Here is a 57,671-nt window from a genome sequence, read left to right as displayed (position 1 = left end):
GGCAACGCTGATTTACGGCTTGCCGTATGGCATTACCGCTTACGGCGGTGTGCAGGGCGCGTCAATGTACCATGCCGGGCTGGTCGGTATCGGGGCGGATTTACATCATTTGGGCTCGCTGTCGATGGATTTAACCATGGCCAAAACGGCTTTTGACGACAGTCGCTCTGATACCAGCGGCCAGTCGTGGCGCGTGCAGTACGCCAAAGATTTTCCGCTGACCGATACCACGGTCACGTTAGCCAGCTATCGTTACTCCACGTCCGGGTTTTATACCTTTCAGGAGGCACTCGACCAGCGAAATAGTCGCTATGACGACGACAGCATCTACAGCTACCGCGACAGCTACAACCGTCGCAGCCGCCTGCAACTGAACGTGTCGCAGTCGTTACAGAGCTGGGGATCGGTGTATGCCAACGCTTATCAGCAGGACTACTGGGGAATGCAAGGCCATGAGCGCAGCGTCAGCATGGGCTACAGCAGCAGCTGGCAGGGCGTGAACTGGTCGCTGAATTACAGCCTCACCAAAACGCCGTCGACGGATAACGACCAGCAGTTTTCAGTATCGATTAACGTCCCGCTTTCGCGTTGGCTGCCGAATGCCTGGGGCACGTATAACCTGACGAGTTCGAAAACAGGCAACACGTCACATCAGGTTGGCGTTAACGGTACATTGCTGGAAAACAACAATTTAAATTACAACCTCCAGCAAACCTACACGGATAACAACGTGGGCTATGGGGCGTATCTCTCGTCACGCTATCGGGCTTCGGCGGGTGAATTCAGCGCCAATTACAGCTACCAGAAAAATAGCAAGCAGTGGGGCTATAGCGCGCAAGGATCTGTGGTGGCGCATTCGCAGGGGATTACGCTCGGGCAGTCAATTCAGGATGCCTTCGCCCTGGTGCATATCGCCGATGGTGACCACGTTAAAATACAGAATGCGCAGGGGATATACACCGATCGCTGGGGTAATGCGATCGTACCGAATTTAACTAACTATCGGCGTAATACTGTCACTGTGAATACCGTGGGGCGTGACGATCTGGATATTCAGGATGCTTCTGTGGATGTGGTTCCCACGAAAGGCGCGGTGGTGGCGGCTCACTTTAGTGCCCGTTCGGGGAAACGGGCCTTGCTGACGCTGCGGCATGGCCAGGGCGTGGTGCCGTTTGGCGCAGTGGTGAGTATGGACGGGACGACATCAATCGTCGGCGATGATGGTGAAGCGTATGTCACAGGGCTCAAAGGAACGCAACGTTTTGAGGCGCAATGGGGAAATACCGCACAGACCAAATGTTCGGGACGCGTGAGCGTGCCGGAGAACGTAGGCGCAGGAATTCTTACGGCTACAGTGAATTGCCAATAACGGAAGGCTAGCGAATGAACTCACAAAAAATAAGATGCAGTATACTAATTTTAATAGCATTTTTATCCTTTTGGTTGTCACCGGCAGTATTGGCCTCGTGTTATTTTTCTGGTGGTGGAGGAAATCCAGCGGAGGTGAATTTTACCATTCCTCAATTGATTGTGAATAGTGATGCACCGCCAGGAACTATTATTTACACGGCAGAAGCCACAAGCGCTTCGATTGCGGTGACATGTGATGCCGACGGCGATATTTATCAAGGATACAATAATGGTTTAATGCCAGAAAATGCCAGACCAGATAATCCACTCCAGGGGGTTTATGAAACGAATGTTCCGGGGATTGGTTTTCGCGCTGCCTGGGCGAATAATACCAGCGCAACATTAAATGAGGGGGCATTAATTAGCCTCTGGCATATGGGCAGTTCCAAAGTACGTAAATCAGATGGTTACTATCCCATAAAGCTTCATGCCATTATTCAGTTTGTGGTAACCGGTGCCGTTTATTCTGGCGGTGGCGTTGTGCATACCCCAAGGCTTTATGCAGACTGGAAATATGACAATCTGGTGATGGGGAAACTGCGTTTTTCCGATATAAGCGTTTTTGTACAATCACAAACCTGCGAGCTAACAGAAAAAAATATTACGGTGCCATTAAATGATATTACCGCTGGGGAGTTTACGAATAATGTCTCAAAAGTCGTTTCGGACGATCGTTTTAAAATCCAGTTAAATAATTGTGATGCCGGGATTCAAGTTGACTATCAGTTTACTTCTGCAGGCTCAACCGGTGTGACGGACGGCACTATTTTGAATATTGCTAATGGTGACAATGCCGCCAGCGGGGTGGGTATTCAAATTCTGGATAGCCACGATAATGTTCTTCGGTTTGATCAAAACTACACGGCGGTTGCGCAGACTACGCAGGATCAGTCTGTCACGATTCCGCTGAAAGCGCGTTATGCCAAAACCGGAACTGTGAAGGGAGGGCAGGTCAGCGCAGTGGCAACCTTTGAAGTGTATTATCGCTAAAGCCAGCCTCTGCTTGCCCTGAAACCGGGGGGTTTCTTTGACTCAACATTCCAGCTTATTTTATTAACCCTTTATTTTCATCTGGTTATTTCTTGAGCCCTTAGTTTTGGTAGGGGGCTGTATTGCTTGCTATCGCATCAAATTTTGGCCTATTATTCTCATCGTTATAATAATAATTCTCGTTTACGTTATCATTCACTTTCATCAGAGAAACACCAATGGCGCGTTTTAAAACTGCTAAGCCAAACTCATCGCTGCGTAAAATCGCAGTCGTGGTAGCCACAGCGGTTAGCGGCATGTCTGTCTATGCACAGGCGGCGGTTCAACCGAAAGAAGAAACCATCACTGTCACCGCAGCACCTGCCGTACAAGAAAGCGCATGGGGCCCCGCGGCGACGATTGCTGCTCGTCAGTCAGCGACGGCGACCAAAACCGACACACCGATTCAAAAAGTTCCTCAGTCTATTTCAGTGGTCACCGCCGAAGAGATGGCGTTGCATCAGCCGAAATCAGTAAAAGAGGCGCTCAGCTACACACCTGGTGTGGCAGTGGGTACTCGTGGCGCATCGAATACGTATGATTACCTGATCATCCGTGGCTTCGCTGCTGATGGCCAAAGTCAGAATAACTATCTGAATGGCCTGAAAATGCAGGGCAATTTCTACAATGATGCCGTGATCGACCCGTATATGTTGGAGCGTGCCGAAGTGATGCGCGGTCCGGTTTCCGTTCTCTACGGAAAAAGTAACCCAGGCGGTTTGTTGAACATGGTCAGCAAACGCCCGACCACAGAGCCGTTGAAAGAAATTCAGTTCAAGATGGGCACTGACAGCCTGTTCCAAACCGGTTTTGATTTCAGCGATGCGCTGGATGATGACGGCGTATACTCTTACCGCTTAACTGGCCTGGCGCGTTCCGCGAATGCCCAGCAACAGGGCGCAGAAGAACAACGCTATGCCATCGCGCCATCTTTCTCATGGCGTCCGGACGATAAGACAAACTTCACCTTCCTTTCCTACTTCCAGAACGAGCCGGAAACCGGTTATTACGGTTGGTTGCCGAAAGAAGGGACGGTGACTGAGCTGCCGAACGGCAAGCGTCTGCCTACCGATTTCAACGAAGGTGCGAACAACAATACCTATTCTCGTAACGAGAAGATGGTGGGCTACAGCTTCGACCACGAATTTAACGACACCTTTACCGTGCGTCAGAACCTGCGTTACGCGCAAAATAAAGTCTCGCAGAACAGCGTGTATGGCTACGGTATGTGCTCCGATCCACTCTATACCAAGGATCCGGCTAACAGTCCTTGCGCCAGTGTTCCTCAGGCCGAATGGAATCACACGCTGACTCGTCAGTATGTTATCGACAATGAGAAATTGCAGAACTTCTCCGTCGATACCCAGTTGCAAAGCAAGTTCGCGACTGCTGATGTGGATCACACGCTGCTGACCGGCGTTGACTTTATGCGTATGCGTAATGATATCAACTCCTGGTTTGGCTATGCGGGTTCTGTTGCGCCGTCCGATATCTATAACCTCGACCGTAGCGACTTCGATTTTGGCTCACACCCAGGCCCTTCAGGTCCTTACAAAGTGCTGAACAAACAGAAGCAGACCGGCTTGTATGTCCAGGATCAGGCGCAATGGGATAAGGTGCTGGTTACTCTGGGCGGCCGTTACGACTGGGCTAAACAGGACTCTCTGAACCGTGTTTCTGGCGTAACGGATTCCCGCGATGATAAGCAATTCACCTGGCGCGGTGGGGTTAACTATCTGTTCGACAACGGCGTAACCCCGTATTTCAGCTACAGCGAGTCGTTTGAACCAGCTTCCCAGACGGGGGCAAGCGGTAATATCTTTGCGCCGTCCAAAGGTAAGCAGTACGAAGCTGGCGTGAAGTACGTGCCGAACGATCGTCCAATCGTGATCACCGGTGCTGTCTATCAGTTGACCAAAACCAACAATCTGATGGCCGATCCGAACGGATCGTTCTGGTCAGTGGAAGGCGGTGAAATTCGTTCTCGCGGAGTGGAAATTGAAGCGAAAGCGGCGCTGTCTGCCAGTGTTAACGTTGTCGGCTCTTATACCTATACCGATGCGGAATACACCACCGACACCAACTACAAAGGCAATACGCCTGCGCAGGTGCCAAAACACATGGCATCGCTGTGGGGCGATTATACCCTTTATGACGGCGTGCTTTCCGGGCTGACGCTGGGTACGGGCGTTCGTTATACTGGCTCCAGCTATGGCGATCCGGCAAACTCCTTTAAAGTAGGGAGCTACACGCTGGTGGATGCGTTAGTTCGTTATGATCTGGCTCGTGTCGGCATGGCGGGCTCCAACGTGGCGTTGCATGTGAACAACCTGTTTGACCGCGAATACGTCGCCAGCTGCTTCAATACCTATGGCTGCTTCTGGGGCGCAGAACGTCAGGTCGTTGCAACCGCAACCTTCCGTTTCTAATTTCTTTTGGGCACGCTTTGCGTGCCCGTTTTACAAGTTGGCTGCTATGCAGGAAAACAGATCCCATCCCGACACCACCTTTGCGTTGCGTAATGTCTCCTTTCGTGTGCCTGGCCGCACGCTTTTGCATCCTCTCTCTTTAACTTTTCCTGTGGGGAAAGTGACTGGCCTTATCGGCCACAACGGTTCCGGAAAATCGACGTTATTGAAAATGCTGGGGCGCCATCAGCCGCCGTCGGAAGGTGAAATCCTGCTCAACGAACAGCCGCTGGAGAACTGGAGCAGTAAAGCGTTTGCCCGTAAGGTCGCCTATCTGCCGCAACAGCTGCCGCAAGCGGAAGGAATGACGGTACGGGAACTGGTGGCGATTGGCCGCTACCCGTGGCATGGCGCACTGGGACGTTTTGGTGTGGCTGACAGAGAGAAAGTAGAAGAAGCTATTTCGCTGGTCGGCTTAAAACCGCTGGCACATCGTCTGGTCGACAGCCTGTCCGGCGGGGAACGCCAGCGGGCGTGGATTGCGATGCTGGTGGCGCAGGACACCCGCTGCCTGCTGCTTGATGAACCGACTTCCGCGCTGGATATTGCCCATCAGGTTGATGTGCTTGCGCTGGTGCATCGCTTAAGTCAGCAGCGCGGGCTGACGGTGATTGCCGTACTGCATGATATCAACATGGCGGCTCGCTACTGCGATTATCTGGTGGCGCTGCGCGGTGGTGAAATGATTGCCCAGGGGTCGCCTGCTGAGCTGATGCGCAGTGAAACTCTGGAACAGATTTATGGTATCCCGATGGGCATTTTGCCACATCCGGCTGGTGCCGCACCCGTGAGTTTTGTCTATTAATGATTGAATTACATCATATTACCCGTCGGCGGCTGCTTGCGGCGATGGCGCTGTCGCCGCTGCTGTGGCGGATGAATACGGCACACGCTGCAGTGGTTGATACGCAACGCATTGTGGCGCTGGAATGGCTACCGGTAGAACTACTGCTGGCGCTGGGTATTACGCCGTATGGCATCGCGGATATCCCTAACTACAAGCTGTGGGTCAGTGAGCCCCCGTTGCCAGACTCGGTGATTGACGTTGGGCTACGCACGGAACCCAATCTCGAACTGCTGACCGAAATGAAACCCTCATTTCTGCTGTGGTCGGCAGGCTATGGTCCTTCTCCCGAAAAGCTGGCGCGAATTGCGCCTGGCCGGGGATTTAACTTCAGTGACGGTAAAAAGCCGCTGGCCGTTGCGCGACGATCGCTGCAGGAAATGGCGCAATTGTTCAATCTGCAAGCCTCTGCTGAACGCCATCTGACCGAGTACGATCGTTTTATCGCCAGCCTGAAACCGCGCTTTATTCAACGCGGTGCGCGTCCCGTGCTGCTGACATCCTTGCTTGATTCGCGACATATGCTGGTGTTTGGTCCGAACAGTCTGTTCCAGGACGTGCTGGACGAATATGCGATCCCCAACGCCTGGCAGGGCGAGACAAACTTTTGGGGCAGTACTGCCGTGAGTATTGACCGTCTGGCAGCCTTTCAGGATGCCGATGTTTTGTGCTTTGACCACGGCAACGATCAAGAGATGGCTGTGCTGATGTCTACGCCGTTGTGGCAAGCAATGCCGTTTGTCCGCAGCGGACGTTTTCAGCGTGTACCTGCCGTCTGGTTCTATGGCGCCACACTCTCGGCGATGCATTTTGCCCGCATTCTGGATAATGCGCTGGGAGGCAAAGCGTGAGTAAACGAATTGCGCTTTTCCCGCCCCTTCTGCTGGCGATTCTGTTTGTGGCTGCCTGCTGGTTGACCTGGATGAATTTTTCCGTTGCGTTGCCGCGCAGCCAGTGGCAGCAGGCTATCTGGTCACCAAACATCAATCTCATTGAGCAGATGGTTTTCCACTACAGTCTGCTGCCGAGGCTGGCGATTTCGCTGCTGGTCGGCGCCGGACTGGGGCTGGTTGGCGTCTTGTTTCAGCAGGTGCTGCGTAACCCGCTGGCAGAGCCAACCACGCTGGGCGTCGCGACCGGTGCGCAATTGGGCATTACCGTCACCACGCTATGGGCGATTCCTGGTACCCTGACCACGCAATTTGCGGCGCTGGCGGGAGCATGTGTCGTTGGGGCGCTGGTGTTTGGCGTCGCTTGGGGCAAGCGTCTTTCCCCGGTGACGTTAATCCTTGCCGGGCTGGTGGTCAGCCTGTACTGCGGGGCGATTAACCAGTTGATGGTTATCTTCCATCACGATCAACTGCAAAGCATGTTTTTATGGAGCAGCGGTACGTTAACCCAAACCGACTGGAGCGGCGTACAACGCCTGTGGCCGCAGTTGCTGGGCGGCGTGATGCTGACGCTGCTGTTACTGCGCCCAATGACGCTGATGGGACTGGATGACGGCGTAGCGCGTAACCTCGGTCTGGCGTTATCGCTGGCGCGCCTGGCGGCCTTGTCGCTGGCGATTGTTCTCAGCGCATTGCTGGTTAACGCCGTCGGGATTATCGGTTTTATTGGCCTGTTTGCACCGCTGCTGGCGAAAATGCTTGGCGCGCGGCGTTTGCTGTCGCGTCTGATGTTGGCTCCGCTGATTGGGGCATTAATCCTCTGGCTCTCTGACCAAATTATTCTGTGGCTGACCCGCGTATGGATGGAAGTTTCCACTGGTTCGGTGACGGCGCTGATTGGCGCGCCATTGTTGCTGTGGCTGTTGCCGCGCCTGAGGAGTATGAGCGCGCCGGATATGAATGCCGGCAACCGTATCGCCGCTGAGCGTCAGAATATACTGATGTTTGCGCTGGCGGGTGGGGCGATATTGCTGCTGACCGTTATTGTGGCGCTCGCGTTTGGCCGTGATGCGCACGGCTGGACATGGGCCAGCGGCGCGATGCTGGATGAACTCATGCCCTGGCGCTGGCCACGTGTTCTGGCAGCGCTGATTGCCGGGGTGATGCTGGCGGTAGCTGGCTGTATTATTCAGCGTCTGACCGGAAACCCAATGGCCAGCCCGGAAGTATTAGGTATTAGCTCCGGGGCGGCATTTGGCGTGGTATTAATGTTATTTCTGGTCCCCGGAAATGCCTTTGGCTGGCTGATGCCGGCCGGGAGCCTCGGGGCGGCAGCCACCTTGCTTATCATTATGATTGCCCCCGGGCGCGGGGGTTTTTCGCCGCACCGCATGTTGCTGGCAGGGATGGCGCTCAGCACGGCGTTTACAATGCTGCTGATGATGCTGCAGGCCAGCGGCGATCCGCGGATGGCGGGGGTGCTAACCTGGATCTCCGGCTCAACCTATAACGCGAGTGGCGAACAGGTGCTGCGCACCGGGATTGTAATGGTTATCCTGCTGGCGATGACGCCACTGTGTCGTCGTTGGCTGACGATATTACCGCTGGGCGGCGATACGGCGCGGGCGGTGGGGATGGCGATCACGCCGTCGCGCGTAGGGTTACTGCTGTTGGCTGCGGGGCTGACGGCAACCGCAACCATGACGATTGGACCGTTGAGTTTTGTCGGGTTAATGGCGCCGCATATTGCTCGTATGATGGGCTTTCGCCGGGCGATGCCGCATATGCTGATTTCGGCGCTGGCGGGCGGCGTGTTGCTGGTCTTTGCTGACTGGTGTGGGCGAATGGTGCTGTTTCCGTATCAGATCCCAGCGGGGTTACTGTCGACGTTTATTGGCGCGCCGTACTTTATCTATCTGCTGAGAAAGCAGAGCCGGTAATGTAAACGCCTCGCCTTTACAGGCGAGGCGAATGGATCACAACTTTGCAAATACCCGACGCGCGGCGTCGATGGTGTTATTGATATCGTCTTCGCTGTGCGCCACAGACATAAAGCCCGCTTCGAAGGCGGACGGCGCCAGATAAACACCTTCATCCAACATCATATGGAAGAAACGCTTGAAGCGTTCAACATCGCACGCCATTACGTCCTGATAGCAGGTCACGGTTTCGGCATCGGTGAAGAAAATCCCGAACATCCCACCCACATGGTTAACCACCAGCGGAATGTTTGCTTCCTCGGCGGCTTCCAGTAGACCTTCCGCCAGACGTGTCGTCAGTTCGTTCAGCGTTTCATGAATACCCGGTTGGGCCACTTCGGTCAGACAGGCAAAACCTGCCGCCATCGCAATCGGGTTACCGGAAAGCGTACCCGCCTGGTAAACTGGTCCGGTCGGTGCCAGTGCGTCCATCACATCGCGACGGCCGCCGAATGCGCCAACGGGCATGCCGCCACCGATGATTTTACCCAGGCAGGTGAGATCCGGCACGACACCGTAATAATCCTGCGCACCGGCCAGCGCTATGCGGAAACCGGTCATCACTTCATCGATAATCAACAGCGCACCGAACTCATCGCACAGTGCACGCAGGCCCGGCAGGAATTCCGGCAGCGGCGGGATACAGTTCATGTTGCCTGCGACTGGCTCAACGATGATGCAGGCGATCTCCTGCGGATATTGTTCAAATGCTGCACGTACTGAAACGAGATCGTTATAAGTGCAGGTCAGGGTGTGTTTCGCGAAATCAGCCGGAACGCCTGGAGAATTCGGCTGACCCAGCGTTAACGCGCCGGAACCGGCTTTGACCAGCAGGCAATCGGCATGACCGTGGTAGCAGCCTTCAAATTTGATGATCTTATCGCGGCCGGTGAAACCGCGCGCCAGGCGGATGGCGCTCATTGTCGCTTCCGTACCGGAGTTCACCATACGCACCATGTCCATGGTCGGCACGAGTTCAGTGACCAACTCCGCCATTTTCACTTCCATCTCGGTTGGTGCGCCGAAGCTTAAACCGCGCTCTGCGGCTTCAATCACCGCATTACGGATTGCCGGATGGTTATGACCCAGTACCATCGGTCCCCAGGATCCGACGTAATCGATATAGGCTTTACCATCGACATCGTACAGATACGCGCCGTCGGCTTTTTCAATAAACAACGGAGTGCCACCCACGCCGGTAAAGGCGCGAACGGGGGAGTTAACACCGCCGGGGATAAGTTCGCGTGCTGCGTTGTAGAGGTTTTCAGACTTACTCATGGATGGGGCCCTGGTTCGTAGAAAAAGTGAATGCGGGCTATTCTAGTTATTCAGCGAAGGTTATGAAAGTTTTACGCATTTGAAACAATGCGATTTGCAGGGGATTTTCGTGAAATGTGCGAGTAGAATGCCGATTTCGTATTTGTATTACCAATTAATGATCATCTGATGAAGACAGACACTCCCTCTTTTGAAGCACAGCAAATTGTGCGTTTACGCCGTAGGGATCAAATCCGTCGACTCCTGGAACGAGACAAAACGCCGTTGGCGATCCTGTTGATGGCAGCGGTAGTTGGTACCGTAACAGGGTTGGTTGGCGTGGCATTTGAGAAAGCGGTGACTTGGGTACAGAATCAACGCATTGGCGCGCTGGTTCAGGTTGCCGACCATGCCGTTCTGGTTTGGCCTCTGGCGTTTATTCTCTCTGCATTGCTGGCGATGGTCGGCTACTTTCTGGTGCGTAAATTTGCCCCGGAAGCGGGCGGCTCAGGGATACCAGAGATTGAAGGCGCGCTGGAAGAGCTGCGGCCTGTGCGCTGGTGGCGCGTACTGCCGGTGAAATTTTTCGGCGGTATGGGTACGCTGGGTGCCGGTATGGTGCTCGGACGTGAAGGGCCGACCGTACAGATTGGCGGTAATATTGGGCGCATGGTGCTGGATATTTTCCGCATGCGCAGCGCTGAGGCGCGGCATACTCTGCTGGCGACCGGCGCGGCTGCGGGGCTTTCGGCGGCGTTTAACGCTCCGCTGGCGGGGATCCTGTTCATTATTGAAGAGATGCGCCCGCAGTTTCGCTATAGCCTTGTGTCGATCAAAGCCGTGTTTACCGGCGTCATCATGTCGAGCATTGTGTTTCGTGTTTTCAACGGCGAGGCCCCGCTCATTGAGGTTGGTAAACTCTCCAATGCGCCAGTGAACACGCTGTGGTTGTATCTGGTCCTGGGGATTATTTTTGGCTGTGTCGGACCGTTGTTCAACACCATGGTGTTGCGGACTCAGGATATGTTCCAGCGTTTCCACGGCGGCGATCTCAAAAAATGGGTGCTGATGGGCGGTGCGATCGGCGGTCTGTGCGGGATCCTTGGCTTAATTACGCCTGAAGCGGCTGGTGGCGGGTTTAACCTGATACCTATCGCTGCGGCAGGGAATTTCAGCGTTGGTTTACTGCTGTTTATCTTTATTGCCCGCGTCATTACCACGTTGCTGTGCTTCTCGTCCGGCGCGCCAGGCGGGATATTTGCCCCGATGTTGGCATTAGGCACGTTACTTGGCACCGCGTTCGGTATGGCGGCAGCGGCCTCGTTTCCCCATTATCATCTGGAGGCCGGAACCTTTGCCATTGCCGGTATGGGGGCATTGTTGGCGGCCTCGGTGCGCGCGCCGTTAACGGGCATTATACTGGTACTGGAAATGACCGATAACTATCAGCTCATTTTGCCAATGATTATTACCTGTCTTGGCGCAACACTATTAGCCCAATTTATGGGCGGGAAGCCGCTATACTCGACAATCCTTGCCCGTACGCTGGCGAAACAGGAAGCGGAGCAGGCGGCAAAAAGCCAGAGTGCCGCCACGGGCGAGAATACTTGAACGAAATACCAGGGTATTAGATAATGGCCCAAAATATTGGGTTGAAATTTACCCAATTGCCGATGTCGTTTGGAGCAAAATATGAGTGATGACGTAGCGCTGCCACTGCAATTTACTGAAGCAGCAGCCAATAAAGTAAAAAGCCTGATCGCTGACGAAGATAACCCGAATCTGAAATTACGCGTGTATATCACTGGCGGTGGTTGCAGCGGTTTCCAGTACGGTTTCACCTTTGACGATCAGGTAAACGATGGTGATATGACCATTGAGAAACAAGGTGTTGGTCTGGTCGTTGACCCAATGAGCCTGCAATATCTGGTGGGCGGCGCGGTTGACTATACCGAAGGCCTGGAAGGTTCCCGCTTCGTTGTGACTAACCCGAATGCGAAAAGCACCTGCGGGTGTGGTTCTTCTTTCAGCATTTAAGTATGCGAGAATGAAAAAGCCGTGTTAATGACACGGCTTTTTGCTATCTGCTGTTATCATCCAGCGCAAACGTGGGTAATTTCAAATGCCAGCGAATAGCGGCGAGCCGAATTAGCAGGGTGACAACCATTCCCATCATACTGGCGTTTTCCAGCGAAACATTAAAAGTATAAAACGCCGTCGCATGCACGATCCCGCCGATAATACACGCGGTGGCGTAGATTTCGGTGCGCAAAATCATCGGAACTTCACGTGCTAACACGTCGCGAATGATCCCGCCGCCGACGCCGGTAATCACTCCCATACAAATCGCCACTAACGGCCCGGTTCCGGCGAGAAACGCTTTATTTACACCAATACCTACAAACACCGCCAGGCCAACGGCATCGAGTACCGGAAGGATCCACTTAGGTATTCGTCTGGGCTGGCGTACCAGTACGATCGTCAGCATGCTGGTGATCATCGCCACGACCAGATCGGTCGGATCCTTAACCCAAAAAACTGGCCCATTATCCAGCGCCATATCGCGGATTGTACCGCCGCCAACGGCGGTAACCACGCCAAGAACCAGGACACCAAACGGGTCCATACGTAATTTTCCGGCCAGTAATACGCCAGAGATAGCAAATACCGCAGTGCCTACAATATCAAGCCAATAGACGAGCATTGTCGAATCCCCACTGATAGCCCGACAGGCAGGCTCTATTTCACTTGTGAAAGCGCATTACAGAGTTGTTTTGCGGCGAGGATAATACGCGGGCTCGCGCGTTCGAACCAGTCACTATTCAGCGTAATAACGGGAATTTTTAGCTGGTTTCCCCAGTATTGCTCAATTTTCAGAGTTTCGCCCGGACCTCCGGTTGCAACAATTGCCTGAGGGGCGCGTGCCAGGACCTGCTCGCGACTAACCTGTGGCCAGGGAACCCGGCTGCCGGCAAAGATGTTTTCTCCGCCGCATACCTCAAGAACCTCGTGCTGAATGGAGCCTTTTCCACTGGTAAACAGAGGATTTGCGCCAAACTGGAGAAACACCCGTTTTTTGGGTTTGTTGCCATACTGAGATTTTAGTAAAGCATAATCATCAAGCAGGGTTTGCGCCGCCTGTTTGGCCTGCTCAGGTTTAGGGCTCCACGCTGCCAGCTGGCGGAGCGCATCAGCGACTTGCTCAATGGTAACGGCATCCACCCAGATGACCTTAATTCCCAGGGCGGTCAATTGATTCACCTGGCGTTCAGCATTGCCCCCGCGCCAGGCGACGACTAAATCCGGTTTGAGCGCCACAATGCGTTCAAGATTCATGCCTTGCCAGGTTGATACCTCTTCGATATTTTTCGCTTCGGGCGGATAGTTCGAGTAGCTGCTGACGCCTACGGGCGTAATGCCAGCGGCAAAGGCAAGTTCGGTATTGGCAGGAGAAAGCGTCACAACACGCGGCGCGGCGTAAAGGAACGCCGGGAGAGTGAAAAGCAGGGCGACCAGCGCCCTGGAGAATGATTTAGCCATGCGCCAGTTTCTGCACCAGCGTTTCAACCATCAGGCTTGACTGTTTGGCGGCAACCACCAGGAACTCGTCAAAGCTAAGGTGGGACTGCTGATCGGCGACGTCAGAGATGGCGCGAACCACGACAAACGGCACGTTAAAGTTGTGGCAAACGTGCGCAATTGCAGTGGCTTCCATTTCTACGGCAATGGCCTGTGGGAAGTTATGCTGAATTTTTGCCAGACCAACAGAACCGTTAATGAAGGCGTCACCGCTGACGATAAGACCACGAACAGCGTTCAGGTTGAGTTCTGCGATGCAGGATTCCGCCGCAGCGATAAGTGCGGGATCGGCTTTAAAACCTGCCGGGCAACCCGGGAGCTGACCAAATTCATAGCCAAAGGCGGTGACGTCAGCGTCGTGATAACGCGCTTCGTCAGAAACCACAATATCACCAACTTTCAGCGTAGAGGCCAGGCCGCCCGCGGAACCGGTATTAATGATGGCATCTGGTTTGCAGCGTTCGAGCAGTAGCGTTGCGCCCAGCGCCGCAGCCACTTTACCGATACCCGATTTCAGTAGCGCAACCTCAGTACCGTTCAGTTGGCCGGTATAAATTTCACAACCGCCGAGAGCGATGGTCTGACGGTTTTCGATTTTGTCACGCAGCAGCGTAACTTCTTCTTCCATTGCACCAATGATGCCGATTTTCATAGATTTACTCGCGATAAGCCAGATTTGAGGGCATAGTCTATCATGCGCTTAAGGGGTAGCGCATTTCTCAGGCGGGAGAGGATATGGTACAGATCGATTTCCGAAAAAAAATAAACTGGCATCGTCGTTACCGTTCGCCGCAGGGCATGAAGACGGAGCATGAGATCCTGCGTATTTTTGAAAGCGATCGTGGACGTATTATCAACTCTCCTGCTATTCGCCGGCTGCAGCAAAAAACCCAGGTCTTTCCGCTGGAGCGTAATGCCGCGGTGCGCACGCGCCTGACGCACTCGATGGAAGTTCAGCAGGTTGGGCGCTATATCGCGAAAGAGATCCTCAGTCGGCTGAAAGAACTCAAGCTGCTGGAGCAGTATGGCCTGGATGAACTGACGGGGCCGTTTGAGAGTATTGTCGAAATGTCGTGCCTGATGCATGACATCGGGAATCCACCGTTTGGCCATTTTGGTGAAGCGGCGATCAATGACTGGTTCCGCCAGCGACTGTATCCCGCCGACGCGGAAAGTCAGCCCCTTAGCGACGACCGCTGCCTGGTTGCGGCGCTACGTTTACGCGAAGGCGAAGAGTCGCTGAATGATATTCGCCGCAAGGTGCGTCAGGATCTCTGTCATTTTGAAGGCAATGCGCAGGGTATTCGTCTGGTGCATACTTTGATGCGAATGAATCTTACCTGGGCGCAGGTTGGCGGTATTTTAAAATATACCCGTCCGGCATGGTGGCGCGGCAGTACACCTGAAACACATAACTATTTAATGAAGAAACCGGGCTATTATCTTTCCGAGGAACCGTATATTGAGCGGTTGCGTAAAGAATTATCATTAGCGCCTTACAGTCGTTTTCCATTAACCTGGATTATGGAAGCTGCCGACGATATCTCTTATTGCGTAGCCGATCTTGAGGATGCCGTTGAGAAAAGAATCTTCAGCGTCGAGCAACTTTATCACCATTTGTATGAGGCGTGGGGACACCATGAAAAGGGTTCCCTGTTTAGTCAGGTTGTTGAGAACGCCTGGGAAAAATCACGTTCAAATACATTAAGCCGCAGCACCGAAGATCAGTTCTTTATGTATTTACGCGTCAATACGCTGAATAAACTGGTGCCGTATGCGGCCCAGCGGTTTATTGATAATTTACCGCAGATTTTTGCGGGTAGCTTTAATCACGCGCTGTTAGAAGATGCGAGTAGCTTCAGTCAGTTGCTGGGTGTCTATAAAAACGTGGCGGTAAAACATGTGTTTAGCCATCCAGACGTTGAGCAACTGGAATTGCAGGGCTACCGAGTCATCAGCGGGTTGCTGGAGATCTATCAGCCTTTATTAAAAATGTCCCAGTCAGATTTTACTGAACTGGTCGACAATGAAAGAGTTAAACGTTTCCCTATCGAATCACGATTATTTCAGAAGTTGTCTACTCGCCATCGTCTTGCTTATGTAGAAGCGGTTAGTAAAATATCAACAGGTTGCGCTGAGTTTTCGGTACTGGAATATTATTATCGCTGCCGGCTGATTCAGGATTATATCAGCGGTATGACAGATTTGTATGCCTGGGATGAATATCGTCGCTTGATGGCCGTAGAACAATAAATACTCATTTGTAAAGACGACCAATAAAATTTTACTTTTTCCTTAAACTCAATTCTGGAACTTAGCGCTATAAAACGACTCTGACGTATACAGCAATTTTGCGTTACCTGTTAATCGAGAACGAAACACATGAAAAAAACCACATTAGCAATGAGTGCACTGGCTCTGAGTTTAGGCTTGGCGTTGTCCCCTCTGTCTGCAACTGCGGCTGAGACGTCGTCTTCAGCAATGACCGCCCAACAGATGCCAAGCCTGGCCCCGATGCTCGAAAAAGTGATGCCATCGGTGGTAAGTATTAACGTCGAGGGGAGCACGACGGTGAATACGCCGCGTATGCCGCGTAATTTCCAGCAGTTCTTTGGTGATAATTCACCGTTCTGTCAGGACGGTTCTCCGTTCCAGAGTTCACCGTTCTGCCAGGGCGGCGCGCCGGGTGCTGACAATGGCGGCGGCCAGCAGCAGAAATTTATGGCGCTGGGTTCCGGTGTAATTATTGATGCCGCGAAAGGATATGTCGTGACTAACAATCACGTGGTGGATAATGCCACGGTGATTAAAGTCCAGTTGAGCGATGGTCGTAAATTTGACGCGAAGATCGTGGGTAAAGATCCACGTTCTGATATCGCGCTGATCCAAATTCAGGATCCGAAAAACCTGACAGCAATTAAGCTGGCAGATTCCGACGCGTTACGCGTGGGGGATTACACCGTGGCGATTGGTAACCCGTTTGGCCTCGGTGAGACCGTGACCTCCGGTATCGTTTCTGCGTTGGGGCGTAGCGGCCTGAACGCGGAGAACTACGAAAACTTTATTCAGACGGATGCCGCGATTAACCGGGGTAACTCCGGTGGTGCGCTGGTCAATTTGAACGGCGAGCTGATCGGCATTAACACCGCGATCCTCGCACCGGACGGCGGTAACATCGGTATCGGTTTTGCGATCCCAAGCAACATGGTGAAAAACCTGACTTCGCAGATGGTTGAGTTTGGCCAGGTTAAACGTGGTGAGCTGGGTATTATGGGGACCGAGCTGAGCTCTGAGCTGGCGAAAGCGATGAAAGTTGACGCTCAGCGCGGCGCATTTGTCAGCCAGGTGATGCCAAACTCTTCGGCAGCGAAAGCAGGTATTAAAGCCGGGGATGTGATTACCTCCCTGAACGGTAAACCTATCAGCAGCTTTGCCGCTCTGCGTGCGCAAGTGGGGACGATGCCGGTAGGCAGCAAAATTAGCCTTGGCCTGCTGCGCGACGGTAAGCCAGTCACCGTGAATCTGGAACTGCAGCAGAGCAGCCAGACTCAGGTTGATTCCAGCTCTATCTTCAAAGGCATTGAAGGTGCTGATATGAGCAACAAAGGTCAGGACAAAGGGGTCGTGGTTAGCGACGTTAAACCGAATAGTCCGGCTGCACAGATCGGCCTGAAGAAAGGTGATGTGATTATCGGTGCGAACCAACAGCCGGTGAAAAACATCGCCGAACTGCGCAAAATCCTCGAGAGCAAACCGGCTGTACTGGCGCTGAACATTCAGCGTGGCGACAGCTCCATCTATCTGTTGATGCAGTAATCTCCCTCAACCCCTTCCTGCACAGGAAGGGGTTCTTTTTGTGATACCTCCCACAACTCCATATTTATCCCTTCTGCTTTGTGCATTTGCACAATGTCGCCGCTTATTATCTTCCCTATGCTTGAGCTCTGCTCACAGGAGGAGTTTATGGCTGGCTGGCATCTTGATACCAAAATGGCACAGGATATCGTGGCGCGAACCATGCGCATTATTGATACCAATATCAACGTAATGGATGCCCGTGGGCGGATCATTGGCAGCGGCGATCGCGAACGTATTGGTGAATTGCACGAAGGTGCGCTGGTGGTGCTTTCGCAGGGTCGGGTGGTGGACATTGACGATGCGGTGGCCCGGCATTTACACGGTGTGCGGCAGGGGATAAACCTGCCGTTGCGTCTTGAAGGCGAAATCGTTGGCGTTATCGGGCTTACCGGCGAACCGGAACATCTGCGCAAGTATGGCGAACTGGTGTGTATGACTGCGGAAATGATGCTGGAGCAGTCGCGTCTGATGCATCTGTTAGCGCAGGATAGTCGCCTGCGTGAAGAACTGGTGATGAACCTGATCCAGGCAGAAGAGAATACCCCAGCGCTGATGGAATGGGCGCAGCGATTAGGCATTGATTTAAACCAGCCGCGTGTGGTGGCTGTGGTGGAGGTCGATAGCGGTCAGCTTGGTGTTGATAGTGCGATGGCGGAGCTACAGCAATTGCAGAGCGCATTGACTACGCCCGAACGTAATAATCTGATTGCGATTGTTTCTTTGACCGAGATGGTGGTGTTGAAACCGGCTCTCAATCAGTTTGGCCGCTGGGACGCTGAGGATCATCGCAAGCGGGTTGAGCAGCTCATTGCTCGCATGAAAGAGAACGGACAGCTGCGTTTTCGCGTGTCGCTGGGCAACTATTTTACCGGGCCTGGCAGTATTGCCCGTTCGTATCGTACGGCGCGCACGACCATGATGGTCGGTAAGCAACGGATGCCGGAAAGCCGTAGCTATTTCTACCAGGATTTAATGCTGCCGGTGCTGCTGGACAGTTTGCGCGGTGGCTGGCAGGCTAACGAGCTGGCGCGTCCGCTGGTACGGCTGAAAGCAATGGATAACAACGGCTTACTGCGTCGCACATTAGCGGCGTGGTTTCGGCATAACGTTCAGCCGCTGGCGACCTCAAAAGCGTTATTTATCCACCGCAATACGCTGGAATATCGCCTGAACCGAATTTCAGAGCTGACCGGGCTGGATTTAGGGAATTTTGACGACCGACTGCTTCTGTATGTCGCGTTACAGTTGGATGAGCAGCATTAATTTCTTGCCTGTTGGCGCTACGCTTATCAGGCAAAATGCCGGGGGCGGCTTCGCCTTACCCGGCATACGAACACATTCACTCGCGGTTATTTACGCGTTAGCTTTTCCAGATCGGCTTCAATTTCGCTGATCTTGTTGGTCACGACGCTTTCCAGATGACGTAAATCATCGAGGATCTTGCGTTTAAGATCGACTTCGCTGCGATCGCGCTGGCAGATCTGATCCAGTTCGTCGATCACATAACGCAGGTTGGGGCTGATCTCCTGCACTTCTTTGTAACCCTGGCCGACGCCATCGGCGACAACCGTTTTACGCTGACGGGGATATTTGAACTTCACGCTCTTGGCAAAAAACTCACCTTTATCCTTCTGGAAATAGATTTTCAGGATATCGTTGTTGGCTTCTTGCCGCAGGCTGTAACGATCGATTTCTTCAGGATTAGTAATGCCCAGACTTTTCAGATTGTCATACATAGCGGTACCCTTAAGCTCACTATAACCATTGAATAATTAACGAAAAGCCTTGTTTATGCCACTCGTAGATGTAAAAAAAGCGGGCTAAGCCCGCTTTTTCAAATCGCTGTTAGTCGATGGTGCGTAACAGTTCGTTGATTCCTACTTTGCCACGCGTTTTGGCATCGACTTTCTTCACAATTACCGCGCAGTACAGGCTATATTTGCCATCTTTCGACGGCAGGTTGCCGGAGACAACCACAGAGCCTGCCGGAACGCGGCCATAATGCACTTCGCCGGTTTCGCGATCGTAAATACGGGTGCTTTGACCGATGTACACGCCCATAGAGATAACAGAGCCTTCTTCGACGATCACGCCTTCAACCACTTCAGAGCGCGCGCCGATGAAGCAGTTGTCCTCGATGATGGTCGGGTTAGCCTGTAACGGCTCCAGTACGCCGCCGATGCCAACGCCACCGGACAGGTGAACGTTTTTACCGATTTGCGCGCAGGAACCCACGGTCGCCCAGGTATCAACCATTGTACCTTCATCAACATAAGCGCCGATGTTTACGTAAGAAGGCATCAGTACGGTGTTACGTGCGATAAACGCACCCTGACGTACTGCTGCTGGCGGAACCACGCGGAAACCCTCTTTCTGGAAGCGTGCTTCATCATAGTTGGCGAATTTCATCGGTACTTTATCGAAGTAACGACTTTCCGCACCCTCGATAACCTGATTATCGTTAATACGGAAAGAGAGCAGGACCGCCTTTTTCAGCCACTGATGCGTGACCCACTGACCCTCAATCTTCTCTGCGACGCGCAGTGCACCGGAATCCAGTAAAGCAATAACCTGATTTACCGCTTCGCGGGTTACGGTATCTACATTTGCCGGAGTAATGTCGGCACGGCGCTCGAAAGCGGACTCAATAACGTTCTGTAACTGCTGCATTGTTAAACTCTTTCCATAATAAATAAAAACATTACCCTTTATCGTTTGGATTGAGGGCCTCTGTCAACCGTTGATGTACTTCCTGCTGCAGCTCATTATTAAGGGCGCGCCGGTCGGCAGTGGCGATTATGAATAAATCTTCTACTCGCTCGCCAATGGTTGTAATTCGGGCGCCATGCAGCGAAATTCCCAGATCGGCAAAAATTTGCCCGACCCGCGCCAGCAGTCCTGGCTGGTCGAGGGCGATAAGCTCAAGGAATGATTTTCGGTCGGTATGGGTCGGCAGGAAAGTGACCTCGGTATCGACGGTAAAGTGGCGTAATTTTGCCGGTTGGCGACGCGGCTGCGGCGGCTGCCAGCTCCGCTGCGTGATCGCCTGTTCCAGTCCAAAACGGATCGCTTCGTGTCGGTCTGACGACAGCGGGCTACCGTCCGGCTCCAGTACAATGAACGTATCCATCGCCATCCCATCGCGGGTGGTAAAGATCTGCGCATCGTGGACGCTTAGATTGCGCCTGTCCAGTTCGGCGCAAACGGCGGCAAACAGGTAAGGGCGATCGGGGCTCCAAATGAATATTTCCGTTCCGCCGCGCGTGGCCTGCGGGCTGAGCAGGATTAGCGGCTTACTGAGATCGTGTTGCAGCAGATGACGCGCATGCCAGGCCAGTTGATTTGGGCTGTGGCGCACGAAATAGTTGGCGCGACAGCGCGACCAGATGTGGTGCAGCGCTTCTTCATCAATGTTATCCATACGCAGTAGCGCCAGCGCCTGAAGCTGATGATGGCGAACGCGTTCGCGCATATCCGGCGTGTTTTGCATCCCGCGACGTAGCTGTTTTTCCGTCGCAAAGTACAACTCACGCAGCAAACTTTGCTTCCAGCTATTCCACAGCGTTTCGTTAGTAGCGCAAATATCCGCGACGGTCAGGCACACTAAAAAGCGCAGACGGTGTTCCGTTTGTACTTCTTCAGCGAATTGCTTGATCACTTCCGGATCCTGAATATCACGGCGCTGAGCGGTCACCGACATCAGCAAATGCTGACGCACCAGCCAGACGATCAGCTGTGTTTCACGTGAGTTCAGACCGTGCAGTTCGGCGAATTTGAGCACGTCCTGGGCGCCGAGAACCGAGTGATCGCCGCCGCGACCTTTAGCGATATCGTGGAACAGCGCGGCAATCAGAATCAGTTCAGGTTGTCGCAAGCGCGGCCACAGATCCACGCACAGCGGATGGCGCGGGCGGGTCTCTTCGTTAGCAAAACTTTCCAGCTTGAGCATCACGCGGATGGTGTGTTCATCCACCGTGTAGGCATGAAACAGGTCAAACTGCATTTGGCCGACAATATGTGACCATTGCGGCATATAGGCCCACAAAACGCTATGGCGATGCATCGGCAGCAGGCCGCGACTCACTGCTCCCGGATGGCGCAACATACTCAGAAATAGTGAGCGCGCTTCCGGGATGTAGCACAGCGGCTGGGTTAAATGACGGCGGGCATGACGCAGATGGCGCAGCGTGGTGGAGTAAATCCCAGCGATCGCGCTGTTACGCACCATGATGTAAAACATCCGCAATATCGCTTCGGGTTTGCGGATAAACAGGTCGTCGTTGCGCAGATCAATCAACGAGCCGCGTAGTTGAAAGTCGTCGTCAATCGGACGAGGTTTTTCATCGGCGGGCAGGGCGAGGATTGCCTCGTCAAATAGCTGCAGCAGCATGTGGTTCAGTTCGCTGACCCGCCGCGTAACGCGGAAATAGTCTTTCATCATCCGCTCGATTGGCTCGTTGCCTTCACCGCCGTAGTTCAGGCGTTGCGCCACGCTGAGCTGACGATCAAACAGCAGGCGGTTATCGTAGCGACTGACCTCCAGATGCAGGGCGAAGCGAATGCGCCAGAGGATGTGCAGACATTCATTCAATTCGGCGCGTTCTGCCAGCGTCAGGAAGCCAAAGCCGACCATTTCATCCAGCGAGGTAGCGCCAAAATGGCGGCGGGCGACCCATTGCAGAGTATGAATATCGCGCAGGCCGCCGGGGCTGCTTTTGATATCCGGCTCCAGGTTGTAGCTCGTGCCGTGATAGCGTTGGTGGCGCTGATTTTGCTCTTCCACTTTGGCGGCGTAAAATTTATCGGACGGCCAGAAACCTTCGCTAAAAATATGCTTTTGTAGCTCAAGAAACAGCGCCACGTCGCCAATCAGCAGGCGTGTTTCTATCAGGTTGGTGGCGACGGTTAAGTCTGACAATCCTTCCAGCAGACACTCTTCCAGCGTGCGCACGCTGTGCCCAACCTCGAGCCTCACGTCCCACAGCAGCGTTAACAACTCGCCGACTTTTTCGGCCTGCGCGTCAGGGAGCTTTTTACGACTGAGGATTAGCAGGTCAATATCGGAAAGCGGATGCAGTTCGCCGCGTCCGTAACCGCCAACTGCAACCAGCGCCAGGTCGGCAATTTGACCAAAACCAGCTTCAATCCACAGACGCTGAAGCAACTGGTCAATAAACTCGGTGCGGGCCTCAATCAGCTGTTCAGCGGAGATCCCGCTGTCAAACGCTTCACCTAACCAGTGCTGGAACGCGTCGATATGCGCTTTAATGCCGGGACAGTTGAGGTCGTGCTGCGGCCAGGTTCCGGGATTTTGCGGTTGGCCAGGCAGGGTGGGGAGGGCAGTATTTGCGTGCTGTTCAGGAAGAGTATTCATTTTGCGCCACCCATTAAAAAGCCGGATGGCGGCTAATGCGCCTTACCCGGCCTACGGATTTACTCTTCATCCTTCAAGCTGCTTCTGCGTTGGCTGCGCTCGTTCACTCCAGTCACGTACTTTTGTACGCTTCTGGAGGTTCACTCTCTTGCCGTCTTGAATCAATTCGAATGATTTTGAGTAAAGGTGCAACTTGTAGGCCTGATAAGATGCAGGGGCATCGCCATCAGGCAAAACATTATTCGCCGTGTGTGATGATCGCCGGGATGGTGTCATCCTTGCGTAACGTCAGAATTTCACAGCCGTTTTCCGTCACCACAATAGTATGCTCGTACTGAGCAGACAAGCTCCGGTCTTTGGTTTTTACCGTCCAGCCGTCTTTCATGGTGCGGATGCGGTAATCACCGGCATTCAGCATAGGTTCTACGGTGAAGGTCATGCCCGGCTGCAGTACCACGCCGCCGTCGTCTGCATCGTAATGCAGAACCTGCGGTTCTTCATGGAAGCCGCGACCGATGCCGTGACCGCAGTATTCACGGACCACAGAGAACCCTTCGCCTTCCGCATATTTCTGAATCGCAGCGCCCAGTGTGCGCAGGCGAATACCCGGTTTTACCATCCGCAGCGCCAGGTACAGGCTTTCCTGCGTGACGCGGCACAGACGCTCGCCCAAAATGGTAGGTTTGCCGACGATGAACATTTTCGAGGTGTCGCCGTGGAATTCGTCTTTAATTACGGTGACGTCAATGTTGACGATATCACCGTCTTTCAGGAGTTTGGCGTCGTCCGGGATCCCGTGGCATACCACCTCATTAATAGAGATGCACACGGATTTCGGATAACCGTGGTAGCCAAGGCATGCGGAAATAGCCTGCTGCTCGTTCACGATGTAGTCATTACAGATGCGATCCAGCTCGCCAGTGCTGACGCCCGGTTTAACAAATGGTTCGATCATTTCCAGTACATCAGCGGCCAGGCGACCAGCGACGCGCATTTTTTCGATTTCTTCAGGGGTCTTGATTGAGATAGCCATGAATTCTGTCCATCAGTACCGATGATATCGGCAATAATTGTTTAAGTGCTGCCAATGGTATCAGTCAGGGGTGTACCCTGCCAAATTGAGAATCATTCTGAACTTCGCCTTTCGTGCCACAGGTGCGTTAGCTCTATTTTTTCACTCCGCTCACTTACTACATGTAAGCTCCCGGAGATTCGAAAATTTGCCGCCTTCCTGTAACACGAAATTCATCGTTCATTCAGCACACAGTGCCAACAATTATTGGTGTCGGCGGCGTATTTGTGGTATAAAGCGCGCCGGACTTCCGATCCGTTCGAAGACTACACACGATGGACGGGAGCGACAAATCTCACTTTGTGTAACAACACACACGTATCGACACATATTCCGGGGTGCCCTTTGGGTCGGTAATATGGGATGCGTGGAGGCTTAACCCCAACTTTTATATATAGAGGTTTTAATCATGGCAACTGTTTCCATGCGCGACATGCTCAAGGCTGGTGTTCACTTTGGTCACCAGACCCGTTACTGGAACCCGAAAATGAAGCCGTTCATCTTCGGTGCGCGTAACAAAGTTCACATCATCAACCTTGAGAAAACTGTACCGATGTTCAACGAAGCTCTGGCTGAACTGAACAAGATCTCTGCTCGTAAAGGTAAAATCCTTTTCGTTGGTACTAAACGCGCTGCAAGCGAAGCGGTGAAAGAAGCTGCTAACAACTGCGACCAGTTCTTCGTGAACCATCGCTGGTTGGGCGGTATGCTGACTAACTGGAAAACCGTTCGTCAGTCCATCAAACGTCTGAAAGATCTGGAAACTCAGTCTCAGGACGGTACTTTCGAAAAGCTGACCAAGAAAGAAGCGCTGATGCGCACTCGTGAGCTTGAGAAACTGGAAAACAGCCTGGGCGGTATCAAAGACATGGGCGGTCTGCCGGACGCTCTGTTCGTAATCGATGCTGACCACGAGCACATTGCTATCAAAGAAGCAAACAACCTGGGTATCCCAGTATTTGCTATCGTTGATACCAACTCTGATCCGGACGGTGTTGACTTCGTTATCCCGGGTAACGACGACGCAATCCGTGCTGTGACCCTGTACCTGGGCGCTGTAGCTACTACCGTTCGTGAAGGCCGTTCTCAGGATCTGGCTTCCCAGGCGGAAGAAAGCTTCGTAGAAGCTGAATAATAAGGCACGCTCGTTAGAGCGACCCCTTATATATCCTGGATAATTCGAGTTGCTGGAAGGCGTTGACGCAACGAATCCCCCGGAGCTTACGTCAGTAAGTGACTGGGGTGAGTAAGGAAAACAACGCACCAGCAGCTTGAAGAATGACGGATATAGGCCAGGTAGTATCACGTTTGGTTAGGGGGCCTGTATATGGCCCCCTTTTTCACTTTTAAATCTGTGCGGTTTCATGCCGGGCAGATCAAATCTTCCGAGGATTTTAGAATGGCTGAAATTACCGCATCCCTGGTAAAAGAGCTGCGTGAGCGTACTGGCGCAGGCATGATGGATTGCAAAAAAGCACTGACTGAAGCTAATGGCGACATCGAGCTGGCAATCGAAAACATGCGTAAGTCCGGCGCAATCAAAGCGGCGAAAAAAGCAGGCAACGTGGCTGCTGACGGCGTAATCAAAACCAAAATCGACGGCAACATCGCTTTCATTCTGGAAGTTAACTGCCAGACTGACTTCGTTGCTAAAGATGCTGGTTTCCAGGCATTTGCTGACAAAGTACTGGACGCTGCCGTTGCTGGCAAAATCACTGACGTTGAAGTTCTGAAAGCACAGTTCGAAGAAGAACGTGTTGCACTGGTTGCTAAAATCGGTGAGAACATCAACATCCGTCGCGTTGCTTCCCTGGAAGGCGACGTTCTGGGTAACTACCAGCACGGTGCTCGTATCGGTGTTCTGGTTGCTGCAACTGGCGCTGACGAAGAACTGGTTAAACAGCTGGCAATGCACGTTGCTGCAAGCAAACCAGAATTCGTTAAGCCGGAAGACGTTTCCGCTGAAGTGGTAGAGAAAGAATACCAGGTTCAGCTGGATATCGCGATGCAGTCTGGTAAGCCGAAAGAAATCGCAGAGAAAATGGTTGAAGGCCGCATGAAGAAATTCACCGGCGAAGTTTCTCTGACTGGCCAGCCTTTCGTTATGGATCCGAGCAAATCTGTTGGTCAGCTGCTGAAAGAGCACAATGCTGACGTAACAGGCTTCATCCGCTTTGAAGTGGGTGAAGGTATCGAGAAAGTTGAGACTGACTTTGCAGCAGAAGTTGCTGCAATGTCCAAGCAGTCTTAATTTTTAAAGGAGCCGCCTGAGGGCGGCTTCTTTTTGTGTCTGGCTTGTAAATTCAGCGAACCGCTATAGTGGTCATGCTGAAAAGCGGCATACAATGTCGCCGGAATTAACTCATCTCATTCGTTGACAGTCTCAGGAAAGAAACATGGCTACCAATGCAAAACCCGTCTACAAACGTATTCTGCTTAAGTTAAGTGGCGAAGCTCTGCAAGGTTCAGAAGGCTTCGGTATTGATGCAAGCATCCTTGACCGTATGGCTCAGGAAATCAAAGAGCTGGTTGAGCTGGGTATCCAGGTTGGCGTAGTGATTGGTGGTGGTAACCTGTTCCGTGGCGCTGGTCTGGCGAAAGCAGGGATGAACCGTGTTGTGGGCGACCACATGGGCATGTTAGCCACCGTCATGAACGGTCTGGCGATGCGCGATGCGCTTCACCGCGCCTATGTGAACGCTCGCTTGATGTCCGCTATTCCTCTGAATGGCGTGTGTGATAACTACAGCTGGGCAGAGGCTATCAGCCTGCTGCGCAACAACCGCGTTGTTATTTTGTCTGCGGGTACCGGCAACCCATTCTTTACCACCGATTCTGCAGCCTGCCTGCGTGGTATTGAAATTGAAGCGGATGTGGTACTGAAAGCCACCAAAGTCGACGGCGTATTTACGGCTGATCCGGCTAAAGATCCAACCGCGACCATGTACGAGCAGTTGACCTATTCGGAAGTGCTGGATAAAGAACTGAAAGTGATGGATCTGGCGGCGTTCACGCTGGCTCGTGACCACAAATTGCCGATTCGTGTCTTTAACATGAACAAACCGGGTGCGCTGCGCCGTGTTGTTATGGGTGAAAAAGAAGGCACGTTAATCACGGAATAATTCCCGTTGCGGCTAAATGCAGGTAATATTCCGCTTTAATGTCGCGGGATACGTCCCTCAAAATTAATCAAGACTATACTTGTCACATCTTGCGTGGTGGGTATGGTCTGACTGAAACAAGCTTTCAAGGATTCGTAACGTGATCAACGATATCAGAAAAGATGCTGAAGTACGCATGGACAAATGCGTCGAAGCGTTCAAAAACCAAATCAGCAAAATTCGCACGGGTCGTGCTTCTCCTAGCCTGCTGGATGGTATTGTCGTGGAATATTACGGCACACCGACTCCGCTGCGCCAGTTGGCAAGCGTAACGGTTGAAGATTCCCGTACCCTGAAAATTAACGTGTTTGACCGTTCTATGGGACCAGCCGTTGAGAAAGCCATTATGGCTTCCGACCTCGGTCTGAACCCAAGCTCTGCGGGTTCCGATATCCGCGTTCCGCTGCCGCCGCTGACTGAAGAACGTCGTAAAGATCTGACCAAGATCGTGCGTGGCGAAGCTGAAGGCGCGCGCGTTGCCGTACGTAACGTACGCCGTGATGCCAACGACAAAGTGAAAGCATTGTTGAAAGAAAAAGAGATCAGCGAAGATGACGATCGCCGTTCTCAGGATGACGTGCAGAAACTGACTGACGCAGCTATCAAGAAAGTTGATGCGGCGCTGGCAGAGAAAGAAACGGAACTGATGCAGTTCTGATTCGCCTGTACGCTAAAAACGCCGCTTAGAAGGCCTGAGAAGGCTGGAGAGCGGCGTTTTGCTTTATTCTGCCTATATACCTTAAAGGGTAAAATTCTTCTGGATGTCTCATGAAGCAATTAACCATCCTGGGATCAACCGGTTCCATTGGTTGCAGTACGCTGGATGTAGTACGCCATAACCCGGAAAAATTTCGTGTTGCTGCGTTAGTGGCGGGTAAAAATGTCGCCCGTATGGTCGAGCAATGCCTGGAGTTTGCTCCTCGCTATGCGGTAATGGACGATGAAAAAAGCGCGACGTTGGTAAAAATAGCTCTGCTGGAGCAGGGCTGTCGTACTGAGGTAATGAGTGGACAGCAGGCGGCCTGTGATATGGCTGCGCTGGATGATGTTGATCAGGTGATGGCGGCGATTGTTGGCGCGGCGGGATTGCTGCCGACGCTGGCTGCAATTCGTGCGAGCAAAAGCATTTTACTGGCGAATAAAGAATCTCTGGTGACCTGTGGTCGTCTGTTTATGGACGACGTGAAACGTCACAAAGCGCAACTTTTGCCGGTAGATAGCGAACATAACGCGATTTTTCAGAGTTTACCGCAACCTATCCAACACAATCTGGGATACGCTGACCTTGAGCAAAATGGCGTCATGTCAGTTTTGCTTACCGGGTCTGGTGGCCCTTTCCGTGAAACGCCATTGTCCGATCTGATTTCTATGACCCCCGATCAGGCATGTCGTCATCCGAATTGGTCGATGGGACGAAAAATCTCTGTCGATTCCGCCACCATGATGAATAAAGGTCTGGAATACATTGAAGCGCGTTGGTTGTTTAATGCCAGTGCGAGTCAGATGGAAGTGCTGATTCATCCGCAGTCGGTTATTCATTCGATGGTTCGTTATCAGGATGGTAGCGTTCTGGCGCAGTTGGGGGAACCTGATATGCGTACACCTATTGCCCATACGATGGCATGGCCAGAACGTGTGACGTCTGGTGTTAAGCCTGTCGACTTTTGCCAACTCAGTGCGTTGACGTTTTCCGCACCTGATTATCAGCGTTATCCCTGCCTGAAACTGGCGATGGACGCGTTTGAGCAAGGGCAAGCGGCGACGACCGCGCTGAACGCCGCGAATGAAATTACCGTTGCCGCATTTTTGGCGCAGCAGATCCGATTTACCGATATTGCTGACCTGAATTTATCCGTACTGGATAAGATGGATTTGCAGGAGCCACAGAGCGTTGATGATGTGCTGAAGGTTGATGCCATCGCGCGGGATGTCGCCAGAAAAGAAGTGATGCGACTCTCAAGCTGATGATAATCCCTGTACGCAGAATCGCGCTATTTGTTAGCGTTGGGCTTCAGTGATATAGTCTGCGCCACTCGATCGCGGGTATTTGCTTTTTTCCGGTCGGGTAAGCCGTGGTTTGACACGGCTTTTTTGTGGATGGGCTTCAGTATTCCTGAGTACCGTTAATCCTTTCAGGGACTAAAAACGCGTTATGTTGTCTGCAACTAAACCATTAAGCGAAAATTTGCCAGCACATGGTTGTCGCCATGTAGCAATTATCATGGATGGCAATGGCCGCTGGGCGAAAAAGCAAGGGAAGATTCGCGCCTTTGGGCATAAGGCCGGAGCTAAATCCGTCCGCCGGGCTGTCTCTTTTGCTGCCAATAACGGTATTGATGCGTTAACGCTGTATGCCTTTAGCAGTGAGAACTGGAACCGACCTGCGCAGGAAGTGAGCGCGTTAATGGAGCTGTTCGTGTGGGCGCTTGATAGCGAAGTGAAAAACCTGCACCGCCATAACGTACGTCTGCGTATTATCGGGGATATCAGTCGATTTAACTCACGTTTGCAAGAACGGATTCGCAAATCAGAAGCGATTACCGCCCAGAATACCGGGTTGACGCTGAATATTGCAGCGAATTACGGTGGACGGTGGGATATAGTCCAGGGAGTCAGGCAACTGGCACAACAGGTGCAGGATGGTCTGCTGCGACCAGAGCAAATCGATGAAGAGATGCTTGGGCAGCAAATTTGTATGCATGAACTGGCTCCTGTGGATTTAGTGATAAGGACTGGGGGGGAGCATCGAATTAGTAATTTTCTGTTGTGGCAAATTGCCTATGCCGAACTTTACTTTACGGATGTTCTCTGGCCCGATTTCGATGAACAAGACTTTGAAGGTGCGCTGCATGCCTTTGCTAATCGTGAGCGTCGTTTCGGCGGCACCGAGCCCGGTGATGAAAAAGCCTGATGGGGGTCGCTTTTGCTGAAGTATCGCCTGATTTCTGCTTTTGTTTTAATACCCGTTGTCATCGCGGCGTTGTTTTTGCTGCCGCCTGTGGGGTTCGCCATTGTCACGCTGGTTGTCTGTATGCTGGCCGCCTGGGAATGGGGACAGTTAAGCGGTTTTACCACGCGTACACAGCGAGTATGGCTGGCGGTTTTGTGTGGGCTATTGCTGGCACTGATGCTGTTTTTACTGCCAGAATACCATCGCAATATTCATCAGCCTCTGGTTGAAGTCTCGCTGTGGGCGTCGCTGGGCTGGTGGGTCGTGGCGCTGTTGCTGGTACTGTTTTATCCCGGCTCTGCGGCGGTATGGCGTAATTCCAAAACATTACGCATAATTTTCGGCGTGTTGACCATTGTCCCGTTCTTTTGGGGAATGCTGGCGCTACGTGCATGGCACTATGATGAGAATCATTATAGTGGCGCGCTATGGCTGCTGTATGTCATGATCCTCGTCTGGGGAGCTGACTCTGGTGCCTATATGTTTGGTAAGCTGTTTGGCAAACATAAGCTGGCGCCGAAGGTTTCTCCTGGTAAAACCTGGCAGGGTTTTTTTGGCGGACTCGCCACTGCGGCCGTGATCTCATGGGGTTATGGCATGTGGGCGAATCTTGAGGTTGCGCCTGTCACCTTGCTTATTTGCTCCATCGTTGCAGCCCTGGCCTCCGTGCTGGGTGACCTGACCGAGAGTATGTTTAAGCGTGAAGCAGGAATAAAGGACAGTGGTCACTTAATTCCAGGACACGGTGGTATTCTGGATCGCATTGATAGCCTGACGGCTGCGGTACCGGTCTTTGCCTGCCTGTTGTTATTGGTATTCAGGACGCTTTAACGGATGGTCTTATGCTGAGTATTCTCTGGAATCTGGCTGCATTCATTGTTGCACTTGGTGTGCTTATCACCGTGCATGAATTTGGTCATTTCTGGGTTGCGCGGCGCTGCGGAGTTCGCGTCGAACGCTTTTCCATTGGTTTTGGAAAAGCGCTTTGGCGGCGTACCGATAAATCAGGTACGGAATACGTCATCGCCCTGATTCCTCTCGGCGGTTACGTCAAAATGTTGGATGAGCGCGCTGAACCGGTCGCACCGGAGTTGCGCCATTACGCTTTCAACAATAAAACGGTTGGACAACGCGCAGCCATCATCGCCGCAGGTCCGATTGCAAACTTCCTTTTTGCTATTTTCGCTTATTGGCTGGTGTTTATCATCGGTGTTCCTGGCGTTCGCCCGGTTGTTGGTGAAATAACGCCCAACTCGATTGCTGCGCAGGCGCAAATTCAGCCGGGTACGGAACTAAAAGCGGTTGATGGTATCGAAACCCCTGATTGGGATGCCGTAAGATTGCAACTGGTAGCCAAAATTGGCGATCAGCATACGACTCTCAGCGTAGCGCAATTTGGCAGTAACCAGCGTCAGGACAAAACGCTGGATTTACGTCAGTGGGCATTTGAGCCAGACAAGCAGGATCCCGTCTCCAGTTTAGGGATTCGTCCGCGCGGTCCGCAGATTGAACCGGTGCTGTCAGAAGTGCAGGTTAACTCCGCTGCAAGTAAGGCGGGTTTGCAAGCTGGCGACAGGATCGTTAAAGTCAATGGTCAGCCGCTGACACAATGGATGACGTTTGTCACGCAGGTGCGCGATAATCCGGATAAGCCGTTAGCGCTAGATATTGAAAGACAAGGAAGTTCCTTGTCTTTAACGTTAACCCCAGATTCAAAAGAGGTTAACGGGAAGGCAGAGGGTTTTGCGGGCGTGGTGCCTAAAGTTATTCCTCTGCCTGATGAGTATAAGACTGTACGCCAGTATGGGCCATTCAGCGCCATCCTCGAAGCCTCGGATAAAACGTGGCAGTTGATGAAGCTGACGGTCAGTATGCTGGGAAAATTGATTACCGGTGATGTAAAACTGAACAACCTCAGTGGGCCGATTTCTATCGCCCAGGGGGCTGGGATGTCAGCGGAGTTCGGGGTTATTTATTACCTGATGTTCCTTGCGCTTATCAGCGTGAACTTAGGGATAATCAACCTGTTTCCGTTGCCCGTTCTTGACGGGGGGCATCTGCTGTTCCTGGCGATTGAAAAGCTGAAGGGCGGTCCGGTATCCGAGCGGGTTCAAGACTTTAGTTATCGCATTGGCTCTATCTTGCTGGTGTTGTTAATGGGGCTTGCACTTTTCAATGATTTCTCTCGGTTGTAAGAGAGTGTTAGGAAGAACGCATAATAACGATGGCGATGAAAAAGTTGCTCATAGCGTCGCTGCTGTTTAGCAGCGCCACCGTATACGGTGCTGAAGGGTTCGTAGTGAAGGACATTCATTTCGAAGGCCTACAGCGAGTCGCCGTTGGTGCGGCTCTCCTCAGTATGCCGGTGCGCACAGGCGACACGGTTAATGATGAAGACATCAGTAATACCATTCGTGCTCTGTTCGCCACCGGTAACTTTGAGGATGTCCGCGTCCTGCGCGATGGTGATACCCTTCTGGTTCAGGTAAAAGAACGCCCGACGATTGCCAGCATCACTTTCTCCGGTAATAAATCGGTGAAAGATGACATGTTGAAGCAGAATCTCGAGGCGTCTGGCGTGCGTGTTGGCGAGTCTCTGGATCGCACCACGCTTGCTGATATCGAAAAAGGCCTGGAAGATTTCTACTATAGCGTCGGTAAGTACAGCGCCAGTGTGAAAGCAGTGGTTACGCCGTTGCCGCGTAACCGCGTTGACCTCAAACTGGTCTTCCAGGAAGGGGTTTCGGCGAAGATCCAACAGATCAATATCGTCGGCAACCATGCCTTCACAACTGAGGAACTTATCTCTCACTTCCAGTTGCGTGATGAAGTTCCGTGGTGGAACGTGGTGGGCGATCGTAAATACCAGAAACAGAAACTGGCGGGCGACCTTGAAACCCTGCGCAGCTACTATCTGGATCGCGGCTATGCTCGTTTCAACATCGATTCCACCCAGGTCAGCCTGACGCCGGATAAAAAAGGTATCTATATCACCGTTAACATCACTGAAGGCGATCAGTACAAGCTTTCAGGGGTACAGGTGAGCGGTAATCTGGCCGGGCATTCTGCCGAAATTGAGACCCTGACGAAAATCGAACCAGGCGAACTTTATAACGGCACTAAAGTGACCAAAATGGAAGATGATATCAAGAAGCTTCTGGGTCGCTATGGCTATGCCTATCCGCGCGTACAGTCGCAGCCTGAAATCAACGATGCAGACAAAACCGTTAAATTGCGCGTAAACGTGGATGCGGGTAACCGTTTCTATGTGCGTAAGATCCGCTTTGAAGGTAACGACACTTCTAAAGATTCCGTTCTGCGTCGCGAAATGCGTCAGATGGAAGGTGCCTGGTTGGGTAGCGATCTGGTCGATCAGGGTAAAGAGCGTCTGAACCGCCTGGGTTACTTTGAAACCGTCGATACCGATACTCAGCGTATTCCGGGCAGTCCGGATCAGGTTGATGTGGTTTATAAGGTCAAAGAGCGTAACACCGGTAGCTTTAACTTCGGCGTCGGTTACGGTACCGAGAGCGGCGTGAGCTTCCAGGCTGGCGTTCAGCAAGATAACTGGTTAGGTACTGGCTATTCTGTTGGTATCAATGGCACCAAAAACGACTACCAGACCTATACTGAGTTGTCTGTTACTAACCCGTACTTCACCGTTGATGGTGTGAGTCTGGGGGGCCGTGTCTTCTACAATGACTTTGAAGCGAATGATGCGGATCTGTCCGACTATACCAACAAAAGTTATGGTACAGACGTAACGCTTGGCTTCCCGGTAAACGAATACAACACGTTGCGTGCTGGCCTGGGTTATGTACACAACAAACTGTCCAACATGCAGCCGCAGGTTGCGATGGATCGTTATCTTGAGTCAATGGGCGAGACCAATACCAACAGCTTTGCCGCTGATGACTTCACCTTTAACTATGGTTGGACGTACAACAAACTGGACCGTGGGTACTTCCCAACGGACGGTACACGCGTCAACCTGAACGGTAAAGTGACCATTCCGGGTTCTGATAACGAATACTACAAAGTGTCGATGGATACCGCGACCTATGTGCCGATCGATGACGATCACAAGTGGGTGGTTTTAGGACGTACGAAGGTAGGCTATGGTGACGGCATTGGCAGTAAAGAAATGCCGTTCTATGAAAACTTCTATGCAGGTGGTTCCAGCACCGTGCGTGGTTTCCAGTCGAATACCATCGGTCCAAAAGCGGTCTATAAAAACGGTGCCTACGCCAGTGGTTCCGATAATAACGATTACGAAGAGTGTTCCAACGCAGACGGTAAAGACTGTAAATCGGATGATGCAGTGGGCGGTAACGCCATGGCTGTCGCCAGCCTGGAGTTTATTACCCCAACGCCGTTCATTAGTGACAAGTATGCTAACTCGGTCCGTACCTCGTTCTTCTGGGATATGGGTACCGTTTGGGATACTAACTGGCAGGATAGCGCTCAAACAAGAGCTATAGGTGTGCCGGACTACAGTGATCCAAGCAATATCCGTATGTCAGCGGGTATCGCTTTACAATGGATGTCCCCATTGGGGCCGTTGGTTTTCTCCTACGCCCAGCCGTTCAAGAAGTACGATGGAGACAAAGCGGAACAGTTCCAGTTTAACATTGGTAAAACCTGGTAATTGTTCTTCGCAAAGGAATGTAGTGGTAGTGTAGCGATGACTTTAGGCGATCTTGCATGGGATCGCCTGGCCACGCAAAGAACTGTACCCTCGGGTGCAAATGGGATGGTAAGGAGTTAATTGTGAAAAAGTGGTTATTAGCTGCAGGTCTCGGTTTAGCGATGGCAACGTCCGCACAAGCGGCTGACAAAATTGCAATCGTCAACATGGGTAGCCTGTTCCAACAGGTTGCACAGAAGACAGGCGTTTCTGCTACGCTGGAAAACGAGTTCAAAGGCCGTGCCAGCGAACTGCAGCGTATGGAATCCGATCTGCAATCTAAGATGCAGCGTCTGCAATCAATGAAAGCAGGTAGCGATCGTACCAAGCTGGAAAAAGACGTTATGGCTCAGCGTCAGACTTTCTCTCAGAAAGCTCAGGCTTTTGAGCAGGATCGTGCGCGTCGCTCCAACGAAGAACGTGGCAAACTGGTTACTCGTATCCAGACTGCTGTGAAATCTGTTGCCAGCAGCCAGAGCATCGATCTGGTCGTTGACGCAAACACCGTTGCATACAACAGCAGCGATGTAAAAGACATCACCGCTGACGTACTGAAACAGGTTAAATAAGTAATGCCTTCAATTCGACTGGCTGATTTAGCAGAGCAGTTGGATGCAGAATTACACGGTGATGGCGATATCGTCATCACCGGCGTAGCGTCCATGCAATCTGCGCAAACTGGCAATATTACGTTCATGGTGAATCCTAAGTACCGTGAGCACTTAGGCGTATGCCAGGCTTCTGCCGTAGTGATGACGCAGGACGATCTTCCTTTTGCTAAGAGTGCAGCGCTGGTAGTGAAGAATCCCTACCTGACCTATGCTCGCATGGCGCAAATCTTAGATACCACGCCGCAGCCGGCACAAAACATTGCACCGAGTGCAGTAATTGATGCGACGGCGAAGCTGGGTAACAATGTCTCTGTGGGCGCAAATGCGGTCATTGAGTCTGGCGTAGAACTGGGCGATAACGTCGTTATCGGCGCAGGTTGCTTCGTCGGAAAAAATACTAAAATCGGCGCAGGTTCACGCTTGTGGGCGAATGTGACGATTTACCATGACATTCAGATCGGTGAGAATTGCCTGATCCAGTCCAGCACGGTCGTTGGATCTGATGGATTTGGTTACGCGAACGATCGCGGTAACTGGGTGAAGATCCCCCAGCTTGGTCGCGTGATTATTGGCGATCGCGTCGAGATCGGCGCGTGTACCACTATTGACCGTGGTGCCCTGGACGATACTGTGATCGGTAATGGTGTTATCATTGATAACCAGTGCCAGATTGCGCATAACGTTGTGATTGGCGACAATACGGCGGTAGCCGGTGGCGTCATTATGGCGGGTAGCCTGAAGATTGGCCGTTACTGCATGATTGGCGGTGCCAGCGTGATTAATGGGCATATGGAAATATGCGACAAAGTCACGGTGACTGGCATGGGTATGGTGATGCGTCCTATCACTGAACCGGGCGTCTACTCCTCAGGCATTCCGCTGCAACCTAACAAGGTATGGCGTAAAACAGCTGCACTGGTGATGAACATTGATGATATGAGCAAGCGCCTCAAATCGATTGAGCGCAAGGTTAATCAACAAGACTAAAGCACTTTTTTTGCATGTCTGACTTTTCGGCCTGTCCCATTCATACGATTGCGACAGGCCGTGTTATTATTGCCTTTTAGTATATTTTGACAGGAAGAGTATTTTGACTACTAACACTCATACTCTGCATATTGAAGAGATTCTAGAACTTCTGCCGCACCGTTTTCCGTTTTTGCTGGTTGACCGCGTGCTGGATTTTGAAGAAGGTCGTTTTCTGCGCGCAGTGAAAAATGTATCCGTTAACGAGCCTTTCTTCCAGGGCCACTTCCCGGGTAAACCTATTTTTCCAGGCGTACTGATTCTGGAAGCGATGGCGCAGGCCACCGGCATCCTCGCGTTTAAAAGCGTAGGAAAACTGGAACCAGGCGAACTGTACTATTTCGCGGGTATTGACGAAGCACGCTTTAAGCGTCCTGTCGTACCTGGCGATCAGATGATCATGGAAGTGACTTTCGAGAAAACGCGCCGTGGCCTGACCCGTTTTAAAGGGGTTGCGCTGGTCGACGGTAAAGTTGTATGCGAAGCAACGATGATGTGTGCCCGTAGCCGGGAGGCCTGATACGTGATTGATAAATCCGCCTTTATTCACCCGACCGCCATTGTGGAAGAGGGCGCCAGCATTGGCGCTAACGCTCACATTGGCCCATTTTGTATTGTTGGACCCCATGTTGAAATTGGTGAGGGTACCGTACTGAAGTCTCACGTTGTCGTGAATGGCCATACCAAAATTGGTCGCGATAACGAGATCTATCAGTTTGCCTCCATCGGTGAAGTTAACCAGGATCTGAAATATGCTGGCGAACCAACCCGCGTGGAAATTGGCGATCGCAACCGCATCCGCGAAAGCGTCACCATTCATCGTGGCACAGTGCAGGGCGGTGGAGTGACGAAGGTGGGCAGCGATAACTTACTGATGATTAATGCGCACGTTGCGCATGATTGTACGGTAGGCAACCGCTGTATTCTGGCAAATAACGCCACGCTTGCCGGACATGTATCGCTTGATGATTTTGTTATCATCGGCGGCATGACCGCGGTGCATCAGTTCTGCATCATCGGCGCGCATGTGATGGTTGGCGGTTGTTCTGGCGTTGCCCAGGATGTGCCTCCGTACGTTATCGCCCAGGGCAACCACGCCACGCCGTTTGGCGTTAACATCGAAGGTCTGAAGCGTCGCGGATTTACCCGCGAAGCGATCACCGCGATTCGTAACGCCTATAAAGCGTTGTACCGTAACGGTAAAACGTTGGAAGAAGCGAAGCCGGAAATCGCGGAACTGGCGCAACAGTACCCCGAAGTCCAGGCTTTCAGCGATTTCTTTGAGCGCTCAACGCGTGGCCTGATTCGTTAATGACTGAACAGCGTCCTTTAACGATAGCCCTCGTCGCCGGAGAAACCTCCGGCGATATTCTTGGTGCAGGGTTAATCCGTGCACTCAAGGCGCGTGTTCCCAATGCGCGTTTTGTTGGCGTGGCGGGCCCGCTGATGCAGGCCGAAGGCTGTGAGGCCTGGTACGAAATGGAAGAGTTGGCGGTAATGGGCATTGTTGAAGTGCTCGGACGCCTGCGCCGCTTACTACATATTCGTGCCGATCTCACTCGCCGTTTCACTGAACTTAAGCCGGATGTTTTCGTCGGCATTGATGCGCCTGACTTCAATATTACCCTCGAAGGCAACCTGAAAAAGCAGGGCATAAAAACCATTCATTATGTCAGTCCTTCTGTATGGGCCTGGCGACAGAAACGTGTTTTCAAAATAGGCAGATCCACCAATATGGTGCTGGCCTTTCTGCCTTTCGAAAAAGCGTTTTATGACAAATTTAACGTTCCGTGCCGCTTTATCGGCCACACCATGGCGGATGCCATGCCGCTGGATCCGGATAAAAACGCGGCACGCGACGTGCTGGGTATTCCCCATGATGCTCACTGTCTGGCTCTATTGCCAGGAAGCCGTGGCGCAGAAGTGGAGATGCTCAGTGCCGATTTTCTGAAAACGGCGCAGCTGTTGCGCCAGCATTATCCGGATCTCGAAGTCGTGGTGCCGTTGGTGAATGCCAAACGTCGCGAGCAGTTTGAGCGTATCAAAGCTGAAGTTGCACCGGATCTTTCCGTACATCTGCTCAATGGGATGGGACGTGAAGCGATGGTGGCCAGCGATGCAGCACTGTTGGCTTCAGGCACGGCAGCGCTGGAATGTATGCTGGCAAAATGCCCGATGGTGGTTGGCTACCGTATGAAACCCTTTACCTTCTGGTTGGCGAAGCGTCTGGTGAAAACGGATTACGTTTCGCTACCTAACCTGCTGGCAGGAAGAGAACTGGTTAAAGAGTTGTTGCAGGAAGAGTGTGAACCGCAGGCGCTGTCGCAAGCGCTGCTGCCGTTGCTGGCGAAGGGTAAAACCAGCCATGCGATGCACGACACATTCCGTGAACTGCACCAGCAGATCCGTTGCAATGCTGATGAGCAGGCGGCGGATGCAGTCCTGGAGTTAGCACAATGATTGAGTTTGTTTATCCACATACGCATTTAGTGGCGGGTGTGGATGAAGTTGGACGTGGTCCTTTGGTCGGCGCGGTTGTTACTGCCGCCGTTATTCTGGATCCGGCTCGTCCTGTTATTGGTCTGAACGACTCAAAAAAACTGTCGGAAAAACGTCGCCTGGCGCTGTTTGATGAGATTAAAGAAAAAGCGTTAAGCTGGAGTCTGGGCCGTGCGGAACCGCATGAAATCGACGAGCTGAATATTTTACATGCCACCATGCTGGCGATGCAGCGTGCGGTTGCGGGTCTGCATATTGCGCCGGAATACGTACTGATTGACGGCAATCGTTGCCCGGCATTACCGATGCCGTCAATGGCGGTGGTCAAAGGTGATAGCCGCGTGGCGGAGATTAGCGCTGCTTCGATACTGGCAAAAGTCACCCGTGACGCTGAAATGGCGGCACTGGATACGGTTTTCCCGCAGTATGGCTTTGCACAGCACAAAGGTTATCCAACTGCTTTTCATCTGGAAAAGTTGGCACTACATGGTGCAACAGAGCACCATCGCCGTAGTTTTGGCCCCGTCAAACGCGCTCTGGGACTCACGTCCTGATTCTTGTGTCGAAGGAATCTGAAGATGTCTGAACCTCGTTTCGTCCACCTGCGGGTGCACAGCGACTACTCCATGATCGATGGGCTGGCGAAAACCGGGCCGCTGGTAAAAAAGGCGGCCGCGTTAGGTATGCCTGCGCTGGCGATCACCGATTTTACCAACCTGTGTGGTCTGGTGAAGTTTTACGGAGCGGGTCACGGTGCGGGTATCAAGCCGATAGTTGGCGCAGATTTTCATGTCCGTAGCGAACTGTTGGGCGATGAACTTGCGCAGCTCACCGTGCTGGCCGCAAATAATACCGGCTATCAGAACCTGACGTTGTTGATATCGAAAGCCTATCAGCGTGGCTATGGCGCAGAAGGACCTGTCATCGACAGAGACTGGCTGATCGAACTAAAAGAAGGTTTGATTTTGCTCTCCGGCGGTCGTATGGGTGACGTCGGGCGCAGCCTGCTGCGCGGCAATAGCGCACTGGTTGATGAGTGCGTGGCGTTTTATGAAGAACATTTTCCTGATTGCTATTTTTTAGAACTGATTCGCACCGGCAGGCAGGATGAAGAAAATTATCTGCATGCTGCGGTAGAACTGGCTGAAACGCGTGGTCTTCCGGTGGTGGCGACCAACGATGTTCGCTTCCTTGAAACCGGTGATTTTGACGCGCATGAAATCCGCGTGGCAATCCACGACGGGTTTACCCTTGATGATCCAAAACGACCGCGTAATTATTCGCCGCAGCAGTACATGCGCAGCGAAGATGAGATGTGCGATCTATTCTCCGATATCCCGGAGGCGTTGCAAAACACTGTTGAGATAGCCAAGCGCTGTAACGTGACGGTGCGTCTGGGTGAGTATTTCCTGCCACAGTTCCCGACTGGTGATATGACCACCGAGGATTTCCTTGTGGCAAAATCACGCGAAGGGCTGGAAGAGCGTCTGGCGTTTTTATTCCCGGATCCTGAAGTTCGCGCGCAGAGGCGGCCGCCTTATGACGAACGTCTGGAAGTTGAACTTAAAGTTATCAACCAGATGGGCTTCCCGGGTTACTTCCTGATCGTTATGGAGTTTATCCAGTGGTCGAAAGATAACGGCGTACCGGTAGGCCCGGGACGTGGTTCTGGTGCTGGTTCGCTGGTCGCCTACGCGCTGAAAATTACCGACCTTGATCCGCTGGAATTTGACCTGCTGTTCGAACGTTTCCTTAACCCGGAACGTGTTTCAATGCCCGATTTTGACGTTGATTTCTGTATGGAAAAACGTGACCAGGTCATTGAACACGTGGCGGAAATGTACGGTCGTGATGCGGTTTCGCAGATTATTACCTTCGGTACGATGGCGGCAAAAGCGGTTATCCGTGACGTGGGCCGCGTACTGGGTCACCCGTATGGCTTCGTTGACCGTATTTCGAAACTGGTACCGCCCGACCCGGGCATGACGCTGGCCAAAGCCTTTGAAGCTGAACCTCAACTGCCGGAAATCTATGAGGCAGATGAAGAGGTTAGAGCGCTGATCGATATGGCGCGCAAGCTGGAAGGCGTCACGCGTAACGCTGGTAAGCACGCCGGTGGCGTGGTTATAGCACCGACCAAAATTACTGATTTTGCGCCGCTGTACTGTGATGAGCAAGGGCTGCACCCGGTCACCCAGTTTGATAAAAACGACGTGGAATACGCCGGCCTCGTGAAGTTCGACTTCCTCGGTCTGCGTACGCTCACTATCATCAACTGGGCGTTGGAAATGATCAACGCGCGCCGTGAAAAGAACGGTGAACCGCCGTTGGATATCGCCGCTATCCCGCTGGATGACAAAAAAAGCTTCGACATGCTGCAACGTTCGGAGACCACGGCGGTGTTCCAGCTTGAATCCCGCGGCATGAAAGATCTGATCAAACGTCTGCAGCCTGACTGCTTCGAAGATATGATCGCACTGGTGGCTCTGTTCCGACCTGGTCCGCTACAGTCGGGGATGGTAGATAACTTTATCGACCGTAAGCATGGTCGTGAAGAGATTTCCTACCCGGACGTACAATGGCAGCATGAGTGTCTGAAACCGGTACTGGAGCCGACCTACGGCATTATCCTGTATCAGGAACAGGTTATGCAGATTGCCCAGGAACTGTCCGGATACACCCTTGGCGGCGCGGATATGCTGCGTCGTGCGATGGGTAAGAAAAAACCGGAAGAGATGGCTAAGCAGCGCGGTACCTTTGAAGAAGGGGCGAAAAAGCGCGGCGTCGACGGCGAACTGGCGATGAAAATCTTTGACCTGGTGGAGAAATTCGCCGGTTACGGATTTAACAAATCGCACTCCGCAGCCTATGCGCTGGTCTCCTACCAGACGCTGTGGCTGAAGGCGCATTACCCTGCCGAATTTATGGCGGCGGTAATGACCGCCGATATGGATAACACCGAGAAAGTCGTCGGACTGGTGGATGAATGCTGGCGCATGGGGCTCAAAATCCTGCCACCGGACATCAACTCCGGGCTTTATCATTTTCACGTGAATGATGATGGCGAGATTGTCTACGGCATCGGCGCGATAAAAGGCGTGGGTGAAGGGCCAATTGAGGCTATTATTGAGGCGCGAAATGAAGGCGGTTACTTCCGCGAACTATTTGATCTTTGTGCGCGTACGGATATCAAAAAACTTAACCGCCGGGTGCTGGAAAAGTTAATCATGTCCGGGGCGTTTGACCGCCTTGGTCCGCATCGCGCGGCGTTGATGAACTCACTCAGCGATGCCCTAAAAGCCGCCGATCAGCATGCGAAAGCCGAGGCAATTGGTCAGGCGGATATGTTTGGCGTACTGGCGGAAGAGCCGGAACAAATTGAACAGTCTTATGCCAACTGTACACCGTGGCCGGAGCAGGTGGTATTAGACGGTGAGCGTGAAACGTTAGGTCTTTACCTGACGGGACACCCTATCAATCAGTATTTAAAAGAAATTGAGCGCTATGTTGGAGGCCACAGGCTGAAAGACATGCATCCGACAGAACGTGGTAAAGTCACCACGGCTGCGGGGCTCGTCATTGCTGCGCGGGTAATGGTCACCAAGCGCGGCAATCGTATCGGCATCTGTACACTGGATGACCGTTCCGGGCGTCTGGAAGTGATGTTATTTACCGATGCTCTGGATAAATACCAGCAATTGCTGGAAAAAGACCGCATACTTATCGTCAGCGGACAGGTCAGCTTTGATGACTTCAGCGGCGGGCTTAAAATGATGGCCCGTGAAGTCATGGATATTGACGAAGCCCGGGAAAAATATGCTCGCGGGCTTGCTATCTCGCTGACGGACAGGCAAATTGATGACCAGCTTTTAAACCGACTCCGTCAGTCTCTGGAACCCCACCGCTCTGGGACAATTCCAGTACATCTCTACTATCAGAGGGCGGATGCGCGTGCGCGATTGCGTTTTGGCGCAACGTGGCGTGTCTCTCCGAGCGATCGTTTGCTAAACGATCTCCGTGGCCTTATTGGTTCGGAGCAGGTGGAACTGGAGTTTGACTAATACAGGAATACTATGAGTCTGAATTTCCTTGATTTTGAACAGCCGATTGCAGAGCTGGAAGCAAAAATCGATTCTCTGACTGCGGTTAGCCGTCAGGATGAGAAACTGGATATTAACATCGATGAAGAAGTGCATCGTCTGCGTGAAAAAAGCGTAGAACTGACGCGTAAAATCTTCGCCGATCTTGGCGCATGGCAGGTAGCCCAACTGGCGCGCCATCCACAGCGTCCGTACACCCTGGATTATGTCCGCCTGGCATTTGATGAATTTGATGAGCTGGCGGGCGATCGTGCCTATGCGGATGATAAAGCAATTGTCGGCGGCATCGCGCGTCTGGATGGCCGTCCGGTGATGATCATTGGTCATCAGAAAGGCCGTGAGACCAAAGAAAAAATCCGTCGTAATTTTGGCATGCCAGCGCCAGAAGGCTATCGCAAAGCGCTGCGTCTGATGGAAATGGCTGAACGTTTCAATATGCCGATCATTACCTTCATCGACACCCCTGGGGCATACCCGGGCGTAGGCGCGGAAGAGCGTGGTCAGTCTGAAGCGATTGCGCGCAACCTGCGTGAAATGTCGCGTCTGAGTGTGCCGGTTATCTGTACCGTTATCGGTGAAGGTGGCTCCGGCGGCGCACTGGCGATCGGCGTGGGCGATAAAGTGAATATGCTGCAGTACAGCACCTATTCCGTTATCTCTCCGGAAGGCTGCGCATCCATTCTGTGGAAAAGCGCCGACAAAGCGCCGCTGGCCGCAGAAGCGATGGGCATCATCGCCCCACGTTTGAAAGAGCTGAAGTTGATTGACTCTATCATCCCGGAACCGCTGGGCGGCGCCCATCGTAACCCGGAAGTGATGGCGGCGTCCCTGAAAGCACAGCTGCTGGCCGATCTCGCCGATCTCGACGTGTTAAGCAAAGAAGATTTGAAAAACCGTCGTTATCAGCGTCTGATGAGCTATGGTTACGCGTAAACTGCATTAATTCTGAAAAGGGCCACAACGCTGTGGCCCTTTTTTTTACCTGCAGTTTGACCAGGCTATGCTTAACTAAGGTTTTTCCAGGAGGAACGCATGAATATCATTGCCATCATGGGACCGCATGGCGTCTTTTATAAAGATGAGCCCATCAAGGAGCTTGAACGTGCGCTGCAGCAGCAGGGATTTCAGATTATCTGGCCGCAGAATAGCGTCGACCTGCTGAAGTTTATCGAGCATAACCCGCGAATTTGCGGCGTCATTTTTGACTGGGATGAATACAGTCTGGATCTGTGTAGTGACATCAATCAGCTCAATGAGTATCTCCCGCTCTACGCTTTTATTAATACTCATTCGACGATGGATGTCAGCGCACACGACCTACGCATGGCGCTGTGGTTCTTTGAGTACGCATTGGGCCAGTCTGACGATATTGCTACGCGTATTCGCCAGTACACCAATGAATACCTCGATAACATCACGCCACCTTTTACCAAAGCGCTGTTTACCTATGTGAAGGAAGGGAAGTATACCTTTTGCACGCCGGGCCATATGGCGGGAACGGCGTACCAGAAAAGCCCGGTCGGCTGTCTGTTCTGTGATTTCTTTGGCGGTAACACGCTGAAGGCCGATGTGTCCATTTCCGTGACTGAGTTGGGCTCGTTGTTGGATCATACCGGTCCGCATCTGGAAGCCGAGGAGTACATCGCACGTACCTTTGGCGCTGAACAGAGCTATATGGTGACTAACGGCACCTCAACGTCGAACAAGATTGTCGGCATGTATGCCGCGCCTTCAGGCAGTACGCTCCTGATTGATCGCAACTGCCATAAATCGCTGGCGCATTTGCTGATGATGAGCGATGTGGTGCCAATCTGGCTGAAGCCTACCCGTAATGCGCTGGGGATCCTCGGCGGTATACCCCGTTGGGAATTCACTCGCGAAAGCATAGAACGTAAGGTAGAAGAGAGCCCTCAGGCGCAATGGCCAGTCCACGCGGTCATCACCAATTCCACTTATGATGGTCTGTTGTATAACACTAACTGGATCAAGCAAACCCTGGATGTGCCCTCCATTCATTTTGATTCTGCCTGGGTGCCATATACCCATTTTCATCCGATCTATCAGGGGAAAAGCGGAATGAGCGGCGAGCGGGTGCCAGGGAAGGTGATTTTTGAAACCCAGTCTACCCACAAAATGTTGGCGGCATTGTCACAGGCTTCGTTAATCCACATTAAGGGCGACTACGATGAAGAGACGTTCAACGAAGCCTTTATGATGCACACCTCCACTTCGCCGAGCTACCCGATTGTTGCGTCTATCGAAACGGCGGCGGCAATGCTTCGTGGCAATTCAGGCAAGCGCCTGATCAATCGTTCGGTTGAGAGGGCGCTGCATTTCCGTAAGGAAGTCCAGCGGCTGCGAGAAGAGTCAGATGGTTGGTTCTTTGATATCTGGCAGCCGGAAAAGGTAGATGAAGCAGAGTGCTGGCCGGTAGCACCAGGCGAAGACTGGCACGGATTTGTCGATGCTGATCCCGACCACATGTTCCTCGATCCGGTGAAAGTTACCATTCTGACACCGGGGATGGATGAGCAAGGAAATATGAGCGAAGAGGGGATCCCCGCGGCTCTGGTGGCGAAATTCCTCGATGAACGCGGCGTCGTCGTTGAGAAAACAGGGCCGTATAATCTGTTGTTCCTGTTCAGTATTGGTATTGATAAAACCCGGGCGATGGGGCTGCTACGCGGCCTGACGGAATTTAAACGTTCATACGACCTGAATTTACGCGTGAAAAATATGCTGCCGGATCTGTATGCCGAAGATCCTGATTTCTATCGTAATATGCGTATTCAGGAGCTGGCGCTGGGGATCCACAAACTGATCCGCCAGCACGATCTCTCTGGGCTGATGTTGCGGGCGTTTGATACCTTACCGGAAATGAAAATGACGCCGCACCAGGCCTGGCAGCGGCAGATCAAAGGTGAAGTCGAAACGGTGACGCTCGATCAACTGGTGGGGCGTGTTTCCGCTAATATGATCCTGCCTTATCCTCCCGGCGTGCCGTTGTTGATGCCAGGGGAAATGATCACGGAGAAAAGCCGGACGGTGCTCGATTTTCTGCTGATGCTGTGTTCGGTGGGGCAACATTATCCTGGATTTGAAACCGATATCCATGGCGCTAAACTGGGTGAGGATGGTGTGTATCGCGTGAGAGTCCTGAAAATGGCATAACGACTTGCCTGACTTTGTTACGCACGAGTAACGTTTTAAAAGAAAAAAGAAAGAGGCGATGACGCTATGCTGGGATTAAAACAGGTTCACCATATTGCCATTATTGCGACAGACTATGCGGCGAGTAAGAGATTTTACTGTGATGTGCTGGGCTTTACGCTAATCAGCGAAGCCTACCGGGAAGAACGTGATTCCTGGAAAGGCGATTTGGCATTGAACGGACAGTATGTGATTGAGCTGTTTTCTTTTCCGTTTCCGCCGTGCCGCCCGAGCCGCCCGGAAGCTTGCGGTTTGCGCCATCTGGCGTTCAGCGTAGATGACGTGGAAAAAGCGATCGCGCACCTGGAAGCTCACCAGGTGAAGTGCGAATCCGTGCGAATCGATCCGTTTACCGGCAAACGCTTTACGTTTTTTAACGACCCGGACGGATTACCCCTCGAACTGTACGAGCTGTAAGGCTTGTCATTGTGGCGTTTGCCCGGTAACGTGCCGGGCAATGCCATTGTAAGAAACCATCATGACGACACTCACGCTGAACACTGCACTGCTGAATTCCCAATCGATTCTGGTCGCCTTTAGCGGCGGGCTGGACTCTACCGTGCTGTTGCATCAGTTAGTGCTGTGGCGAGCACAAAATCCTGGGGTTGTGTTGCGCGCAATCCATATTCATCACGGATTAAGCCCCCATGCAGAGGGTTGGGTGCAACACTGTGAGTCGGTATGTGCGCAGTGGCAGGTGCCGCTGGTGGTTGAGCGGGTCCATCTTGAGGATGATGGGCTGGGAATTGAAGCTCAGGCGCGGCGAGCACGCTATCAGGCATTTGCGCAGACTTTACTCCCGGGTGAGGTGTTGATGACCGCCCAGCATCTGGATGACCAGTGTGAAACTTTCCTGCTGGCGCTTAAGCGCGGCAGTGGTCCCGCCGGACTTTCCGCCATGGGGGAAAGCTCACCGTTTGCCGGAACCCAACTGATTCGACCGTTGCTGGCGCAAACGCGAGAGGCGCTTGAAGCATGGGCGCGACAGCATGAATTATGCTGGATAGAAGATGAAAGCAATCAGGATGATACCTACGATCGCAATTTTCTCAGATTGCGCGTTACCCCCTTACTCCAACAGCGCTGGCCGCACTTCGCACAAGCCACGGCCCGTAGCGCCGCGCTGTGCGCTGAGCAGGAAAGTTTACTGGATGAATTGCTGGCCAACGATTTAGCCGACTGCGTCACATCCCATGGCGCACTGTTACTGGCACCGTTAATGGTGATGAGCGATGTGCGGCGTGCCGCTCTGCTTCGTCGTTGGCTGGCGGGATTAAATGCGCCGATGCCTTCCCGTGATGGGCTGGAACGTATTTGGCAGGAAGTTGCGTTGGCACGGGAAGATGCTGCGCCCTGTTTTCGCCTTGGAGAATACGCGGTTCGTCGCTATCAGTCACAGCTGTGGTGGGTTAAATCGAACCACGGTCAAAGCGAAACCGTTCTTCCGTGGCCATGTTGGAAAACGCCGCTGACGCTGCCTGCCGGGTTAGGCTCGGTGCAGCTCATCTCTGCTGGCGAATTGCGCATGCCGCAAGCGGATGAAGCTGTCAGCATCCGTTTTAAAGCGCCAGGAGTATTGCATATTGTCGGGCGTAACGGTGGGCGGAAATTAAAGAAAATCTGGCAGGAACAGGGGATCCCACCCTGGCGACGAGATACCACGCCGTTGCTGTTTTATGGTGAAACGTTGATTGCAGCTGCAGGTGTTTTTGTGACGCGTGAGGGCGCGGCGGTAGATGAAGAAGGTGTAAGTCTGATTTGGCATGTCTGATGGTGCTGCGCTTATTCGGCCTACTCTCCAGAGGATGTGTAGGCCGGATAAGGTGCAAGAAAAGTTAAGATTCGCTGACTACCACGGTACCGATTTGCGGGTGGCTGAAGCTGGCAATTTTGTCGAGGCGAAGCTCCCGGGTTTCGCCCGCGACATCTGCGACCAGATATTCCACGTTTTTGCGTGAAACCAGGTCATTCGCTTTCGCCTGCAAAACTTCGCCATCTTTTAGCGCCAGCGTCAGTAACAAATGGTGCTGGCAGGCGAGTTCTAGATTATCGTAATCATCGCAGTTGATGGGTTGATATGTTTCATTCATTGACATAATCGCTCACCAGTAAGTTCGCGGCAGCATAGGCCGCTTTTTCCCTGACCGACTCTGGAAGGGCGTTGTCTGTCGCCACTTCATTAAGCACCTTCAATACGCAACCCAGCGCATCCGGGATATACCCTAAATCTCCGCTGGCGATTTCCGCGTACCGCTTGCGTATTAACTCACAATATTTTTCCACATGCCCTCCTGTCAGCACTCTGACTTAACCGTGGATGCAAGTCTAAGCCTACGAAGATAAACTCTGTTTAGCAAGGTGACTATACCATACTCATTCAAGCAATATCAGCGCCTTGATACAGGAGCAGTTAGCAGCCTTTTGCCGTAGTTTTCGCTACAATGTGCGCCTGATTCGAAAGGAGTTCTCTCATGGCGCTTAAAGCGACAATTTATAAAGCCGTTGTCAACGTCGCGGATCTTGACCGCAACCAGTTCCTCGACGCGGCCTTGACGCTGGCGCGTCATCCCTCTGAAACCCAGGAACGCATGATGCTGCGTCTGCTGGCCTGGATTAAATATGCCGATGAACGGCTGCAGTTCACGCGTGGCCTGAGTGCGGAGGATGAGCCTGAAGCATGGTTGCGTAACGACCATCTGGGCATCGATCTCTGGATTGAGTTGGGCCTGCCGGATGAGCGTCGTATTAAGAAAGCCTGTACCCAGTCCGCTGAGGTAGCCCTGTTTGCTTACAACAGCCGTGCGGCTCAGATCTGGTGGCAGCAAAACCAGAGCAAGTGTGCACAGTTTAAAAATCTTACCGTGTGGTATCTGGATGATGAACAGCTTGCACAGCTGAGTGACTTTGCTGGTCGTACAATGGCGCTACAGGCGACTATTCAGGACGGTGCTATCTGGCTGTCCGATTCTCAGAATAATCTGGAAGTTCATCTGGCCGCGTGGCAGCCGCGTTCATGATCGTTATATCCCGAAATGTCGCTATCCCAGATAACGAGCTGGAAATTACGGCGATTCGGGCACAGGGCGCGGGCGGTCAGCACGTTAATAAGACCTCGACGGCTATCCATTTGCGCTTTGACATTCGGGCCTCTGGGCTGCCAGAGTATTATAAGGAACGTTTGCTGGCTGCCAGCCATCATCTGATTACAGGCGATGGCGTGATTATCATTAAGGCGCAGGAATACCGTAGCCAGGAGCTAAATCGGGAAGCGGCAATCTCCCGGCTGGTGGCGTTGATAAAAGAATTAACCGCGGTGCAAAAAAGCCGACAGGCAACTCGCCCTACGCGCGCCTCGAAAGAGCGCAGGTTGTCATCGAAGGCGCAAAAATCCACAGTGAAGGCACTGCGCGGGAAAGTTCGTCGAACGCAAGACTGACGAGCGGGAATTAAAATTTATAAGGAATTCATAGTGAAAACAGCAATATTGTCCGTAGTCGCTGCATGTACGCTCTTTTCCTTGATCGGCTGTAACAACCGTACTGAAGTCGAAGTACTACAGCCGACGCGGGCGGCAGAATTAAAACCGATGCAGCAAAGCTGGCGCGGCATTTTGCCTTGCGCGGACTGCGAAGGGATTGAAACTTCTCTGTTCCTGGAAAAAGACGGCACATGGGTGATGAACGAACGCTACCAGGGCGTACGGGATGAACCGTCCTCTTTTGCCTCTTATGGCACATGGGCGCGTACAGCCGACAAACTGGTCCTGACGGACAGTAAAGGCGAAAAATCGTACTACCGCGCAAAAGGTGAAGCGCTGGAAATGCTCGATCGTGAAGGTAATCCGATAGAGTCGCAGTTCAACTACACCCTCCAGCCAGTTTCCGCCAGCTTACCGGTGACGCCAATGCCGATGCGAGGGATGTACTTTTATATGGCTGACGCGGCAACTTTCACTGATTGTGCGACGGGTAAAAGAGTCTCTGTCGCGAACAATGCACAACTGGAGCGAGATTATCTGACTGCGCGTGGTGCAACGGATAAGGCAGTTCTGCTTACGGTGGAAGGGCACTTCACGATGGAAGAAAATCCTGATACGGGCGCGCCAGTGAAAACCTTAAGAGCGGATAAAGAAATTAAGTTTATCCCTGGCCAGAGTTGTGCTGATTGATCTGCTGCTTATAAAAACTGTCCGGCGATCGCCCGGGCAGTTTTTCCTTATCGGGTCAATCCAACAAAACGGCTGGTTTTGATATAAATCCCTAACTTCAGGTGGCCGACATACTGTAGCTGCGTTTCAGACTTAAACGCGGAAATATCACCTTCGCGCATATGCATCAGGTCGGAAGGGCTAATCCAGCCCGACTGCGCCAGCGTTAGCGGGTGTCCGGCGGTGGCAAACGCATCGGTTACGAATTCGGAGCAAAACCACGCCTTCTTTTCTCCCTCGCTGATATTGCTCAACTGTGCTTTTGCCAGCCCGCTAACGCATTGCTGGCGAAAATCCGCTGAGAAAGGATTCAACGAACATATTTGCCGGGTCACCATAAACGGAATAAATTCGACGATGCCGCGGTAGTTATAGCCGCTATCTTTGATTTTATAAGCGAATGTTTTGATTTCTTCGGCCTGCTGCGGTGTGAGGTCGGGTACCCGCAGAGCAAAAAGCTTATCACTGTGATTTTCAGCCTTTTTGAGCGAAACGATTTGTACTCCCGCCCCGGTCGCTTCGGCAACTTCATTACCGCCAAGGTAAACGGCCACATGGCTGACAGAAGAGGTGCTGAACGCGCGAATACCCAATGAGGTCACCCCAAGACTGGAGGAGAATAGCAGGTCGCCTGGCCTGAGATCGGTATCAGTAATTTCATGCAGCGCTTGATCGGTAAATGAGCTTTGATGCTGGAGTTTTACCTCCCATTTCTTTGCCTGGGCATCAACAACCTTTGCCGATGAATTTTGCTGACTGACGTCAATCGTGCAGGCTGAAAGCAGAAGACAGAAGAGGAGGTGCAGGCGGTAATACGCCATTGGTTTAAGCATTTTATACAATCCATGTAAAAAAGGCCCTGATCCTCAGGGCCTTGCGCTGGTATTAGCCTTTAATAGCTTTGACCAGGTAGTCGACGATGTCGCCTGTTTTAATCAGCTGCTTCTCGCCATTACGACGGTATTTATATTCGATATCGTCGTTGTCGAGGTTACGGTCGCCCAGCACGATAGTGTGCGGAATACCGATCAGCTCCATATCGGCGAACATCACGCCCGGACGCTCTTTACGATCGTCCATCAGCACTTCGATACCCTGCGCGCGCAGTTCAGCGTACAGCTTCTCAGCCAGCTCCTGAACGCGGTAGGATTTGTGCATGTTCATCGGCAGAATCGCCACCTGGAAAGGCGCGATAGCGTCTGGCCATACAATGCCGCGATCGTCAAAGTTCTGTTCAATAGCTGCAGCAACCACGCGAGTGACACCGATGCCGTAGCAGCCCATGGTCAGCGTCTGGTTACGACCATCTTCGCCCTGAACTGCGGCTTTCATCGCTTCAGAGTATTTGGTACCCAACTGGAAGATGTGGCCCACTTCGATACCGCGTTTGATCATCAGCGTACCTTTACCGTCCGGGCTCGGGTCGCCTGCAACCACGTTACGGATGTCAGCTACTTCCGGCGTCGCCACGTCGCGATCCCAGTTGATACCGAAATAGTGCTTACCGTCGATGTTGGCGCCGGCGGCAAAATCGCTCATTACCGCAACGGTACGGTCGATAACTACCGGAATCGGCATGTTCACCGGACCCAGAGATCCTGGACCTGCTTTCACCAACGCGCGAATTTCTTCTTCGGTGGCGAAGGTCAGCGGACTGGCAACCTGCGGCAATTTTTCCGCTTTGACTTCGTTCAGCTCGTGATCGCCGCGAACCAGCAGGGCAATCAACGGAGATTTGCTGCCTTCAACCGCTTTCACCAGCAGGGTTTTCACGGTTTTCTCGATCGGCAGGTTGAACTGTTCAACCAGCTCGGCGATGGTTTTCGCGTTCGGCGTATCAACCAGCGTCATTTCCTGGGTTGCCGCCGCGCGCGGTTCTTTCGGCGCAAGCGCTTCGGCAAATTCAATGTTGGCCGCGTAGTCGGAGGAGTCAGAGAAGATCACGTCATCTTCGCCGCTCTGCGCCAGTACCTGGAATTCATGAGAGGCATTGCCGCCGATGGAGCCGGTGTCAGCCTGTACTGCACGGAAATCCAGGCCCATACGGCTGAAGATTTTGCTATATGCGGTATACATCGCATCATACGTTTCCTGCAGGGATTCCTGAGAAGTATGGAAAGAGTAGGCATCTTTCATCAGGAATTCACGGGAGCGCATCACGCCAAAACGCGGACGGACTTCGTCACGGAATTTAGTCTGGATCTGATAGAAGTTCAGCGGCAGCTGTTTGTAAGAGCTCAGCTCATTACGGATCAGGTCGGTGATCACTTCTTCATGCGTTGGACCGAGTACAAACGAACGATCGCCACGGTCAGCAATACGCAGCAGTTCCGGGCCGTATTGTTCCCAACGGCCGCTCTCTTCCCACAGTTCAGAAGGCTGAACGACCGGCATCAACACCTCGATCGCACCGGCGTTGTTCATTTCTTCACGCACGATGTTTTCGACTTTTTTCAGGACGCGCACGCCGGTCGGCAGCCAGGTATATAACCCGGAGGCCAGCTTGCGGATCATCCCGGCGCGCAGCATCAGCTGGTGGCTGATGACTTCGGCGTCGGCAGGTGTCTCCTTCAGAGTGGAGAGCAGATATTGGCTAGTACGCATGTTGTTACGGTTCCAGTTGAACGATCGAACAGGCTCAAAACGAGCCTGGCACAAAACAAAAGTGGTTTAGTTTACCAGCGAGAAAGGGATGTCAAAAGAGTACACGACGCAAATTAGCGGGCTTCCAGCGCAAAGACCTCAAATCCTGCCGGCGTGACGCGCCAGCGGACGTTAAAGTCCAGCAGCCAGACGGCATAGGTTTTGCCTTCTTCCTCATTTTTACGGTAGGCAGGACGCGGATCCTGCGCCAGCACTTCGGCAATAAACTGACGAAGATGCGGATAACGCTTTTCGAGCGTTGGTAGTTGCTCAGCAAGTTCGTCACTGAACGTCACGTCTACGCTGGCCTGGGGGGCATTCTGTGCATAGCTGGCGCGCGCGTCGGGCAGCGACTCGGCAAACGGCAGATACGGTTTAATATCAATGACCGGCGTGCCATCAACAAGATCCAGTCCACCGAGCTCAAGGATTACATGCTCTTTATGACAGCGAATACCCCGCAGCTCAACTAACGACATGCCAACAGGGTTAGGACGAAACGTTGAACGCGTGGCAAAGACCCCCATTCTGGCGTTGCCGCCCAGGCGAGGAGGGCGCACGGTTGGACGCCATCCACCCTCCATTGTCTGGTGAAAAACAAAAATCACCCACAAATGACTGAAGGCTTCCAGGCCGCGAACGGCATCGGCCTGGTTATAGGGTGCGAGCAAATGCAGTTCGCCGCTGGCACTTTTCACCAAACCTGGCTGACGTGGAACAGCGAACTTTTCTTTATAAGGTGAGCGGATAACGCCTATTTGCTCGAACTGAAAATGGCTCATTTCGCCGTAATGTTCAGTGCAGAACCGATACAAACCGCCTGGCGATAGCAACCCGGCGTTCCGCTGGTTACTTCGCAACTGTGCAGCAATACCGCATTTGCTTTCATTTTAGATGCGTTAATCTGCATGCGTTTGCGTGCGGTTGGAATGCTTGGAGGGGAATCCTGGTTGGATGCCTGGCAGGATTCGCCGCTGACTTCGCCGAGATCGCGGAACGGTTTGCCCACTAAATCTTCAGCGTTCGTAATGATTCTTACCGGCGTCGCGCGCGGTGCTTTTGGTTTTTCCGGCTCCGCTTTAGGTGGGGTAGCGGTGCTTTGAACGGGTTCAACAGGGGATCTGCTTAACATAGAACAGCCGCTCAGCATGAGTGCTACTAAACAGATCGGTAAAGCACGCATAATATTTCCTCAATGAATGATCTAAACGTCAGATATTGAATCAGGTGCTTGCATAAATGACAAGACGGGCAAGCGCCCGTCCTGATGATATTACAGATTCTGGAAACAGCCTAAATTTACCAGCCCTTAACAGCACCGCCGTTGAAGACTTTATTTGCCGCTTCGTATACTTCGTCAGACTGGTATGCCTGAACGAATTTCTTCACGTTTTCAGCATCTTTGTTGTCTTCGCGCGTCACAATCAGGTTTACGTACGGGGAATCTTTATCTTCAACAAAAATACCGTCTTTTGCCGGCGTCAGGCCGATCTGGCTGGCGTAGGTGGTGTTGATGACCGCCAGTGCGATTTGTGCATCGTCTAGGGAACGTGGCAGTTGCGGCGCTTCCAGCTCAACCAGCTTCAGGTTTTTCGGGTTTTCAATCACGTCCAGCGCGGTCGGCAGCAGGCCAACACCGTCTTTCAGTTTGATTAAGCCCACTTTTTGCAACAGCAGCAGGGAGCGGCCAAGGTTAGTCGGATCGTTTGGAATCGCCACCTGTGAACCATCCTGCAGTTCATCCAGTGATTTGATTTTTTTGGAGTAGCCTGCAATCGGGTAAACAAAAGTATTACCTGCGGCAACCAGTTTGTAACCGCGATCTTTGATCTGCTGATCCAGGTACGGTTTATGCTGGAAGGCGTTGGCATCGATATCGCCTTTGCTCAAGGCTTCGTTAGGCAGGACGTAATCGTTAAACGTGACCAGTTCAACGTCCAGGCCGTATTTTTCTTTTGCCACTTTCTGTGCGACTTCGGCAACCTGCTGCTCTGCGCCAACAATAACACCCACTTTGATGTGGTTAGGATCTTTTTCATCCTGACCGCAACCCACAAGTGCCAGAGAACCGATCAGGGCTCCAACTGCCGCAAAGGTTTTGAATTTGAACGCCATGCTTATTTCCTTTTCTTAATGAGTTTTTTGTGTTGTGTGCAACGTTATTTGTGCGTGACAGCCCGGACGATGCGATCACCGGATAACTGAATTAAATAAACCAGAACGACGAGCAATACCAGCACTGTATTCATTACGGTAGCGTTGTAGCCAATGTAACCGTACTGATAGCCAATCTGCCCAAGACCACCGGCACCAACGGCGCCCCCCATCGCGGAGTAACCAACCAGCGTGATGAGGGTTATGGTGGCCGCATTGACCAGTCCAGGCAGCGCTTCTGGCAGTAAAACCTTACGTACAATCTGCAGCGGCGTGGCGCCCATCGCACGGGAGGCCTCAATCAGCCCGGTTGGAATTTCGAGCAGGGCGTTTTCCACCATACGGGCGATAAACGGCGCGGCGCCGACGGTCAGTGGGACGATAGCGGCCTGCAGTCCGATGGATGTGCCAACAATCATGCGGGTGAATGGAATCATCCATACCAGCAAGATAATGAACGGGATGGAACGGAAAATATTAACCAGCGCAGAGAGTGTACGGTAGAGCTTCGCGTTCTCAATGATTTGCCCCGGGCGCGTGACGTACAGCAACACGCCAACCGGCAAGCCAATCACAAAACCAAAAAAACCGGACACAAAGGTCATTGCCAGCGTTTCCCATACGCCGCGAACCAGCAGCCACATCATCGGCTCAGACATAACCCAGTACCTCTACTTTTACATGGTGTTCCTGCAACCAGTTAATGGCTGCTTGTGTATCTTCCTGTGTACCGTGCATTTCAGTCAGCATGATGCCGAACTTCACACCGCCGGCGTAATCCATCTGCGCGCTAATAATGTTGTTATTCACATTAAAGCGGCGGGCCGTCTCAGAGAGCAATGGCGCATCAACGGAATGACCGGTGAATTCCATGCGTAGCATTGGCACGCTGTCTGCTTCTGGCTCGGCTTTTAACCGTTCCAGATAATCTTCCGGGATATCAAGGTGCAGCGTGGACTGAATAAATTTCTGTGCCAGCGGCGTTTTCGGGTGTGAGAACACTTCGCTGACGGTGTCTTGTTCAATCAGTTCACCATTACTGATGACCGCCACGCAGTCACAAATGCGTTTTACAACGTCCATCTCATGGGTAATCAGCAGAATGGTGAGTCCCAGACGACGGTTAATGTCTTTCAATAATTCCAGAATCGATCGGGTTGTTGCCGGATCGAGTGCGCTGGTTGCTTCATCACACAGCAGCACTTTGGGATTGCTTGCCAGCGCACGGGCGATCGCCACACGCTGTTTTTGTCCACCGGAAAGGTTGGCCGGGTAGCTGTCGTGCTTGTCGCCAAGACCGACTAAGTCCAGCAGCTCTGTTACACGGCGTTTAATTTCTTCTTTTGGTGTGTTATCCAGTTCCAGCGGTAGCGCGACGTTGCCAAACACGGTGCGGGAAGAGAGCAGGTTAAAGTGTTGGAAAATCATGCCGATTTGACGGCGAGCTTTGGTCAGCTCTGACTCAGAAAGCGTCGTGAGCTCCTGACCGCCGACCTGGACGCTGCCTTCGGTTGGGCGTTCAAGTAAGTTAACGCAGCGGATGAGCGTACTTTTACCTGCACCGGAGGCGCCAATGACGCCATAAATCTGCCCGGCAGGAACGTGCAGGCTGACATTATTAAGCGCCTGAATGGTGCGAGTCCCCTGCTGGAACACTTTGGTGATATTCGAAAGTTTTATCATTAGTTATTTATTATCGTAATTAAGTTAGTCGTGGCATTTTCGTCTGTCAGGGACGGTCGAAGCCGTCAACAAGATGGATGTTAAGGCATCCAGACGTCTAAATCAATCTAGCTTTGCACGATGAGCACTTTCTTGCCCGCCGAAACATGCGATACTAGGGCCACATGCCTTATTCAGGAGCTATAAAAGGTGGCAAAATCTGTACCCGCAATTTTTCTCGACCGTGATGGCACCATTAATGTGGACCACGGTTACGTACATGAGATTGACGAGTTCGAGTTTATCGACGGCGTTATTGATGCCATGCGTGAACTTAAAAATATGGGTTACGCGCTGATTGTCGTGACGAACCAGTCTGGTATCGCTCGCGGTAAATTTACTGAGGCACAGTTTGAAACGTTGACCGAATGGATGGACTGGTCGCTGGCCGATCGCGACGTTGATCTGGACGGCATCTACTATTGTCCGCATCACCCGCAGGGTACTGTAGAAGAGTATCGTCAGGTTTGCGACTGCCGTAAACCGCATCCTGGAATGTTGATCTCCGCCCGAGACTTCCTGCACATCGATATGGCCGCTTCTTATATGGTGGGCGACAAAATAGAAGATATGCAGGCGGCGGCAGCTGCGAATGTTGGCACGAAGGTTCTGGTGCGCACGGGGAAACCTGTTACGCCGGAAGCAGAAAATGCGGCGGATTTGGTCATAAATAGTCTGGCAGACCTGCCAATGGCGATAAAAAAGCAGCAAAAGTAAGCGTAATGGATAAAAGGTGAGCGGTTGAAACAAAAAAGCATTTTTCCGCTTGTCTTCCTGATTCGACTCCCTATAATGCGCCTCCATCGACACGGCGGATGTGAATCACTTCACACAAACAGCCGGTCCGGTTGAAGAGAAAAACCTGAAAATGAGGGTTGACTCTGAAAGAGGAAAGCGTAATATACGCCACCTCGCGACAGAGCGCTAAAGCGCGTCGCAAC

53 protein-coding genes (1 of these 53 running past the window's edge) are annotated in these 57,671 nt (G+C 52.4%); 36 read left to right on the top strand and 17 right to left on the bottom strand.

The window, feature by feature from the left end:
• The 6 genes from OGY15_RS21305 to fhuB form a co-directional block, all read left to right on the top strand.
• A protein-coding gene (locus OGY15_RS21305) for a fimbria/pilus outer membrane usher protein (protein WP_286540986.1) crosses the window boundary here: on the top strand, positions 1–1,369 show its 3' portion. It extends 1,115 nt beyond the left edge of the window; 1,369 of the gene's 2,484 nt are visible here — the last part of the coding sequence; the start codon falls outside the window, past its left edge; its stop codon occupies positions 1,367–1,369.
• 14 nt (positions 1,370–1,383) lie between these two features.
• A complete protein-coding gene (locus OGY15_RS21300; RefSeq protein ID WP_286540985.1) occupies positions 1,384–2,400 on the top strand; it encodes a fimbrial protein in 1,017 nt (338 codons plus the stop codon).
• A 218-nt stretch (positions 2,401–2,618) separates the two neighbouring features.
• Positions 2,619–4,868 carry a ferrichrome porin FhuA gene (fhuA, locus tag OGY15_RS21295; RefSeq protein WP_278238241.1) on the top strand — a complete coding sequence of 750 codons (2,250 nt, stop codon included), beginning with the start codon at positions 2,619–2,621 and terminating at the stop codon, positions 4,866–4,868.
• Positions 4,869–4,914: 46 nt separating this feature from the next.
• Complete coding sequence (gene fhuC, locus OGY15_RS21290; protein WP_286540983.1) at positions 4,915–5,712, top strand: Fe3+-hydroxamate ABC transporter ATP-binding protein FhuC; 798 nt, start codon at positions 4,915–4,917, stop codon at positions 5,710–5,712.
• Positions 5,712–6,602, top strand: a complete 891-nt coding sequence (gene fhuD / locus OGY15_RS21285; RefSeq protein WP_151216783.1) for a Fe(3+)-hydroxamate ABC transporter substrate-binding protein FhuD — start codon at positions 5,712–5,714, stop codon at positions 6,600–6,602. The genes fhuC and fhuD overlap by 1 nt, the downstream gene beginning before the upstream one ends.
• Positions 6,599–8,581: a Fe(3+)-hydroxamate ABC transporter permease FhuB gene (gene fhuB / locus OGY15_RS21280; RefSeq protein ID WP_286540981.1), complete on the top strand. Its 1,983-nt coding sequence runs from the start codon at positions 6,599–6,601 to the stop codon at positions 8,579–8,581. Before fhuD ends, fhuB begins: the two co-directional genes overlap by 4 nt.
• Positions 8,582–8,617: 36 nt before the next feature.
• Here fhuB and hemL read toward each other — a convergent pair whose 3' ends face one another.
• The gene (gene hemL / locus OGY15_RS21275) at positions 8,618–9,898 is read right to left on the bottom strand and encodes a glutamate-1-semialdehyde 2,1-aminomutase (protein WP_286540979.1); all 1,281 of its coding nucleotides are present in this window, start codon (positions 9,896–9,898) and stop codon (positions 8,618–8,620) included.
• Positions 9,899–10,066: 168 nt separating this feature from the next.
• On the opposite strand from hemL, the gene clcA reads away from it, so the two are divergent.
• Genes clcA through erpA form a run of 3 tightly spaced genes read left to right on the top strand, consistent with a single transcriptional unit; the run spans position 10,067 to position 11,914 of the window.
• Positions 10,067–11,488, top strand: coding sequence for a H(+)/Cl(-) exchange transporter ClcA (clcA, locus tag OGY15_RS21270; RefSeq protein ID WP_151224580.1), 1,422 nt, complete (start codon positions 10,067–10,069; stop codon positions 11,486–11,488).
• A 23-nt stretch (positions 11,489–11,511) separates the two neighbouring features.
• Positions 11,512–11,577: a small protein YadW gene (gene yadW, locus OGY15_RS21265; protein WP_122973801.1), complete on the top strand. Its 66-nt coding sequence runs from the start codon at positions 11,512–11,514 to the stop codon at positions 11,575–11,577.
• Entirely contained in the window at positions 11,570–11,914 is a 345-nt protein-coding gene (erpA, locus tag OGY15_RS21260; RefSeq protein ID WP_003018581.1) for an iron-sulfur cluster insertion protein ErpA, read from the top strand. The genes yadW and erpA overlap by 8 nt, the downstream gene beginning before the upstream one ends.
• 43 nt (positions 11,915–11,957) lie before the next feature.
• Here the strand turns inward: erpA and OGY15_RS21255 are convergent, their stop codons facing one another.
• Genes OGY15_RS21255 through mtnN form a run of 3 tightly spaced genes read right to left on the bottom strand, consistent with a single transcriptional unit; the run spans position 11,958 to position 14,108 of the window.
• Positions 11,958–12,581 carry a TRIC cation channel family protein gene (locus OGY15_RS21255; protein WP_151216786.1) on the bottom strand — a complete coding sequence of 208 codons (624 nt, stop codon included), beginning with the start codon at positions 12,579–12,581 and terminating at the stop codon, positions 11,958–11,960.
• Between the two features lie 35 nt (positions 12,582–12,616).
• A complete protein-coding gene (gene btuF / locus OGY15_RS21250) occupies positions 12,617–13,417 on the bottom strand; it encodes a vitamin B12 ABC transporter substrate-binding protein BtuF (RefSeq protein ID WP_151216787.1) in 801 nt (266 codons plus the stop codon).
• On the bottom strand, positions 13,410–14,108 hold the full coding sequence (gene mtnN / locus OGY15_RS21245; RefSeq protein ID WP_123268747.1) for a 5'-methylthioadenosine/S-adenosylhomocysteine nucleosidase: 699 nt from the start codon (positions 14,106–14,108) through the stop codon (positions 13,410–13,412). The genes btuF and mtnN overlap by 8 nt, the downstream gene beginning before the upstream one ends.
• An 83-nt stretch (positions 14,109–14,191) precedes the next feature.
• Between mtnN and dgt the strand changes: the two genes are divergently transcribed.
• From dgt to cdaR, 3 genes are all read left to right on the top strand, one after another.
• The gene (dgt, locus tag OGY15_RS21240; protein ID WP_151216788.1) at positions 14,192–15,709 is read left to right on the top strand and encodes a dGTPase; all 1,518 of its coding nucleotides are present in this window, start codon (positions 14,192–14,194) and stop codon (positions 15,707–15,709) included.
• Positions 15,710–15,838: 129 nt separating this feature from the next.
• Complete coding sequence (gene degP / locus OGY15_RS21235) at positions 15,839–17,272, top strand: serine endoprotease DegP (RefSeq protein ID WP_187253755.1); 1,434 nt, start codon at positions 15,839–15,841, stop codon at positions 17,270–17,272.
• Positions 17,273–17,419: 147 nt separating this feature from the next.
• Positions 17,420–18,577 (top strand): DNA-binding transcriptional regulator CdaR, encoded by a 1,158-nt coding sequence (gene cdaR / locus OGY15_RS21230; protein ID WP_286540974.1) that lies wholly within the window; start codon positions 17,420–17,422, stop codon positions 18,575–18,577.
• Between the two features lie 86 nt (positions 18,578–18,663).
• Here the strand turns inward: cdaR and OGY15_RS21225 are convergent, their stop codons facing one another.
• From OGY15_RS21225 to map, 4 genes are all read right to left on the bottom strand, one after another.
• Entirely contained in the window at positions 18,664–19,050 is a 387-nt protein-coding gene (locus OGY15_RS21225; RefSeq protein ID WP_003018562.1) for a DUF3461 family protein, read from the bottom strand.
• Positions 19,051–19,159: 109 nt separating this feature from the next.
• Positions 19,160–19,984: a 2,3,4,5-tetrahydropyridine-2,6-dicarboxylate N-succinyltransferase gene (gene dapD, locus OGY15_RS21220; RefSeq protein WP_003837532.1), complete on the bottom strand. Its 825-nt coding sequence runs from the start codon at positions 19,982–19,984 to the stop codon at positions 19,160–19,162.
• A gap of 31 nt (positions 19,985–20,015) precedes the next feature.
• A complete protein-coding gene (gene glnD / locus OGY15_RS21215) occupies positions 20,016–22,688 on the bottom strand; it encodes a bifunctional uridylyltransferase/uridylyl-removing protein GlnD (RefSeq protein ID WP_151224583.1) in 2,673 nt (890 codons plus the stop codon).
• A 238-nt stretch (positions 22,689–22,926) separates the two neighbouring features.
• Entirely contained in the window at positions 22,927–23,721 is a 795-nt protein-coding gene (map, locus tag OGY15_RS21210; RefSeq protein WP_151216791.1) for a type I methionyl aminopeptidase, read from the bottom strand.
• 448 nt (positions 23,722–24,169) lie between these two features.
• On the opposite strand from map, the gene rpsB reads away from it, so the two are divergent.
• From rpsB to tilS, 20 genes are all read left to right on the top strand, one after another.
• Entirely contained in the window at positions 24,170–24,895 is a 726-nt protein-coding gene (gene rpsB / locus OGY15_RS21205; RefSeq protein WP_016151758.1) for a 30S ribosomal protein S2, read from the top strand.
• A gap of 264 nt (positions 24,896–25,159) precedes the next feature.
• A complete protein-coding gene (gene tsf / locus OGY15_RS21200; protein ID WP_151216792.1) occupies positions 25,160–26,011 on the top strand; it encodes a translation elongation factor Ts in 852 nt (283 codons plus the stop codon).
• A gap of 145 nt (positions 26,012–26,156) precedes the next feature.
• Complete coding sequence (gene pyrH / locus OGY15_RS21195; RefSeq protein WP_151216793.1) at positions 26,157–26,882, top strand: UMP kinase; 726 nt, start codon at positions 26,157–26,159, stop codon at positions 26,880–26,882.
• A 139-nt stretch (positions 26,883–27,021) separates the two neighbouring features.
• On the top strand, positions 27,022–27,579 hold the full coding sequence (frr, locus tag OGY15_RS21190) for a ribosome recycling factor (RefSeq protein ID WP_016151760.1): 558 nt from the start codon (positions 27,022–27,024) through the stop codon (positions 27,577–27,579).
• Positions 27,580–27,689: 110 nt separating this feature from the next.
• Positions 27,690–28,886 (top strand): 1-deoxy-D-xylulose-5-phosphate reductoisomerase, encoded by a 1,197-nt coding sequence (gene ispC / locus OGY15_RS21185; RefSeq protein ID WP_151216794.1) that lies wholly within the window; start codon positions 27,690–27,692, stop codon positions 28,884–28,886.
• Positions 28,887–29,073: 187 nt separating this feature from the next.
• Positions 29,074–29,832 (top strand): (2E,6E)-farnesyl-diphosphate-specific ditrans,polycis-undecaprenyl-diphosphate synthase, encoded by a 759-nt coding sequence (gene ispU / locus OGY15_RS21180; RefSeq protein ID WP_003018543.1) that lies wholly within the window; start codon positions 29,074–29,076, stop codon positions 29,830–29,832.
• Positions 29,833–29,844: 12 nt separating this feature from the next.
• The gene (gene cdsA, locus OGY15_RS21175; protein ID WP_151216795.1) at positions 29,845–30,702 is read left to right on the top strand and encodes a phosphatidate cytidylyltransferase; all 858 of its coding nucleotides are present in this window, start codon (positions 29,845–29,847) and stop codon (positions 30,700–30,702) included.
• 11 nt (positions 30,703–30,713) lie between these two features.
• A complete protein-coding gene (gene rseP / locus OGY15_RS21170) occupies positions 30,714–32,066 on the top strand; it encodes a sigma E protease regulator RseP (RefSeq protein WP_151224585.1) in 1,353 nt (450 codons plus the stop codon).
• Between the two features lie 29 nt (positions 32,067–32,095).
• Positions 32,096–34,519: an outer membrane protein assembly factor BamA gene (bamA, locus tag OGY15_RS21165; protein ID WP_151216797.1), complete on the top strand. Its 2,424-nt coding sequence runs from the start codon at positions 32,096–32,098 to the stop codon at positions 34,517–34,519.
• A 122-nt stretch (positions 34,520–34,641) separates the two neighbouring features.
• Positions 34,642–35,127, top strand: coding sequence for a molecular chaperone Skp (gene skp / locus OGY15_RS21160; RefSeq protein ID WP_003018533.1), 486 nt, complete (start codon positions 34,642–34,644; stop codon positions 35,125–35,127).
• A gap of 3 nt (positions 35,128–35,130) precedes the next feature.
• Entirely contained in the window at positions 35,131–36,156 is a 1,026-nt protein-coding gene (lpxD, locus tag OGY15_RS21155) for a UDP-3-O-(3-hydroxymyristoyl)glucosamine N-acyltransferase (RefSeq protein ID WP_151216798.1), read from the top strand.
• Between the two features lie 103 nt (positions 36,157–36,259).
• Positions 36,260–36,715 carry a 3-hydroxyacyl-ACP dehydratase FabZ gene (gene fabZ / locus OGY15_RS21150; RefSeq protein WP_003018528.1) on the top strand — a complete coding sequence of 152 codons (456 nt, stop codon included), beginning with the start codon at positions 36,260–36,262 and terminating at the stop codon, positions 36,713–36,715.
• 3 nt (positions 36,716–36,718) lie between these two features.
• The gene (gene lpxA / locus OGY15_RS21145) at positions 36,719–37,507 is read left to right on the top strand and encodes an acyl-ACP--UDP-N-acetylglucosamine O-acyltransferase (RefSeq protein WP_151216799.1); all 789 of its coding nucleotides are present in this window, start codon (positions 36,719–36,721) and stop codon (positions 37,505–37,507) included.
• Complete coding sequence (gene lpxB, locus OGY15_RS21140) at positions 37,507–38,655, top strand: lipid-A-disaccharide synthase (RefSeq protein ID WP_151216800.1); 1,149 nt, start codon at positions 37,507–37,509, stop codon at positions 38,653–38,655. Before lpxA ends, lpxB begins: the two co-directional genes overlap by 1 nt.
• Positions 38,652–39,248: a ribonuclease HII gene (gene rnhB / locus OGY15_RS21135; RefSeq protein WP_187253757.1), complete on the top strand. Its 597-nt coding sequence runs from the start codon at positions 38,652–38,654 to the stop codon at positions 39,246–39,248. The genes lpxB and rnhB overlap by 4 nt, the downstream gene beginning before the upstream one ends.
• 24 nt (positions 39,249–39,272) lie before the next feature.
• Positions 39,273–42,755, top strand: coding sequence for a DNA polymerase III subunit alpha (gene dnaE / locus OGY15_RS21130; protein ID WP_187253758.1), 3,483 nt, complete (start codon positions 39,273–39,275; stop codon positions 42,753–42,755).
• A 12-nt stretch (positions 42,756–42,767) separates the two neighbouring features.
• A complete protein-coding gene (gene accA, locus OGY15_RS21125; protein WP_061067282.1) occupies positions 42,768–43,727 on the top strand; it encodes an acetyl-CoA carboxylase carboxyl transferase subunit alpha in 960 nt (319 codons plus the stop codon).
• 99 nt (positions 43,728–43,826) lie between these two features.
• Positions 43,827–45,965, top strand: coding sequence for a lysine decarboxylase LdcC (gene ldcC / locus OGY15_RS21120; RefSeq protein ID WP_286540962.1), 2,139 nt, complete (start codon positions 43,827–43,829; stop codon positions 45,963–45,965).
• A gap of 66 nt (positions 45,966–46,031) precedes the next feature.
• On the top strand, positions 46,032–46,421 hold the full coding sequence (locus OGY15_RS21115) for a VOC family protein (protein ID WP_151216802.1): 390 nt from the start codon (positions 46,032–46,034) through the stop codon (positions 46,419–46,421).
• 61 nt (positions 46,422–46,482) lie between these two features.
• A complete protein-coding gene (gene tilS / locus OGY15_RS21110; RefSeq protein WP_187259072.1) occupies positions 46,483–47,775 on the top strand; it encodes a tRNA lysidine(34) synthetase TilS in 1,293 nt (430 codons plus the stop codon).
• Between the two features lie 64 nt (positions 47,776–47,839).
• Here tilS and rof read toward each other — a convergent pair whose 3' ends face one another.
• Both rof and OGY15_RS21100 read right to left on the bottom strand, forming a co-directional pair.
• On the bottom strand, positions 47,840–48,100 hold the full coding sequence (gene rof / locus OGY15_RS21105; RefSeq protein WP_003018503.1) for a Rho-binding antiterminator: 261 nt from the start codon (positions 48,098–48,100) through the stop codon (positions 47,840–47,842).
• Entirely contained in the window at positions 48,087–48,287 is a 201-nt protein-coding gene (locus OGY15_RS21100; protein ID WP_151216804.1) for a YaeP family protein, read from the bottom strand. The genes rof and OGY15_RS21100 overlap by 14 nt, the downstream gene beginning before the upstream one ends.
• Before the next feature lie 188 nt (positions 48,288–48,475).
• Here OGY15_RS21100 and OGY15_RS21095 point away from each other — a divergent pair, with 188 nt between their 5' ends.
• Genes OGY15_RS21095 through nlpE form a run of 3 tightly spaced genes read left to right on the top strand, consistent with a single transcriptional unit; the run spans position 48,476 to position 50,172 of the window.
• Positions 48,476–49,021, top strand: a complete 546-nt coding sequence (locus OGY15_RS21095; protein ID WP_151216805.1) for a YaeQ family protein — start codon at positions 48,476–48,478, stop codon at positions 49,019–49,021.
• Positions 49,018–49,440 carry an alternative ribosome rescue aminoacyl-tRNA hydrolase ArfB gene (gene arfB, locus OGY15_RS21090; protein ID WP_187259071.1) on the top strand — a complete coding sequence of 141 codons (423 nt, stop codon included), beginning with the start codon at positions 49,018–49,020 and terminating at the stop codon, positions 49,438–49,440. The genes OGY15_RS21095 and arfB overlap by 4 nt, the downstream gene beginning before the upstream one ends.
• Positions 49,441–49,470: 30 nt before the next feature.
• Complete coding sequence (nlpE, locus tag OGY15_RS21085) at positions 49,471–50,172, top strand: envelope stress response activation lipoprotein NlpE (RefSeq protein WP_151216807.1); 702 nt, start codon at positions 49,471–49,473, stop codon at positions 50,170–50,172.
• A 47-nt stretch (positions 50,173–50,219) separates the two neighbouring features.
• Here nlpE and OGY15_RS21080 read toward each other — a convergent pair whose 3' ends face one another.
• The 7 genes from OGY15_RS21080 to metN form a co-directional block, all read right to left on the bottom strand.
• Complete coding sequence (locus OGY15_RS21080; RefSeq protein WP_286540958.1) at positions 50,220–51,044, bottom strand: YaeF family permuted papain-like enzyme; 825 nt, start codon at positions 51,042–51,044, stop codon at positions 50,220–50,222.
• Positions 51,045–51,096: 52 nt separating this feature from the next.
• Positions 51,097–52,815 (bottom strand): proline--tRNA ligase, encoded by a 1,719-nt coding sequence (gene proS / locus OGY15_RS21075; protein WP_187253762.1) that lies wholly within the window; start codon positions 52,813–52,815, stop codon positions 51,097–51,099.
• A 113-nt stretch (positions 52,816–52,928) separates the two neighbouring features.
• A complete protein-coding gene (gene tsaA, locus OGY15_RS21070; RefSeq protein ID WP_151216810.1) occupies positions 52,929–53,636 on the bottom strand; it encodes a tRNA (N6-threonylcarbamoyladenosine(37)-N6)-methyltransferase TrmO in 708 nt (235 codons plus the stop codon).
• A complete protein-coding gene (rcsF, locus tag OGY15_RS21065; RefSeq protein WP_151216811.1) occupies positions 53,633–54,037 on the bottom strand; it encodes an envelope stress sensor lipoprotein RcsF in 405 nt (134 codons plus the stop codon). Before rcsF ends, tsaA begins: the two co-directional genes overlap by 4 nt.
• 116 nt (positions 54,038–54,153) lie before the next feature.
• The gene (gene metQ, locus OGY15_RS21060; RefSeq protein ID WP_151216812.1) at positions 54,154–54,969 is read right to left on the bottom strand and encodes a methionine ABC transporter substrate-binding lipoprotein MetQ; all 816 of its coding nucleotides are present in this window, start codon (positions 54,967–54,969) and stop codon (positions 54,154–54,156) included.
• Positions 54,970–55,013: 44 nt separating this feature from the next.
• On the bottom strand, positions 55,014–55,667 hold the full coding sequence (locus OGY15_RS21055; RefSeq protein WP_003018471.1) for a methionine ABC transporter permease MetI: 654 nt from the start codon (positions 55,665–55,667) through the stop codon (positions 55,014–55,016).
• Positions 55,660–56,691 carry a methionine ABC transporter ATP-binding protein MetN gene (metN, locus tag OGY15_RS21050; RefSeq protein WP_003018468.1) on the bottom strand — a complete coding sequence of 344 codons (1,032 nt, stop codon included), beginning with the start codon at positions 56,689–56,691 and terminating at the stop codon, positions 55,660–55,662. The genes OGY15_RS21055 and metN overlap by 8 nt, the downstream gene beginning before the upstream one ends.
• A gap of 189 nt (positions 56,692–56,880) precedes the next feature.
• Here metN and gmhB point away from each other — a divergent pair, with 189 nt between their 5' ends.
• Positions 56,881–57,447: a D-glycero-beta-D-manno-heptose 1,7-bisphosphate 7-phosphatase gene (gmhB, locus tag OGY15_RS21045; protein ID WP_042312133.1), complete on the top strand. Its 567-nt coding sequence runs from the start codon at positions 56,881–56,883 to the stop codon at positions 57,445–57,447.
• The last annotated feature ends 224 nt before the right edge of the window (positions 57,448–57,671 follow it).

The organism is Citrobacter sp. Cu231 (assembly GCF_030332265.1).
In the GTDB taxonomy this organism is placed as follows: Bacteria; Pseudomonadota; Gammaproteobacteria; order Enterobacterales; family Enterobacteriaceae; genus Citrobacter; species Citrobacter meridianamericanus.
Note: the sequence above shows the minus strand (reverse complement) of the source record. Positions and strands in the feature narration are given on the sequence as shown.

What these genes read in the sequence shown, in the direction of transcription:
- fhuD (WP_151216783.1), top strand. Translation starts at nt 5,712, where the DNA reads ATGATTGAATTACATCATATTACCCGTCGGCGGCTGCTTGCGGCGATG.
- clcA (WP_151224580.1), top strand. Translation starts at nt 10,067, where the DNA reads ATGAAGACAGACACTCCCTCTTTTGAAGCACAGCAAATTGTGCGTTTA.
- arfB (WP_187259071.1), top strand. Translation starts at nt 49,018, where the DNA reads ATGATCGTTATATCCCGAAATGTCGCTATCCCAGATAACGAGCTGGAA.
- hemL (WP_286540979.1), bottom strand. Translation starts at nt 9,898, where the DNA reads ATGAGTAAGTCTGAAAACCTCTACAACGCAGCACGCGAACTTATCCCC.
- ispU (WP_003018543.1), top strand. Translation starts at nt 29,074, where the DNA reads ATGTTGTCTGCAACTAAACCATTAAGCGAAAATTTGCCAGCACATGGT.
- rnhB (WP_187253757.1), top strand. Translation starts at nt 38,652, where the DNA reads ATGATTGAGTTTGTTTATCCACATACGCATTTAGTGGCGGGTGTGGAT.
- erpA (WP_003018581.1), top strand. Translation starts at nt 11,570, where the DNA reads ATGAGTGATGACGTAGCGCTGCCACTGCAATTTACTGAAGCAGCAGCC.
- tsf (WP_151216792.1), top strand. Translation starts at nt 25,160, where the DNA reads ATGGCTGAAATTACCGCATCCCTGGTAAAAGAGCTGCGTGAGCGTACT.
- proS (WP_187253762.1), bottom strand. Translation starts at nt 52,815, where the DNA reads ATGCGTACTAGCCAATATCTGCTCTCCACTCTGAAGGAGACACCTGCC.
- rpsB (WP_016151758.1), top strand. Translation starts at nt 24,170, where the DNA reads ATGGCAACTGTTTCCATGCGCGACATGCTCAAGGCTGGTGTTCACTTT.
- lpxD (WP_151216798.1), top strand. Translation starts at nt 35,131, where the DNA reads ATGCCTTCAATTCGACTGGCTGATTTAGCAGAGCAGTTGGATGCAGAA.
- metN (WP_003018468.1), bottom strand. Translation starts at nt 56,691, where the DNA reads ATGATAAAACTTTCGAATATCACCAAAGTGTTCCAGCAGGGGACTCGC.
- fhuC (WP_286540983.1), top strand. Translation starts at nt 4,915, where the DNA reads ATGCAGGAAAACAGATCCCATCCCGACACCACCTTTGCGTTGCGTAAT.
- ispC (WP_151216794.1), top strand. Translation starts at nt 27,690, where the DNA reads ATGAAGCAATTAACCATCCTGGGATCAACCGGTTCCATTGGTTGCAGT.
- metQ (WP_151216812.1), bottom strand. Translation starts at nt 54,969, where the DNA reads ATGGCGTTCAAATTCAAAACCTTTGCGGCAGTTGGAGCCCTGATCGGT.
- tilS (WP_187259072.1), top strand. Translation starts at nt 46,483, where the DNA reads ATGACGACACTCACGCTGAACACTGCACTGCTGAATTCCCAATCGATT.
- lpxB (WP_151216800.1), top strand. Translation starts at nt 37,507, where the DNA reads ATGACTGAACAGCGTCCTTTAACGATAGCCCTCGTCGCCGGAGAAACC.
- pyrH (WP_151216793.1), top strand. Translation starts at nt 26,157, where the DNA reads ATGGCTACCAATGCAAAACCCGTCTACAAACGTATTCTGCTTAAGTTA.
- accA (WP_061067282.1), top strand. Translation starts at nt 42,768, where the DNA reads ATGAGTCTGAATTTCCTTGATTTTGAACAGCCGATTGCAGAGCTGGAA.
- OGY15_RS21300 (WP_286540985.1), top strand. Translation starts at nt 1,384, where the DNA reads ATGAACTCACAAAAAATAAGATGCAGTATACTAATTTTAATAGCATTT.
- degP (WP_187253755.1), top strand. Translation starts at nt 15,839, where the DNA reads ATGAAAAAAACCACATTAGCAATGAGTGCACTGGCTCTGAGTTTAGGC.
- rseP (WP_151224585.1), top strand. Translation starts at nt 30,714, where the DNA reads ATGCTGAGTATTCTCTGGAATCTGGCTGCATTCATTGTTGCACTTGGT.
- tsaA (WP_151216810.1), bottom strand. Translation starts at nt 53,636, where the DNA reads ATGAGCCATTTTCAGTTCGAGCAAATAGGCGTTATCCGCTCACCTTAT.
- rof (WP_003018503.1), bottom strand. Translation starts at nt 48,100, where the DNA reads ATGTCAATGAATGAAACATATCAACCCATCAACTGCGATGATTACGAT.
- glnD (WP_151224583.1), bottom strand. Translation starts at nt 22,688, where the DNA reads ATGAATACTCTTCCTGAACAGCACGCAAATACTGCCCTCCCCACCCTG.
- OGY15_RS21255 (WP_151216786.1), bottom strand. Translation starts at nt 12,581, where the DNA reads ATGCTCGTCTATTGGCTTGATATTGTAGGCACTGCGGTATTTGCTATC.
- OGY15_RS21080 (WP_286540958.1), bottom strand. Translation starts at nt 51,044, where the DNA reads ATGCTTAAACCAATGGCGTATTACCGCCTGCACCTCCTCTTCTGTCTT.
- dnaE (WP_187253758.1), top strand. Translation starts at nt 39,273, where the DNA reads ATGTCTGAACCTCGTTTCGTCCACCTGCGGGTGCACAGCGACTACTCC.
- dapD (WP_003837532.1), bottom strand. Translation starts at nt 19,984, where the DNA reads ATGCAGCAGTTACAGAACGTTATTGAGTCCGCTTTCGAGCGCCGTGCC.
- mtnN (WP_123268747.1), bottom strand. Translation starts at nt 14,108, where the DNA reads ATGAAAATCGGCATCATTGGTGCAATGGAAGAAGAAGTTACGCTGCTG.
- cdaR (WP_286540974.1), top strand. Translation starts at nt 17,420, where the DNA reads ATGGCTGGCTGGCATCTTGATACCAAAATGGCACAGGATATCGTGGCG.
- rcsF (WP_151216811.1), bottom strand. Translation starts at nt 54,037, where the DNA reads ATGCGTGCTTTACCGATCTGTTTAGTAGCACTCATGCTGAGCGGCTGT.
- dgt (WP_151216788.1), top strand. Translation starts at nt 14,192, where the DNA reads ATGGTACAGATCGATTTCCGAAAAAAAATAAACTGGCATCGTCGTTAC.
- OGY15_RS21225 (WP_003018562.1), bottom strand. Translation starts at nt 19,050, where the DNA reads ATGTATGACAATCTGAAAAGTCTGGGCATTACTAATCCTGAAGAAATC.
- OGY15_RS21115 (WP_151216802.1), top strand. Translation starts at nt 46,032, where the DNA reads ATGCTGGGATTAAAACAGGTTCACCATATTGCCATTATTGCGACAGAC.
- btuF (WP_151216787.1), bottom strand. Translation starts at nt 13,417, where the DNA reads ATGGCTAAATCATTCTCCAGGGCGCTGGTCGCCCTGCTTTTCACTCTC.
- OGY15_RS21055 (WP_003018471.1), bottom strand. Translation starts at nt 55,667, where the DNA reads ATGTCTGAGCCGATGATGTGGCTGCTGGTTCGCGGCGTATGGGAAACG.
- bamA (WP_151216797.1), top strand. Translation starts at nt 32,096, where the DNA reads ATGGCGATGAAAAAGTTGCTCATAGCGTCGCTGCTGTTTAGCAGCGCC.
- OGY15_RS21095 (WP_151216805.1), top strand. Translation starts at nt 48,476, where the DNA reads ATGGCGCTTAAAGCGACAATTTATAAAGCCGTTGTCAACGTCGCGGAT.
- ldcC (WP_286540962.1), top strand. Translation starts at nt 43,827, where the DNA reads ATGAATATCATTGCCATCATGGGACCGCATGGCGTCTTTTATAAAGAT.
- map (WP_151216791.1), bottom strand. Translation starts at nt 23,721, where the DNA reads ATGGCTATCTCAATCAAGACCCCTGAAGAAATCGAAAAAATGCGCGTC.
- fhuA (WP_278238241.1), top strand. Translation starts at nt 2,619, where the DNA reads ATGGCGCGTTTTAAAACTGCTAAGCCAAACTCATCGCTGCGTAAAATC.